The sequence below is a fragment of the Tessaracoccus lapidicaptus genome (genome assembly GCF_001693815.1).
Taxonomy (GTDB): domain Bacteria; phylum Actinomycetota; class Actinomycetes; order Propionibacteriales; family Propionibacteriaceae; genus Arachnia; species Arachnia lapidicapta.
In genome coordinates this window covers 168,762-226,432 of sequence record NZ_MBQD01000020.1, presented here as the reverse complement: position 1 = coordinate 226,432, position 57,671 = coordinate 168,762, and the positions used below count along the sequence as shown (strand labels likewise).

48 protein-coding genes (2 of these 48 cut by a window edge) are annotated in these 57,671 nt (G+C 72.2%); 23 read left to right on the top strand and 25 right to left on the bottom strand.

What is annotated here, in order from left to right:
* The 14 genes from dnaE to hisI form a co-directional block, all read right to left on the bottom strand.
* Window positions 1–66: the 5' end (the start) of a DNA polymerase III subunit alpha gene (gene dnaE, locus BCR15_RS06345; protein WP_068751344.1), read on the bottom strand. 3,480 nt of this gene lie to the left of the window's left edge; 66 of the gene's 3,546 nt are visible here — the first part of the coding sequence; it begins with the start codon at window positions 64–66; the stop codon falls past the left edge of the window.
* A 91-nt stretch (window positions 67–157) separates the two neighbouring features.
* A complete protein-coding gene (locus BCR15_RS06340) occupies window positions 158–1,690 on the bottom strand; it encodes an aspartate-alanine antiporter-like transporter (protein ID WP_068751483.1) in 1,533 nt (510 codons plus the stop codon).
* An 81-nt stretch (window positions 1,691–1,771) separates the two neighbouring features.
* Window positions 1,772–2,062, bottom strand: coding sequence for a putative quinol monooxygenase (locus BCR15_RS06335; RefSeq protein ID WP_068751343.1), 291 nt, complete (start codon window positions 2,060–2,062; stop codon window positions 1,772–1,774).
* A 27-nt stretch (window positions 2,063–2,089) separates the two neighbouring features.
* A complete protein-coding gene (locus tag BCR15_RS06330) occupies window positions 2,090–3,556 on the bottom strand; it encodes a glutamate synthase subunit beta (RefSeq protein ID WP_068751342.1) in 1,467 nt (488 codons plus the stop codon).
* Window positions 3,549–8,078: a glutamate synthase large subunit gene (gene gltB / locus BCR15_RS06325; protein ID WP_068751341.1), complete on the bottom strand. Its 4,530-nt coding sequence runs from the start codon at window positions 8,076–8,078 to the stop codon at window positions 3,549–3,551. Before gltB ends, BCR15_RS06330 begins: the two co-directional genes overlap by 8 nt.
* A gap of 139 nt (window positions 8,079–8,217) precedes the next feature.
* Window positions 8,218–9,411 carry an alpha-amylase family protein gene (locus BCR15_RS06320; protein WP_068751340.1) on the bottom strand — a complete coding sequence of 398 codons (1,194 nt, stop codon included), beginning with the start codon at window positions 9,409–9,411 and terminating at the stop codon, window positions 8,218–8,220.
* Window positions 9,412–9,479: 68 nt separating this feature from the next.
* Entirely contained in the window at window positions 9,480–10,097 is a 618-nt protein-coding gene (locus tag BCR15_RS06315; RefSeq protein WP_176715196.1) for an SCO family protein, read from the bottom strand.
* Window positions 10,094–10,942, bottom strand: a complete 849-nt coding sequence (trpA, locus tag BCR15_RS06310) for a tryptophan synthase subunit alpha (RefSeq protein ID WP_078919572.1) — start codon at window positions 10,940–10,942, stop codon at window positions 10,094–10,096. Before trpA ends, BCR15_RS06315 begins: the two co-directional genes overlap by 4 nt.
* Complete coding sequence (gene trpB, locus BCR15_RS06305) at window positions 10,939–12,174, bottom strand: tryptophan synthase subunit beta (protein WP_068751339.1); 1,236 nt, start codon at window positions 12,172–12,174, stop codon at window positions 10,939–10,941. The genes trpA and trpB overlap by 4 nt, the downstream gene beginning before the upstream one ends.
* A complete protein-coding gene (trpC, locus tag BCR15_RS06300) occupies window positions 12,171–12,965 on the bottom strand; it encodes an indole-3-glycerol phosphate synthase TrpC (RefSeq protein WP_068751338.1) in 795 nt (264 codons plus the stop codon). The genes trpB and trpC overlap by 4 nt, the downstream gene beginning before the upstream one ends.
* A complete protein-coding gene (locus BCR15_RS06295) occupies window positions 12,962–13,168 on the bottom strand; it encodes an HGxxPAAW family protein (protein WP_068751337.1) in 207 nt (68 codons plus the stop codon). The genes trpC and BCR15_RS06295 overlap by 4 nt, the downstream gene beginning before the upstream one ends.
* Before the next feature lie 40 nt (window positions 13,169–13,208).
* Window positions 13,209–13,616 carry a hypothetical protein gene (locus BCR15_RS06290; RefSeq protein WP_068751336.1) on the bottom strand — a complete coding sequence of 136 codons (408 nt, stop codon included), beginning with the start codon at window positions 13,614–13,616 and terminating at the stop codon, window positions 13,209–13,211.
* Window positions 13,613–15,100: an anthranilate synthase component I gene (locus tag BCR15_RS06285; RefSeq protein WP_068751335.1), complete on the bottom strand. Its 1,488-nt coding sequence runs from the start codon at window positions 15,098–15,100 to the stop codon at window positions 13,613–13,615. Before BCR15_RS06285 ends, BCR15_RS06290 begins: the two co-directional genes overlap by 4 nt.
* Complete coding sequence (gene hisI / locus BCR15_RS06280) at window positions 15,097–15,435, bottom strand: phosphoribosyl-AMP cyclohydrolase (RefSeq protein ID WP_068751334.1); 339 nt, start codon at window positions 15,433–15,435, stop codon at window positions 15,097–15,099. The genes BCR15_RS06285 and hisI overlap by 4 nt, the downstream gene beginning before the upstream one ends.
* 23 nt (window positions 15,436–15,458) lie before the next feature.
* Here hisI and BCR15_RS06275 point away from each other — a divergent pair, with 23 nt between their 5' ends.
* The 8 genes from BCR15_RS06275 to BCR15_RS14600 all read left to right on the top strand — a co-directional run bounded on the left by BCR15_RS06275 (window position 15,459) and on the right by BCR15_RS14600 (window position 26,239).
* The gene (locus tag BCR15_RS06275) at window positions 15,459–16,067 is read left to right on the top strand and encodes a TIGR03085 family metal-binding protein (protein ID WP_068751333.1); all 609 of its coding nucleotides are present in this window, start codon (window positions 15,459–15,461) and stop codon (window positions 16,065–16,067) included.
* Window positions 16,068–16,193: 126 nt separating this feature from the next.
* Window positions 16,194–16,379: a hypothetical protein gene (locus BCR15_RS06270; RefSeq protein WP_068751332.1), complete on the top strand. Its 186-nt coding sequence runs from the start codon at window positions 16,194–16,196 to the stop codon at window positions 16,377–16,379.
* Window positions 16,376–16,939 (top strand): RNA polymerase sigma factor, encoded by a 564-nt coding sequence (locus BCR15_RS06265; RefSeq protein WP_068751331.1) that lies wholly within the window; start codon window positions 16,376–16,378, stop codon window positions 16,937–16,939. The genes BCR15_RS06270 and BCR15_RS06265 overlap by 4 nt, the downstream gene beginning before the upstream one ends.
* Window positions 16,936–17,412, top strand: a complete 477-nt coding sequence (locus BCR15_RS06260; RefSeq protein ID WP_068751330.1) for a hypothetical protein — start codon at window positions 16,936–16,938, stop codon at window positions 17,410–17,412. Before BCR15_RS06265 ends, BCR15_RS06260 begins: the two co-directional genes overlap by 4 nt.
* Entirely contained in the window at window positions 17,413–19,827 is a 2,415-nt protein-coding gene (locus tag BCR15_RS06255) for a CHAT domain-containing protein (protein ID WP_068751329.1), read from the top strand.
* A 105-nt stretch (window positions 19,828–19,932) separates the two neighbouring features.
* Window positions 19,933–22,122: a hypothetical protein gene (locus BCR15_RS06250; RefSeq protein ID WP_068751328.1), complete on the top strand. Its 2,190-nt coding sequence runs from the start codon at window positions 19,933–19,935 to the stop codon at window positions 22,120–22,122.
* 14 nt (window positions 22,123–22,136) lie between these two features.
* The gene (locus tag BCR15_RS06245) at window positions 22,137–24,707 is read left to right on the top strand and encodes a hypothetical protein (protein WP_068751327.1); all 2,571 of its coding nucleotides are present in this window, start codon (window positions 22,137–22,139) and stop codon (window positions 24,705–24,707) included.
* A 23-nt stretch (window positions 24,708–24,730) separates the two neighbouring features.
* A complete protein-coding gene (locus BCR15_RS14600; protein ID WP_068751326.1) occupies window positions 24,731–26,239 on the top strand; it encodes a peptidoglycan-binding protein in 1,509 nt (502 codons plus the stop codon).
* Between the two features lie 192 nt (window positions 26,240–26,431).
* On the opposite strand, the gene BCR15_RS06235 is transcribed toward BCR15_RS14600, so the two are convergent.
* From BCR15_RS06235 to mnmA, 8 genes are all read right to left on the bottom strand, one after another.
* Entirely contained in the window at window positions 26,432–26,722 is a 291-nt protein-coding gene (locus tag BCR15_RS06235; RefSeq protein WP_068751325.1) for a putative quinol monooxygenase, read from the bottom strand.
* 9 nt (window positions 26,723–26,731) lie between these two features.
* The gene (gatB, locus tag BCR15_RS06230) at window positions 26,732–28,222 is read right to left on the bottom strand and encodes an Asp-tRNA(Asn)/Glu-tRNA(Gln) amidotransferase subunit GatB (protein ID WP_068751324.1); all 1,491 of its coding nucleotides are present in this window, start codon (window positions 28,220–28,222) and stop codon (window positions 26,732–26,734) included.
* Window positions 28,219–29,721 carry an Asp-tRNA(Asn)/Glu-tRNA(Gln) amidotransferase subunit GatA gene (gene gatA / locus BCR15_RS06225; RefSeq protein ID WP_068751323.1) on the bottom strand — a complete coding sequence of 501 codons (1,503 nt, stop codon included), beginning with the start codon at window positions 29,719–29,721 and terminating at the stop codon, window positions 28,219–28,221. Before gatA ends, gatB begins: the two co-directional genes overlap by 4 nt.
* 2 nt (window positions 29,722–29,723) lie before the next feature.
* The gene (gene gatC, locus BCR15_RS06220) at window positions 29,724–30,017 is read right to left on the bottom strand and encodes an Asp-tRNA(Asn)/Glu-tRNA(Gln) amidotransferase subunit GatC (RefSeq protein ID WP_068751322.1); all 294 of its coding nucleotides are present in this window, start codon (window positions 30,015–30,017) and stop codon (window positions 29,724–29,726) included.
* 50 nt (window positions 30,018–30,067) lie between these two features.
* On the bottom strand, window positions 30,068–30,469 hold the full coding sequence (locus tag BCR15_RS06215; RefSeq protein WP_176715195.1) for a hypothetical protein: 402 nt from the start codon (window positions 30,467–30,469) through the stop codon (window positions 30,068–30,070).
* A 149-nt stretch (window positions 30,470–30,618) separates the two neighbouring features.
* Window positions 30,619–30,822, bottom strand: coding sequence for a hypothetical protein (locus BCR15_RS06210; RefSeq protein ID WP_068751320.1), 204 nt, complete (start codon window positions 30,820–30,822; stop codon window positions 30,619–30,621).
* A gap of 20 nt (window positions 30,823–30,842) precedes the next feature.
* Window positions 30,843–31,733 (bottom strand): uroporphyrinogen decarboxylase/cobalamine-independent methonine synthase family protein, encoded by an 891-nt coding sequence (locus BCR15_RS06205; RefSeq protein WP_078919575.1) that lies wholly within the window; start codon window positions 31,731–31,733, stop codon window positions 30,843–30,845.
* A 59-nt stretch (window positions 31,734–31,792) separates the two neighbouring features.
* On the bottom strand, window positions 31,793–32,866 hold the full coding sequence (gene mnmA, locus BCR15_RS06200) for a tRNA 2-thiouridine(34) synthase MnmA (protein ID WP_068751319.1): 1,074 nt from the start codon (window positions 32,864–32,866) through the stop codon (window positions 31,793–31,795).
* A gap of 99 nt (window positions 32,867–32,965) precedes the next feature.
* On the opposite strand from mnmA, the gene BCR15_RS06195 reads away from it, so the two are divergent.
* Complete coding sequence (locus tag BCR15_RS06195) at window positions 32,966–34,237, top strand: DUF222 domain-containing protein (protein ID WP_068751318.1); 1,272 nt, start codon at window positions 32,966–32,968, stop codon at window positions 34,235–34,237.
* Between the two features lie 87 nt (window positions 34,238–34,324).
* On the opposite strand, the gene BCR15_RS06190 is transcribed toward BCR15_RS06195, so the two are convergent.
* On the bottom strand, window positions 34,325–35,443 hold the full coding sequence (locus tag BCR15_RS06190) for a cysteine desulfurase family protein (protein ID WP_228383411.1): 1,119 nt from the start codon (window positions 35,441–35,443) through the stop codon (window positions 34,325–34,327).
* A 213-nt stretch (window positions 35,444–35,656) separates the two neighbouring features.
* Between BCR15_RS06190 and glgX the strand changes: the two genes are divergently transcribed.
* From glgX to pgm, 10 genes are all read left to right on the top strand, one after another.
* The gene (gene glgX, locus BCR15_RS06185) at window positions 35,657–37,807 is read left to right on the top strand and encodes a glycogen debranching protein GlgX (protein WP_068751317.1); all 2,151 of its coding nucleotides are present in this window, start codon (window positions 35,657–35,659) and stop codon (window positions 37,805–37,807) included.
* A gap of 60 nt (window positions 37,808–37,867) precedes the next feature.
* Entirely contained in the window at window positions 37,868–39,847 is a 1,980-nt protein-coding gene (locus tag BCR15_RS06180) for an alpha-1,4-glucan--maltose-1-phosphate maltosyltransferase (protein WP_078919576.1), read from the top strand.
* Complete coding sequence (locus BCR15_RS06175) at window positions 39,844–40,995, top strand: phosphotransferase (RefSeq protein WP_068751315.1); 1,152 nt, start codon at window positions 39,844–39,846, stop codon at window positions 40,993–40,995. Before BCR15_RS06180 ends, BCR15_RS06175 begins: the two co-directional genes overlap by 4 nt.
* A 102-nt stretch (window positions 40,996–41,097) precedes the next feature.
* Window positions 41,098–42,993, top strand: coding sequence for a 1,4-alpha-glucan branching protein GlgB (glgB, locus tag BCR15_RS06170; protein WP_068751314.1), 1,896 nt, complete (start codon window positions 41,098–41,100; stop codon window positions 42,991–42,993).
* Window positions 42,994–43,042: 49 nt separating this feature from the next.
* Complete coding sequence (locus BCR15_RS06165; RefSeq protein WP_068751313.1) at window positions 43,043–43,816, top strand: NUDIX hydrolase; 774 nt, start codon at window positions 43,043–43,045, stop codon at window positions 43,814–43,816.
* Between the two features lie 23 nt (window positions 43,817–43,839).
* Window positions 43,840–46,662 carry a cation-translocating P-type ATPase gene (locus BCR15_RS06160; RefSeq protein WP_197971677.1) on the top strand — a complete coding sequence of 941 codons (2,823 nt, stop codon included), beginning with the start codon at window positions 43,840–43,842 and terminating at the stop codon, window positions 46,660–46,662.
* 9 nt (window positions 46,663–46,671) lie between these two features.
* Window positions 46,672–49,206, top strand: coding sequence for a malto-oligosyltrehalose synthase (gene treY / locus BCR15_RS06155; protein WP_068751311.1), 2,535 nt, complete (start codon window positions 46,672–46,674; stop codon window positions 49,204–49,206).
* Complete coding sequence (gene treZ / locus BCR15_RS06150) at window positions 49,203–50,924, top strand: malto-oligosyltrehalose trehalohydrolase (RefSeq protein ID WP_068751310.1); 1,722 nt, start codon at window positions 49,203–49,205, stop codon at window positions 50,922–50,924. The genes treY and treZ overlap by 4 nt, the downstream gene beginning before the upstream one ends.
* A 31-nt stretch (window positions 50,925–50,955) precedes the next feature.
* Entirely contained in the window at window positions 50,956–51,849 is an 894-nt protein-coding gene (locus tag BCR15_RS06145; protein WP_068751309.1) for a tetratricopeptide repeat protein, read from the top strand.
* A gap of 46 nt (window positions 51,850–51,895) precedes the next feature.
* Window positions 51,896–53,515, top strand: a complete 1,620-nt coding sequence (pgm, locus tag BCR15_RS06140; RefSeq protein WP_068751308.1) for a phosphoglucomutase (alpha-D-glucose-1,6-bisphosphate-dependent) — start codon at window positions 51,896–51,898, stop codon at window positions 53,513–53,515.
* A 3-nt stretch (window positions 53,516–53,518) separates the two neighbouring features.
* Here the strand turns inward: pgm and BCR15_RS06135 are convergent, their stop codons facing one another.
* The gene (locus tag BCR15_RS06135; protein WP_068751307.1) at window positions 53,519–54,079 is read right to left on the bottom strand and encodes a PH domain-containing protein; all 561 of its coding nucleotides are present in this window, start codon (window positions 54,077–54,079) and stop codon (window positions 53,519–53,521) included.
* A gap of 1 nt (window position 54,080) precedes the next feature.
* Window positions 54,081–54,236 (bottom strand): hypothetical protein, encoded by a 156-nt coding sequence (locus BCR15_RS14920; protein ID WP_176715194.1) that lies wholly within the window; start codon window positions 54,234–54,236, stop codon window positions 54,081–54,083.
* A gap of 137 nt (window positions 54,237–54,373) precedes the next feature.
* Here BCR15_RS14920 and mce point away from each other — a divergent pair, with 137 nt between their 5' ends.
* The 4 genes from mce to nucS all read left to right on the top strand — a co-directional run.
* A complete protein-coding gene (gene mce, locus BCR15_RS06130) occupies window positions 54,374–54,823 on the top strand; it encodes a methylmalonyl-CoA epimerase (protein WP_068751306.1) in 450 nt (149 codons plus the stop codon).
* Between the two features lie 97 nt (window positions 54,824–54,920).
* A complete protein-coding gene (locus BCR15_RS06125; protein ID WP_068751305.1) occupies window positions 54,921–55,982 on the top strand; it encodes a DivIVA domain-containing protein in 1,062 nt (353 codons plus the stop codon).
* On the top strand, window positions 55,979–57,181 hold the full coding sequence (locus BCR15_RS06120; protein ID WP_068751304.1) for an AI-2E family transporter: 1,203 nt from the start codon (window positions 55,979–55,981) through the stop codon (window positions 57,179–57,181). Before BCR15_RS06125 ends, BCR15_RS06120 begins: the two co-directional genes overlap by 4 nt.
* Window positions 57,182–57,204: 23 nt before the next feature.
* A protein-coding gene (nucS, locus tag BCR15_RS06115) for an endonuclease NucS (RefSeq protein ID WP_068751303.1) crosses the window boundary here: on the top strand, window positions 57,205–57,671 show its 5' portion. The gene runs 229 nt beyond the window's last position; the window shows 467 of its 696 coding nt (coding positions 1–467); the start codon lies at window positions 57,205–57,207; its stop codon lies off the right edge, out of view.

The window sequence follows — 57,671 nt, the reverse complement described above, 5'->3', positions numbered from 1 at the left end:
CCGGGCCGCCCCGTCGAGCATCGAGAACTCGGTGTGGGCGTGGAGGTGAACGAAACTGTCCGCCATGTAAACCAGTGCCCTCCATCCCTCAGACCGCGCGACGCGACCCCACCTTACCCGCCGCCGCCCGGGCTCACGGACAGCGACCCGGTGCGCCTCAGCCGACGGCGCCCATCACCTGCACCGCGACGATCTTGGCGATGATCCCCAGCGCGAACAGGGCGGCGTAGCCGGCGTCCACGCGGGAGTCGCTGACCCGCGACGTCGCGAAGGCGAGGATCGCCGGCTGGCCCACGTAACCCGCGAAACCGCCCGCGGCCCGGGGCGCGCTGAGCCCCAGCGCCCGGGCGCCCGCGAGGAACGCGGCCGCCGACGCCAGCACGATCGCGGCGGCCAGCAGGCCGGCGCGCAGCCCCGTCGCGGTGAGGGCCTGCTCGGCGAACTTGGGCCCCGACGACAGTCCGACGGTGGCGAGGAACAGGAGCGGCCCGACCTGCCGGATCGTCAGGTTCACCGTCAGCGGCATCGCCCAGATGAGCGGGCCCGTGCGGTGGATCGCGCCGAGCGCCATGCCCACCACCAGCGGCCCGGCCGCAGAGCCGAGCGAGAACGCCGCACCGCCGGGCAGCGGCACCGCGACGGCGCCGACGAGCAGCCCCAGCACGAGGCCCAGGCCGAGGGCCAGCGCGTCGACCTCCGAGACGCGGCGCTCGGAGTTGCCCAGCAGCGCCGACAGGTCGTCGAGTTCCTCCTGCGGCGCCACGGCCAGCACGCGGTCCCCCAGCTGCAACACCAGGTCGTCGCGGGCAAGGAGGTCTGCGTCGCCGCGCCGCACGCGCGTGATGACGGCGCCGTGTCGCCCGGGAAGGTTCAACTGCGCCACGGTGCGGCCGGCCACGGCCGGCGAGGACACGACGAAGCGCGTGAAGTCGACGGCGCCGCGGTCGTCGGTCAGCTCCCGGCTGAGCCGGTGGCCCAGGTGCGCCGTCGCCGCCTCGACCGCCGACGGCGCACCGACCACGAGGACCTGGTCGCCCGCCTGGAGGTCCTCCCCCGGGGCGAGGACGCGGGTGCGCCCGTCGCGGACGAGGTAGCTCATCTTGATCGCCTCGTCGCTCCAGCCCGGGACCGCGCGCGGGGACGTCGCCCGCTCGACGTGTACGGACTCCGCGACGATGCCGTCGGCCGAGGCCGGCGTGGGATCGGCGCGCCCGGGCCAGGACCGCGACACGACCAGCGCGACCACGACGATCGCGAGCACGACACCCACGGGGTACCCCAGGGCATAGCCGACGGCGGCGTCGGGGCTCCCGGTCGCGGCGGTGGCCGCGGCCAGCGCCGGCGTCGAGGTGAGCGCGCCGGCCAGGAGGCCGGCGACCATCCCGGTGCCCAGCCCCAGCCAGGACCCGACGAGGCCGGCCAGCGCCGCGACCGCGGCGACCGTGGCCACGCCGAGGACCATGAGGGGCAGCTGGCGCCGGAGGTCGGCGAAGAACGTCTCCCCCGCGGCCACCCCGACCGTGTAGACGAACAGCGCGAGGCCCAGCGTCGACACCAGGGCGAGTCCGTCGCCGAGGGCGGGGCTGACCGCGCCGAGCGCGAGGCCCACGAACAGCGCGCCCGCCGCGCCGAAGCGCAGCGGCCCGAACGGGATGACGCCCACGGCGGCACCGAGGGTGACCACCAGCATGATCGTCAGCAGCGGCGACGAGGCCAGCAGGTCCAGCACGATATCCTCCCCCGCCGGGCCGGCGCCCGGGCAGTCAGCAGGCTACTCGGCCTCGGTCAGCCAGGTGAGCTGGGATCCGTCCTCGACGATGTGGTGCCCGAGGGCGGCGTTGAACTCGCGCCCGTACTCGGCCGTGATGTGGGCGCGGAACGCGTCGTCGTCGCGGTACTGCTCGAACACGAACCAGCGCCGGGGGTCGTCCTCGCGCGTGAACGGGAGGAACGCGATGTTGCCGGGCTCCCGGCGCACCTTCTCGGTGAGTCCGGCCATGAGGTGCGCCACGCGTTCCTCATGGCCGGGCAGCGCGGTGAACTCCGCGAAGAGGGTCTTCATGCGCGCACTCTAGACCCGCCCGCGGCGTCACACCAGGAGCTGGCGCACCTCCGGCCCGATGGGCCGCGGCAGCTTCGAGGTGCCGCTCAGGTACTCGTCGACGCCCTGCGCGCAGGAACGCCCCTCGGCGATGGCCCAGACGATGAGCGACTGCCCGCGCCCGGCGTCGCCGCAGGCGAAGACGCCGGGGACGTTGGTGGCGTAGTGGTCGTCGCGCTGGATGTTGCCGCGGGGGTCCAGCTCGAGCCCCAGCTCCTCGACCATCCCGGTCCGCTCGGGGCCGGCGAAGCCCATGGCCAGGAGCACCAGCTGCGCCGGGATGTGGCGCTCGGTGCCGGGAACCGGCTCGAAGCGGCCGCCCTCGAAGCGCACCTCGCAGATGTCCAGGCCGGCGACGCGTCCCTGGTCGTCCTCCACGAAGCGGGTGGTCGACACGGCGTAGACCCGGTCGCCGCCCTCCTCGTGCGCGGAGGTGATCTTGAAGGTCATGGGGTACGTCGGCCAGGGCTGGTGGCCGGGCCGCTGCTCCGGCGGCATCGGCATGATCTCCAGCTGCGTGATGGAGCGTGCGCCCTGCCGGATGGAGGTGCCCAGGCAGTCGGCGCCGGTGTCGCCGCCGCCGATGATGACGACGTCCTTGCCCTCGGCGGTGATCTGGCCCTCCACCTCCTGCCCCAGCGCCACGCGGTTGGCCTGCGGGAGGAACTCCATGGCCTGGTGGATGCCGGCCAGCTCGCGGCCGGGGACGGGCAGGTCGCGCGCGACGGTGGAGCCGATGGCCACCACGACGGCCTCGTACTGATCGAGGAGGTCCTGGCCCGTGACGTCGACGCCGACCTCGACGCCGGTCTTGAACTGGGTGCCCTCCAGCACCATCTGCTTGAGGCGGCGGTTCAGGACGGCCTTCTCCATCTTGAACTCGGGGATGCCGTACCGCAGCAGGCCGCCGATGGCGTCGGCCCGCTCGTACACCACCACCGTGTGCCCCGCGCGGGTGAGCTGCTGGGCCGCGGCGAGCCCCGCCGGCCCCGACCCGACGACCGCGACCGTCTTGGCCGTGTGCCACTCGGGCTGCTGCGGGACGACGCGCGAGTCGTCCCACGCCTTGTCGATGATGGCCACCTCGACGTTCTTGATGGTCACCGGGTCACGGTTGATCCCGACGACGCACGAGGTCTCGCACGGCGCCGGGCACAGCCGGCCGGTGAACTCCGGGAAGTTGTTGGTGGCGTGCAGCCGGTCCAGCGCCGAATGCCACTCGTCGCGCCACACGAGGTCGTTCCACTCGGGGATGAGGTTGCCGAGCGGGCAGCCGTTGTGGCAGAACGGGATGCCGCAGTCCATGCAGCGCCCCGCCTGCTCCGAGATGATCGGCAGGAGGGCCCGACCCGGCGTGCCCGGGTAGACCTCTTTCCAGTCGTGGATGCGCTCCTCGACGGGCCGCCTGGGCGCGACGCGTCGCGGCGTGGTCATGAACCCCTTCGGATCAGCCATGAGCGGCCTCCATCATCAGCTTGGTGGTGTCCTCTTCGGTGAGCCCGTCGGCGACGGACCGGGCCTTGACGGCCATGATGCGGGCGAAGTCGCGCGGCTCGATCTTCGTGAACCGCAGCTTCAGGTCGGCGTCGCCGAGCTGCAGGAGGCCGTCGGCCACCAGCGAGCCCGTCTCGTCGCGGTGCTCGGCGAGCAGCTCGCGGACGCGGGCGACGTCGGCATCGGTGAGCTCGACGGGGTCGACGAGCTCACTGTTGAGACGCAGCGGGTTGAGGTCGAGGACCCACGCCACACCGCCCGACATGCCGGCGGCGAAGTTGCGGCCCGTGGGACCGATGACGAGCACCTCGCCGCCGGTCATGTACTCGCAGCCGTGGTCGCCCACGCCCTCGACGACGGCGGTCGCGCCCGAGTTGCGCACGCAGAACCGCTCGCCCACGACACCGCGGAGGAACAGCTGGCCCGACGTCGCGCCGTACGCGATGACGTTGCCGGCCACGATCTGCTCGGCCGGGTCGAAGCTGACCTCCTGCGGCGGGGTGACGACGATGCGGCCGCCGGAGAGGCCCTTGCCCACGTAGTCGTTCGAGTCGCCGATGAGCCGCAGCGTGACCCCGCGGGGCAGGAACGCGCCGAAGCTCTGGCCGCCGGTGCCGGTCAGCGTGAACTCGATGGTGCCGGGCGCCAGGCCGAGCCCCTCGGTGGCCTTCGTCACCTCATGGCCGAGCATGGTGCCGACGGTGCGGTCGACGTTGCGCACCGGCAACGACTGCCGCACGCGCTCGCCGCGGGTCAGCGCCGGCTCCGCCAGGCGGATCAGCTCGACGTCCAGCTTGCCGGACAGGCCGTGGTCCTGCGTGGTCGTGCGGTGCAGGGCGGTGCCCTCGGGCACGTCGATGGCTGCCAGGACGGGGCTGAGGTCGAGGCCCTGGGTCTTCCAGTGCCCGACCGCCTCGCTGACGTCCAGCAGGTCGACGCGGCCGACGGCCTCCTCGATGGAGCGCAGCCCCAGCTGGGCCAGCAGTTCGCGCACCTCCGCCGCCATGAACATGAAGAAGTTGACCACGTGGTCCGGGTCGCCGTGGAACTTGCCGCGCAGCTCCGGGTTCTGGGTCGCGACGCCCACGGGGCACGTGTCCTTGTGGCACACCCGCATCATGATGCAGCCCGACACCACCAGCGGCGCCGTGGCGAAGCCGAACTCCTCGGCGCCCAGCAGCGCGGCGATGAGGACGTCGCGGCCGGTCTTGAGCTGGCCGTCGCACTGCACGACGATGCGGTCGCGCAGCCCGTTGAGCAGCAGCGTCTGCTGCGTCTCGGCCAGGCCCAGCTCCCAGGGGGCGCCGGCGTGCTTGATCGACGTCAGGGGCGCCGCGCCGGTGCCGCCGTCGTGGCCCGAGATGAGCACGACGTCGGCTTTGGCCTTGCTGACGCCGGCCGCGACGGTGCCGACCCCGATCTCGGAGACGAGCTTCACGTGGACCCGCGCCGACGGGTTGGCGCACTTGAGGTCGTGGATGAGCTGCTTGAGGTCCTCGATCGAGTAGATGTCGTGGTGCGGCGGGGGCGAGATGAGGCCCACGCCCGGCGTCGAGTGCCGGGTCTTGGCGACCCACGGGTACACCTTCGGGCCGGGCAGCTGTCCGCCCTCGCCCGGCTTGGCGCCCTGGGCCATCTTGATCTGGATGTCGTCGGCGTACGTGAGGTACTCCGAGGTCACGCCGAAGCGGCCCGACGCCACCTGCTTGATGGCGGAGCGGCGCGCGGGATCGTGCAGCCGCTCCGGGTCCTCGCCGCCCTCGCCGGTGTTCGACTTGCCGCCGATGCGGTTCATGGCCACGGCGAGCGTCTGGTGGGCCTCCATCGAGATGGAGCCGTAGCTCATCGCGCCGGTGGAGAACCGCTTGACGATGCTCTCGACCGACTCGACCTCCTCGATGGGGATCGGGGTGGCGTCACGGAACCGCATGAGCGAGCGCAGCGTCATGATGCGCTCGGAGTTGTCGTTGACGAGCGCGGTGTAGCGCTTGAAGGCCTCGTAGTCGCCGTTCGCGGTCGAGTACTGGAGGCGGAACACGGACTCCGGGTCGAACAGGTGCGGCTCACCCTCGCGGCGCCACTGGTACTCGCCGCCGACCAGCAGGTTGCGGTGCGCCAGCGGGATGCCGTCGGTGGGGTACGCCAGCTGGTGGCGGGCCCGGGTCTCGGCGGCCAGCTCCTCGAGGCCGAGACCGCCCAGCCGGCTGGTGGTGCCGGTGAAGTAGCGGTCGACCACGTCCTGGCTGAGGCCGACGCACTCGAAGATCTGCGCGCCCGTGTACGAGGCCACGGTGGAGACGCCCATCTTGCTCATCACCTTGAGCACGCCCTTGGACAGCGCCTTGGCGACGTTGGCGATGGCCTTCTCCGGCGTGACGTCGACGTACATCTCGCGGCGGGCGAGGTCCTCGGCGGACTCGAACACCAGGTACGGGTTGACCGCCGCCGCGCCGTAGCCGATGAGCAGCGCCATGTGGTGCACCTCGCGCACGTCGCCGGCCTCGACGACGAGCCCGACCTGCGTGCGGGTCTTCTCGCGGACCAGGTGGTGATGGACGGCGGCGGTGAGCAGGAGCGACGGGATGGGCGCGAGCTCGGCGGTGGAGTGCCGGTCGGACAGGACGATGGCGCGCGCGCCGCCACGGATGGCCGCGGACACCTCCTGGCAGATCTCGTCGATCTTCTTCTCCAGCGCCCGGCCGCCCCCGGCGACCTTGTAGAGGCCGCGCACGACGTGCGTGCCGAAGCCGGGGAGGTCGCCCTCGCGGTTGAGTCGCACGATCTTGGCCAGCTGCTCGGAGTCGAGGATCGGCCGGCTCATCGTGATGACCCGGGCCGACTCGGGCGTGGGCTCGAGGAGGTTGCGCTCGGGGCCGATCTGCGCGGTCAGCGACGTGACGAGCTCCTCGCGGATGGCGTCGAGCGGCGGGTTCGTGACCTGCGCGAACAGCTGCTTGAAGTAGTCGAAGATCAGCCGGGGGCGGCTGCTCAGCACCGCGACCGGCGAGTCGGTGCCCATGGACCCGATCGGCTCGGTGCCCGCGTTGGCCATCGGCGCGACGATGAGGCGCAACTCCTCCTCGGTGTACCCGAAGACCTGCTGGCGGCGGATGACGGAGGCGTGCGAGTGGACGATGTGCGTGCGGCTGGGCAGCTGGTCGAGCTCGATCTTGTTGTCGGCGACCCACTGCTCGTAGGGATGCTGGTCGGCCAGGGAGCCCTTGACGTCCTCGTCGGAGAGGATGCGGTGCTGCTCGAGGTCCAGCAGCAGCATTCGGCCAGGCTGCAGGCGGCCCTTCCGGACGACGTCGCCGGCCTCGATCGGCAGGACGCCCGCCTCGGACGCGAACACGACCAGGCCGTCGGCGGTCTCCCAGAAGCGCCCCGGCCGCAGCCCGTTGCGGTCCAGGCAGCCGCCGATGATGGACCCGTCGGTGAAGGTCATACACGCGGGCCCGTCCCAGGGCTCCATGATCATCGAGTGGTACTCGTAGAAGGCGCGACGCTTCGGGTCCATCTCGGCGTGGCCCTCCCACGCCTCGGGGATCATCATGAGCACGGCGTGCGGCAGCGACCGGCCGCCGAGGTGCAGCAGCTCGAGCACCTCGTCGAAGGACGCGGAGTCCGAGCCTTCGGGAGTGCAGATGGGGAACAGCGCCTCGAGGTTGCCGGGGAACTTGTCCGACGTGAGCAGCGCCTCGCGGGCCCGCATCCAGTTGCGGTTGCCGCGCACGGTGTTGATCTCGCCGTTGTGGGCGATCATGCGGTAGGGGTGCGCCAGCTCCCACGCCGGGAAGGTGTTGGTGGAGAAGCGCGAGTGCACCAGCGCGAGCGCGGACTCGATGCGCTCGTCGTGCAGCTCGGGGAACACCTCCTCCAGCTGCTGGGTGGTGAGCATGCCCTTGTACACCAGGGTCCGCGCCGACAGCGACGCGAAGTAGACGCCCGCCTCGTGCTGCGCGCGGCGGCGCAGCACGTAGGTGTACCGGTCGAGGTCGATGCCCGACTGCCCGGAGCGTCCGGCGACGACGAGCTGCTCGAAGTGCGGCATGGCCCCGATGGAGATCGGCGACAGCGTGGCGGTCTCGACGGGCACCTCGCGCCAGGCGAGGACGTCGAGTTCGATGTCGTCGGCGATGACCTCGATCGCGGCCTTGACCTCGGCGCGGCGGGCCGCGTCGGTCGGCAGGAACGCCAGGCCGACCGCGTACTCGCCGTGGTCGGGCAGCCGCACGCCGACGACGTCGCGCAGGAAGCGGTCCGGGATCTGGATGAGGATGCCGGCGCCGTCGCCGGCCGCCTCGTCGGCGCCCGTGGCGCCACGGTGGTCGAGGTTGCGCAGGGCCTCGAGGCCCTGTTCGACGATCTGGTGACGCGGCACGCCGTCGAGGTGGGCGACGAAGGCGACACCACAGGCGTCGTGCTCGTAGGCCGGATCGTAGAGACCGACCTTGTCGCGGTGCGGGAACACGCTCTGAGCCATCTGCTGGGTCCTCCTCATGTCACGGGCATGCCGCGGCCGGGCCGTGGCGAGGAAACACTAAGCGGCGCCCAGGGGGCCGTCCAACCGATCCCAGGCTCTGCGGAAGAGCGTAAAACGATTGTTACATTGCCGAAACAGATCAGGCCTGCATGTAACGGAGGTGGTCCCCGTCGGCGGTGGCCTGCAGGCTGCCGGACGCCAGATCGACGGCCACCTCGGCGGTCTGGGAATCGCGGCCCACAAGGCGATAGGCGAGCTGCTCGTTGGCGCGGTGCGTGACCTCGAGGGCCGCGGTCGCGAGCCAGGGGTGGCGCCGACGGAACGCGATGGCCTCCTGATACGTGCGGTGCAGCCCGGCGCCGAGCGGCGACAGGTCCGCGGGGGTGGGCGGCAGCGGGGGGCGCACCTCGTCGTCTCCGTGCCACGCCTCGGTCTTGGTGCCGGTGAAGCCCTGCTCGTCGCCGTAGTAGACGCTCGGCATGCCCGGCAGCGTGAAGAGGATCGCCGCGGCGAGGCCGGCGCCGGGGGCACCCAGCGTGGTCGCGATGCGCGTGACGTCGTGGTTGCCGACGAACGTGGCCGGCAGGAAGTCGGCGGCGAAGGCGGCGTGCCGGTCCAGGGCGTGGGCCAGCTCCCAGAGGTTGCGGTCGACGATGGCGCTCCAGATGGCCTTCCACAGCTCGTACTGGGTCAGCGAGTCCAGCGTCGAGTCATGGATGAAGCCGCTGTAGTCGCCGTGGATGACCTCGCCGAGCAGGACGACGTCGGGGAAGTCCGCGCGGACGCGGGCGGCGACGTCGCGCCAGAAGCCGGTGGGGACGGCGTAGGCGACGTCGAGGCGCCAGCCGGCGATGCCGCGGCGCAGCCAGTGGGTCATCACGTCGACGACGAGGTCCGCCACCGCCGGGTTGGCGTGGTCGAGCTCGACGAGGGCGTCGTGGCCCTCCCAGCCCTTGGGCGCGCCGTCGACGTGCCGGATGAGGTCCGGCCGGCTCGTCACGAGCGGGTGTTCGCGCGCCACGTGGTTGAAGACGCCGTCGAGCATCACGTGAATGCCGCGGTCGCGGGCCGTCGCGACGAGGTCGTCGAAGTCCGTGTCGTCGCCCAGCCGCGGGTCGATGCGGAAGTGGTCGACGGTGTCGTAGCCGTGGGCCACCGACGCGAAGACCGGTCCGAGCAGCAGCCCGTTGCAGCCGAGCTCGACGACGTAGTCCAGCCAGTGCTCCAGCCGGCGCAGGCGGTGGACCGGTGCGCCGTGCTCACCCCGGATGGGTGCGCCGGTCGCCCCCAGCGGGTACACCTGCCACCAGATCGCGTGCTCCATCAGGCCCATTCGGATCCTCCTCGCCGTCGGTCCCGCCAGGCTACTCCGGGGCGCGGGGTCGACGCAGGCCCCTGGGGTCAGAGCGCGACGAGTCGCTCGTAGTCCTCGCGGAGTTCGGCGGCCGACAGGCCGTTCCAGACGACCTGCAGCGTGCGGTCGCTGCCGAACCCGAGGACGTACGTGCCGTGATCCACCTCGTAGCCGCCGGAGGGCAGCTGCTTGCCTTCGGTGATGTCGATGCCCAGGCTGAGCGCCGCCGGCTTGATGACCTCCAGGTCGCCGGTGAGGCCGATGAACGTGTCGTCCACCCTGGACAGGTACGACTTCAGGACCTCGGGCGTGTCCCGGGCGGGGTCCGTGGTGACGACGATGAGGGTCACGTCGTCGACCAGGCCCTCCGGGAGCCGGCGCTTGGCGGTGGCCATGTCGGCCATGATGCCGGGGCACACGTCGGGGCAGTTGGTGTACCCGAAGAACAGCGCGACCGCGGGCGTCGCGGGGTCACGGGCGAGGTTGTACGGGTTGCCGTCCTGGTCGGTCAGCGTCACGTCCGGCAGCGGCGATCCCCCGCCCTCCAGGTGCGTGCCGTGCCACGGGCCGCGGCTCACGTCCGCGACGGGGCCGTCGTCGTCCGGGGCGCATCCGGCGAGCAGCACCAGCCCGCCGAGCCCGATGAGGGACCGGCGAGGGATCACAGGCGCGCCCGATCCACCCCTGCCGCCAGGTCGGCGGCCAGCGTGCGCAGGCGGCGCAGGTCCCCGGGCAGGTCGGCGCCGTCGGAGTCGAGGCACTTGAGCAGCGCCGAGCCGACGATGACCAGGTCCGCGTAGGCACCGATCTCGGCCGCCTGGTCGCCCGTGCTCACGCCGAGCCCGATGCCGACCGGGAGTCCCTGGTCGACGGAGCGGGCCCTGCTGACGATCACCGGCGCGGCGTCGGAGGTGGCCGCGCGGGCCCCGGTGACGCCCATGACGCTGGAGGCGTACACCCAGCCCCGGCAGGAGCGCATGGTCAGCGCGATGCGCTCGTCGGTCGACGACGGGGCGATGAGGAACACGCGGTCGAGGCCGTGGGCGTCGCTGGCCTCGATCCACTCGGGGCAGTCGTCCGGCGGCAGGTCGGGGGTGATGACGCCGGCGCCGCCGGCGGCGGCCAGGTCCCGCGCGAAGCGGTCCGGACCGTACGCCTCGATGAGGTTCCAGTAGGTCATCACCATCGGGGTCGCCGACGTCGCCGCGACCGCCTCGACGGCGCGGAACGCGTCCGCGGTGCGGACGCCGCGGGCCCGGGCCTTGGCGGTGGCGTGCTGGATGACCAGGCCGTCCATGAGCGGGTCCGAGTACGGGATGCCGATCTCGACGAGGTCCACGCCGCGGCCGTCGGTGCCCTCGGTGATGGCGGTGACGGCCTCGATGGAGTCCGCGACGCTCGGGTAGCCGACGGGGAGGTAGCCGACCAGCGCCGGCCGCCCGGCGTCGAGGCACGCGGACACGACGCGGCCGGAGATGCCGAGGCGGGCCTCGTCGGTGTACTGGCTCATGCCATGCCTCCCACGGTCTTGTCGGGGACGCCCGGCAGGCCGAAGTACTCGAAGGCGGTGGCCACGTCCTTGTCGCCGCGGCCCGAGAGGCACACGAGGATGGTGGGACGGGCCTCCGGGTCCTCGGCGGCGATCTGCAGCCCGAGCCGGCGGGCGCCGGCCAACGCATGGGCGGACTCGATCGCGGGGATGATGCCCTCGGTGCGGGTCAGGAGCTTGAACGCATCCATGGCCTCGGCGTCGGTGACCCCCTGGTAGACGGCGCGACCGGTATCGGCGAGCCACGCGTGCTCCGGCCCCACGCCGGGGTAGTCGAGCCCCGCGGAGATGGAGTGCGACTCGATGGTCTGCCCGTCCTCGTCCTGCAGGACCATGGTGCGGGCTCCGTGGAGCACGCCCGGCGATCCCGCGACGATGGTGGCGGCGTGCCGGCCGGTGGCCACACCCTCCCCCTCGGCCTCGAAGCCGTACAGCTTCACGGACTCGTCGGGGATGAAGTCGTAGAACATGCCGATGGCGTTCGAGCCGCCGCCGACGCACGCGGCCACGTAGTCGGGCAGCGCGCCGTGGTCGTCGAGCATCTGCTGACGCGCCTCGGTGGAGATGACCCGCTGCAGCTCGCGCACCAGGTAGGGGAACGGGTGCGGGCCGCCGACGGTGCCGATGAGGTAGTGCGTCTGGTCCACGGTGGTCACCCAGTCGCGCATGGCCTCGTTCATGGCGTCCTTGAGCGTGCGGGAGCCGGCCGCGACCGCGTACACCTCCGCGCCGAGCAGCTGCATGCGCGCCACGTTGAGGGCCTGCCGCTTGGTGTCGACCTCGCCCATGTAGATGCGGCATTCGAGCCCGAGCAGGGCCGCGGCGGTGGCGGTCGCGACGCCGTGTTGGCCCGCGCCGGTCTCCGCGATGACGCGAGTCTTGCCCATGCGCTTGGTCAGCAGCGCCTGGCCGAGGACGTTGTTGATCTTGTGCGCGCCGGTGTGGTTGAGGTCCTCGCGCTTGAGCAGGACCCGCGCGTTGCCGCAGTGGGCCGAGAAGTTCTCCGCCACCGTGATGGGCGTGGGCCGGCCCGAGTAGTCGCGCTGCAGGCGGGCCAGCTCGGCCCGGTACTCCGGGTCGGCCATCGCCTCCTCGAACGCGACCGTCAACTCGCTGAGGGCGGCCTGGAGCGCCTCGGGGACGAAGCGGCCACCGAAGCGGCCGAAGTGGCCGGTGGCGTCTGGGACGCTCATGCGTGCACCCTTTCTGCGGCGGACATGAAGTCGGCGATGGCGGCGACGGGGTCCCCGTGCCGGACGAGCGCCTCGCCGACGAGCACGGCGTCGGCCCCCTGCGCGGCGACGATGGCGACGTCGTCGGCGCTGAGGATGCCGGACTCCGCCACGCGGACGACCGAGTCCCCCAGCCGTGAGGCGAGGGGGCCGAAGGTGGCGAGGTCGACGTCGAGGTTCTTGAGGTTGCGGTTGTTCACGCCGATGAGGTCGAAGCCGAGCGCCAGCGCGCGATCCACCTCGTCGGCGGTGTGGGTCTCGACGAGCGCAGTCATGCCGAGCTCGGCGGTGAGCCGCCCGAAGTGGGCGAGCTCGTCGTCGGTGAGGGCGGCGACAATGAGCAGCACGAGGTCCGCCCCGTGGGCGCGGGCCTCGAGGAACTGGTAGTCGTCGACCATGAAGTCCTTGCGCAGGACCGGCACGTCGACGGCGGCGCGGACCGCGTCGAGGTCGGCCAGCGAGCCGCCGAAGCGCCGGGCCTCGGTCAGCACGGAGATGGCGGCGGCCCCGCCCGCGGCGTAGGCGGCGGCGAGGGAGGCCGGGTCCGGGATGGCCGCCAGATCACCCTTGGACGGGGACCTGCGCTTCACCTCGGCGATGACGGCCAGGCGGGGGTCGCGGAACCGGGGCATGGGGTCCAGCGCCGGCGGGGCCGCGGCGGCGGCCTCACGCACGGCGTCGATGGGCACGCGACGGCGCCGCTGCTCCAGATCCTCCCGGACTCCCGCGATGATGTCGTCGAGGACGGTCACGGCTGACCGAGGCCCATGGCCTTCATCACCATGGTCGCCAGGGCGCCGATCAGGACGATCGCCGCGCCGAAGATGACCAGCGGCCAGTTGGGGCCGAGCAGGGATCCGACGGCCGCCAGGATGAAGCCGATGGCGGCGGCGATGGAACCCGCCCACGCGGCGGGGCTCTTCCCGTGGTGGTAGTACTTCGCGGTACGCGCCATGAGTTGCCAAGCCTTTCGTCTGCCTAACGGTGCGACGAGATTACCCTGCCCCGCCATCGCGCCGCACGTGCTGTTCATCGGTGGGATCGTCGCCGCGGTCCATCGCGGACCACAGATCGGGCGGGGCCTCGCGGCCTTCCCTGGCGCGCCCGGCCCAGCCGGGACCCCAGACGACCAGCCCGACGGCGGCCACGACCAGCGCGACGAATCCCGCCACGGCCAGCCAGAGCCCGGCCTGGGCCGCCCACACCGATCCCGCGACGGCCAGGGCGGCGAGCGCGACGCCGACGACCCGCAGCCCGACCCCCCGGAGCATGAGCGTCAGGCCGACGCCCGCCGCGGCGGCCCAAGCCACGGCCTGCACGCCGCTGGCGGCGGCCTGGGCGGCGAAGCCGGCCGTCAGCGCACCGGCAGCCGCGAGCACCGTGACGGGCAGGCGCCCCCTCACGGCGCCGTCATCGCCTCGGCGCGGCCGATGGCGCTGATCACGGCCCGGGCCTTGTGCCGGCACTCGGCGTCTTCCGTCGCCGGCACGGAGTCCGCGACGATGCCCGCGCCCGCCTGCACGTGGGCCACGCCGTCGGCCAGCACGGCCGTGCGGATGGCGATGGCGACGTCGGAGTTCCCGGCGAAGTCGAAGTAGCCGACGACGCCGCCGTACAGGCCGCGCCGCGACACCTCCAGCCGGTCGATGATCTCCATGGCGCGCACCTTGGGCGCCCCGGAGAGGGTGCCCGCGGGGAAGCAGGCCAGGACGGCGTCGAGGGCGCTGCGGCCGGACGCCAGGCGCCCGGACACCGCGGCCTCCAGGTGCATGATGTGGCTGTAGCGGTGGATGTTCATGAACTCGTGCACCGTGACGCTGCCCGGCTCGCAGATCCGGCCGAGGTCGTTGCGCCCCAGGTCGACGAGCATGAGGTGCTCGGCCTTCTCCTTCGGGTCGGCCAGCAGTTCCTCCGCGAGGCGCCGGTCCTCCTCGGGCGTGCGCCCCCGCGGCCGGGACCCCGCGATGGGCCGGGTGGTGGCCAGCCCGTGGTGCACCGTGACGAGGGCCTCGGGGCTCGACCCGACGACGTCGAAGCCGGGCAGGCGCAGCAGGTACAGGTAAGGACTGGGGTTGGTCAGCCGCAGCGCCCGGTACACGTCGAGCGCGTCGGCGCGGGTGGGGATGTCGAAGCGCTGGGACACGACGATCTGGAACGCCTCCCCCGCCCGGATCTCCTCCTTGGCCTCCTCGACCAGCGCCATGTACTCCTCGGACGTCCTCTGGCGGCGCACCTCGGGCTCGGCCGGCTCCCCCTCCTGGATCGTCAGCGAGCGGCGCGGGGCGGCGAGTTCGTCGGCCATCCGCTCCACGGCGGCGACGGCGTCGTAGTACGCCCGCTCGACGCCCTCGTCCGTGCCGTCGAAGTTGATCGCGTTGGCGATGAGCCACAGCTCCCCGCGATGGTGGTCCAGCACCGCGACCTCGCTCGCGAGCATCATGACCAGCTCCGGGAGCCCCAGGTCGTCGACGCAGGTGTCCGGGATCCGCTCCAGCCGGCGCACGACGTCGTAGCCCAGGTAGCCCACCATCCCGGCGTGGAACGGCGGCAGGCCCTCGACGGCGGGTGTGGCGAGTTCCTCGAGCGTGGCGCGCAGCACCTGCAGAGGGTCGCCGTCGGCGATCCCGACCAGCTCGTGGCCGATCCACTCGGCGCGGCCGCCGCGCTCGGTGAGGGTGGCCGCCGTGCGGACGCCGACGAACGAGTAGCGCGACCAGACGCCGGCCTCGGCGGACTCGAACAGGAAGGTGCCCTGCCGCGCGCCGCACAGCAGTTGATAGACCGCCACCGGCGTCAGGTCGTCGGCCAGGACGCGGGCGTGGACGCTGATGACGCGCCGGTCCGCCGCGAGGGCGGTGAACTCTTCGAGCGTGGGAGTGACCCTCATGCCAGATCCGCCGAGGTCAGGGGCGTGTAGAAGCAGGTGCGGTTGCCGGTGTGGCAGGCGGCGCCGGTCTGGCGCACGGTGAGCAGAAGGGTGTCGCCGTCGCAGTCGACCGCCATGGACACGACCTCCTGAGTGTGACCCGACGTCTCACCCTTGACCCAGTACTCCTGCCGCGAGCGCGACCAGTAGGTCGCCCGCAGCGTGGCCAGCGTTCGGCGCACCGCCTCGGCGTCCATCCACGCGAGCATGAGCACCTCCCCGGTGTCGGCGTCCTGGGCGACGGCGGGCACGAGCCCGTCGGCGTTGTACCTGATGGCGGCTGTCATGGTGGACATTCTGCCGTGCCTAAGCTGGTGCCATGACCTTCGCCCAGCGCCAGCGCGCCGCACTCATCGACCTCATGGCCGAGCTCGGCCCGTTCGCCCCGACGATGGCCGGGGACTGGCGGGTGCAGGACTTGGCCGCGCACCTTTACATCCGCGAGCACCGACTCGACGCCCTGCCCGGCATCGGTCTGGACCGGTTCGCCGCCCTGACCGAGCGGATCCAGCGCGACGAGCTGCACCGACGCGGCTTCACCGGCCTGCTCGACGAGCTCCGGCTGCCGGGGTGGATCATGCGGCCCCTCGACCGGCTCGTCAACACCTCGGAGCTGTTCATCCACCACGAGGACGTCCTGCGGGCCAACGGCCGCAGCCAGACGCTGACGGCCGCCGAGCAGCAGGAGCTGTGGCCTATCGCGAAGGCGCTCGCGCGCCGCACCCAGCTGGCGGCCGGCAGCCGGGCGATCCTGCGCCGCAGCGACACCGGCGCGGAGGTGGCCATGGGACAGGGCACCCGGCCGGTGACGGTGTCCGGACTCCCGTCGGAGCTGCTGCTGCACCTCAGCGGCCGCGACGCCGACGTGCGCCTCCACGGTGAGCCCGACGCAATCGGGGCGTGGCACAACTCAATCGCCGCGCTCTGACGCGCCGACCCCCGGGGCGCCGTCGCGGGGACCCGACCGACACGGCAGGATGCGGGGTGTATCAGGACCACCGGCGCGGGCTCCTGTCCGGTGAAGTGCCCTGATCACCCCACCGGAGGTGTCCCCATGTCACCGTCGTCACCCGCCACCCCCCGGCGCCTGAGCCGGCCGATGCCGCGCGCGTCGTTCGCCACCCCGCTGCCGTACTACGTGCCGCTGCCGTACTACGTCCCCCTGCCGTACTACGTCCCCCTCCCCTACTACGGCCGGCGGCGGCCCCGGGTGTCGGCGACGGTGGGCAGGGCCCCGTGACGGACCCGGTCCCGCTCTCGCGGCGGGCCGAGGACGCCTTCCGCGCGTACCGCGATGGCGATGCCGGCCGGCTGGCCGAGCTCGTCGCCCTCGTGACTCCCCCGCTGTGGGCGATCGCCCGGTCGGCCGGCCTCGACCACCAGGAGGCGGAGGATGCCCTCCAGACCGTGTGGATCGCCCTCGTGCGGCACACCGACTCCGTGGCCGAGCCGCGGGCCGTGTTCGCCTGGCTGATCACGACGACGCGCCGGACGGCGTGGCGGACCGCGCGGCGCCCACGCACGGCGGAGCTGGCCGACGCCGTCGCCGATCCACGGCCGGGTCCCGCCGAGGTCGCGGAGGCCTCCGACGAGGGCAGGCGCCTCTGGCGCCACGTCGCCACCTTGAGCCCCCGGTGTCAGGCGCTGCTGCGCGTCATCGCCTACGCCTCGACACCCGACTACGCCACCATCTCCACGGCGCTCGGCATGCCCGTCGGCTCCATCGGCCCCACCCGGGGCCGCTGCCTGGCGGCGCTGCGTCGCGCCCTGGCCACCGATCCCACCTGGAGCACCACATGACCCTCGACGACGACGCCCGCCTCCCCCTCGACGGGGGCGACACCCGACTGCTCACCGCACTGGCCGAGGCGCAGGACCGCTTCGACGCGCCGCCAACCGGCCTCGTCGAGCGGCTCCTGTTCGCCATCTCCCTCGACCTGATGAGCGCGGAGCTCGCGACCCTCGAGGGCGGCGTCCTCGCCGGGGTTCGCGGGGGCCGTCCCATGACGGCCGACACCGTGACCTTCACTGCCTCGGGACTCAGCCTCATGCTCGTCCTGACCGAGGTCGACGGCGGGGTCCGCGTCGACGGCTGGGTGACGGGCGGTGGCGTGACCGTCGAGGCCCACGCCGGACCGGAGCCGGAAGTGCAGGTCTCCGACGCGACCGGCCGGCTGTCCTGGCCCCGCATCCCCCACGGCCCCGTCCGCTTCCTCATCCGGCCGCCCCGCGAGGGCGACCGCCCCGTCATCACGCCGTCGATCGAGGTGTAGGTGCACCACTCCGCGCAGGACCTGTACGACGAGGCGCGGGGGCTGCTCGCGGAGCATCGCCCGGCGGAGGCCCGCGCGCGCCTGTTGCGGGCGGCCGACACCTGCGACCCGGGCGACGCGGAGCTGGCGCTGCGGATCCGGATCTCGCTGGCGTGGCTGCTGTTCGAGGAGGACGGCGCTGGTGCCGCAGGCGCGGAGCTGACGACGATCGCGCAGGCGGCGGAGGCAGCCGGCCTCGCCCCGGTCGCCGCCGCTGCCGAGGTCCAGCACGGGCTCGTCCGCGCCCGGGCCGGTGACCAGTCCGGCGCCTGGCGCGTGCTCTGCCGCATCGACCCGGGCCGGCTGCCGCCCGCGGACCGGATGCGGCTGCACCTCAACCGCGGAACGCTGACGTCCGAGCTGCACCGCTTCGACGACGCCGCGGCCGACCTCGCCCGGGCCGCCGCCCTCGCCGACGAGCTGGACCAGCCGATGCTCGCCGCGATGGCCCGGCACAACCTCGGCTGGGTCGAGTTCCTCCGCGGCGACCTGCCCGCCGCGCTGCGCGACATGCACGACGCGGACAGCGGCGGCGTCGCGATCGACCGGTCGGTCGCCCGGCACGACCGGGCGCGAGCCCTGCTGGAGGCGGGCCTCGTGGCGGAGGCGCACGAGCTGCTGCTGGCGGCCAGGGCGGATGCGCCGTCGGCCCGGGACGCCGCGGAGATCGACCTCGACCTCGCCCGCTCCGCCCTGCTGCTGGGCCGGGCCGACGACGCCCTCGGCTACGCACGGGCCGCGGCCCGGGTGTTCGCCCGCCGCAGGGAGCCCGCGTGGCATCGCCGCGCACTGCTGGCGCAGCTGCGGGCCCGGCCCCGCCGCGCGACCGCGCACGGCCTGCGGCGTGCCGCGGCGATGGCGGGCGACCGGCTCGTCGCCGCACAGGCGGCGGCCGCCGAGCTCCTGGCCCCCGGGCCGCCGCAGGACCGCGCGGAGCTTCGCCGCGAGGTCGCGTGGCTGGCCAGGTCCCCCGTGGTGTCGCTGCGGATGGCGGCCCTGGTCGCCCTCGCCACGGACTCGGTGCGCGACGGGGACCGCGCGGGGGCCCGCCGCCTGCTGCGCCGCGCGTCCACCACGCTCGTGCGCGCCCAGCTGGGGCTGGCGAGCCTGGACCTGCGCACCGCCACCGCCGTGCACGGGGAGGCCGCGGCCGCCCTGGACCTGCAGTTGGCCGCGGACCTGGGTCAGGCCGCCGTCGTCGAGACCGCCGAGCGGTGGCGGGCCGCGACCCGGCCCGTGGCCCGGGTCGGGCCCACGGCGGATCCCCGGACCGCTGAGACGGCGACCCGGCTGCGCCGGCTCCGCGCCGAGTTCCGGCCCGACCTGCCCGACGCGGCCGAATGCTCGCGGCGCATCGTGGCGGCCGAGCGGGAGCTGCGGGGTCTCACGTGGGGCGCCACGACGGAGCTGCCGCCGTCGGTGGAGACCGTCGCGCCGGCGGCGCTCGCCGCGGCCGCGGCGGCCGCGGATGCCAGCCTGGTCGTGACGGTGCGCTCGGGCGAGGACGTGGTGGCGGTGGTGCTGGGCCGGCGACATCGCACGGTGAGGCTGGGCGCCGCCGCCGAGATCTCCGAGCTCGTCGACGCCACGCGCGCCGACCTGACCGCCCGGGCGACGCTCCATCCGGCGCATCCGCTGACCGCCGTCGTCGCGGCGTCGCTCGCGGCGCGGCTCGCTGAGCTCGGGGCGGTGGTGGCCGACCCGCTCGCCGACCTCCCCGGGCACCTGGTCATCGTCCCGACCCGGGTGCTGTCAGGTGTCGCGTGGGGCGCCCTGCCCTCCCTGCGCGGCCGGGCCGTCACCGTCGCCCCGACGGCCTCCAGCTGGGCCACCGCCGGCCGCGTTGCGCACCGGCCCCGGGTCAGCGTCCTGACCGGTCCGGGATTGCCGTTCGCCGCCGACGAGGCCGACGCGATCTCGGGCTGCTGGCCCCTGGTGGGCAGCCCGACCCTGGCCGCCGCCCTCGCCGCCGACGACCTCGTGCACGTCGCGGCCCATGGGGAGCATCGCGGCGACAACCCGCAGTTCTCGAGTCTGCTGCTGGCAGACGGGCCGGTCTTCGCGCACGAACTCGAGGGAGTCCCGGTGCGCGCCGGGCACGTCGTGCTGTCCGCCTGCGAGGTGGGCCGGGCCACGCACCGTCCCGGGGACCAGCCGCTGGGGCTGACGGCCACGCTGTTGTCGGCGGGCGTGGGCTGCGTCGTCGCCCCCGTGGCGCCGGTCGGTGACCGGCTCGCGGCCGAGGTCATGGGTCGCTACCACGCCGAGCTGTGCGGAGGGGCGGACGCCGCGACGGCGCTGGCCCGCGCCACCGTCGACGATCCGTCCGCGGGCGCGTTCGTGTGCTTCGGCGCCCCCTGGCGGGCGACCGTCTGACGGGGTGCGCGTCTGACGTATCAGGCGGCCGGTGCCGGGCTCCTGAGGGGCGTGACGGTGCAGTGCGCATCGGCGCATCCGACCCCTCCACCGAAAGGCGCAACCATGGTCCAGGCAATGGGTCCCACCTACGCCGGCGGCACCCAACCGATCACCAAGGACGGGTACGACGTGCTCTACCTGCCCGACGTCAACAACCGCGAGCTGATCGCCCAGGGCGAGGCGCCGGTGTTCTACTACATCCCCAACCGCATCCGGATGGCCCGCAAACAGGGCCCCGACAAGGGCGACTACCTGTTCAACCTCGTGCGGTTCGCCGGGACCGGCGGCGAGGGCGTCATCGGCGGCGGCGGGGACGTCGCGGGCGGCATGCTCACCTTCTCCGTCACAGGCGCGCTCCCCGAACAGACCAGGCGCCAGGCGGAGGCGGACATCACGGCGCGGTTCAGCGGCTCGGAGGACGTGTTCTGGGGCATCAAGGCCGCACGCAAGCCGCCGATGTTCCGGCCGGCCATCATCGCCCAGACCACGACGTCGGTGTCCAACATGTCGCCGACCGCGCAGGGCTTCCCGGTCGCGGACCAGAACACGCGCGGCGTCACGCGCGGATTCCGCACCGTCGGCATGCCGCGCAGCCGCGCCCTCACACGCGACCCGGAGCCCGGCGCCACCGACAACAACCTCGACCCGTGGTACTGCATGATGCAGGGCCAGGGAAGCGGCTCGATCGATCCCACCGGCACGCACGCCTTCTCCGGCCTGCTGGGCAAGTACCCGGCCGCGATCGCGTGGGCGGCCTTCCACGGCACCGCCAGCCCGCTCATCGTCATCCAGAACTTCAAGCTCAAGGTCTGGTCCCCGGTGTGCACCATCAAGATCGACGGCAACTGGGACTCGATCTTCACGCACTTCTCGGCCGCGGCGTCCGGGCGCTACCTGTGGGCCAAGGTCGACGCGCAGGCCGAGTTCAACAACATGCGCAAGTCCGGCACCATCAAGGTCGACGTCAAGGTCGACACCACGCTGCCGGGCGCCGACGAGATCGCCCGCCGGATGGACGAGCGCTCGGAGCTGGTGTTCAACAAGTTCATGGAGATGGCGCAGAAGGTCATCTTCGACCCGCCGCAGCCCCAGGTGGAGGCCGCGCAGGCGTCGTCGGGCAGCTCGTTCTTCTCGCCCTGGGGTGTGGGGCTGTCGCTCAAGTACCGCCGCGACGAGACGCACCTCGACCTGCACTACGAGGAGACCCGCCAGTTCGCCTATCTGCAGGACCACACGGTCTCCAGCTCGCTGGCGGGCATGGCCGACGAGATCAAGGCCGATCCCGAGGCGGAGCGCAAGTACTTCCTCACCGTCTACCTCGACGACTGGCCGCAGCGCCTGGCGCGCGTCGTGCGTCCCGTCGCGAGCTGGGACGACAAGACGGTGCAGTTCCTGTCGGTCCAGATCGGCTACCCGAACACCACTGGCGAGCTCAACTGGCAGGGCCACAGCTTCACCGGCGGTGACGGCAACGACCCGACGTGGAAGTTCCAGACCGCCAAGAAGGTCGCCGGCGACGTCAGCAACGCGCCGGCCGAGTGGACGCCGGACATGACCTACGTCAAGCGCAAGGTGCACCTCGCCGAGCCGCAGAGCGAGACGCTCGATCCGTACCACCGCGTCCAGATCGAACGCAACGTCATCGACCTCGACCCCGAGCCCAACGGGACGCTGCTCAACGACACGACGCTCGAGGTGCGGGCCGACAACGCCGGGCGCATCGCGGTGGGTCCCATCGGCCTGGGCGTCATGCTCGAGGACAAGTCGCAGACCGTCGAGGTGGTGATGGAGGCCACGGACGAGAACTACGAGCCACTCGGCATGCCGCCGGTCAGGTTCCGCTGGGGCTTCGACGACCTCGACCTGGACCGCAGCTGGACGGTGTTCTCGGGGGATCCGGAGATGCTGCCGTTCTACCGCTACCAGGTGACCGCGACCGTCAAGGGCACCCTGTTCCGCAAGGGGCAGAGCTGGACGGGTCCGTGGACGCGCGCCAACGGCAACGGGCCGCTCATCGTCGATGTGCCGCCGCCGGACGCCGAGGGCGTCGTGACGCGGTCGCTGAGCGACGAGCGGGTGCGCCGGCTGCGCGAGCTCGCGGCCCCACCGGTCCGGGAGCTCGACGGGTGGAGTGACGAGCCCGCCTACGCCGTCGCCGATGAGCCCGGGGAGACCGACGAGGTCGACGCCGAGCCAGCCGCGACCCGCGGGACGCGCGAGACCCCCACCTCGTTCCTCTCCTACCCACTCTGAGACGGGCAGCCGCCATGGCCAGCATCGCCGAGGTCCGACGGGGCCCCGCCGGCGAGCCTTTGTGCTCGCTGACGTTCCTCCTGAGCCGCACCCCGGCCCCTCACGAGCACATCGCGGAGCTGGTGCTGAGCGCCACACTCGCGGTGGAGTTGAGAGCGGGGCTGGAGGACCTGGCGTGGGTGGAGTTCGCGCTGGAGCTGGCCGATCCGGTGCGCTCCCGTGCGGAGGGCCCGTTCGGCACCGCGGCACTGGCCGCGACGGTCGGGGCGGACGAGGCCCGCGACCTCCTCGCCGCGCTCGCCCGCGGCGAGGGAGGCCCTGACCTGCTCATCACCGCGCAGCGCACCGACGGTGCGTCCGGCCGGTGGCGGCGGCCACTGGCCGACCTGCTCTCCCCGCTGCTGGCCGAGAGCGACGGGTGCGTGCGGCTGGTCACGGCAGAGGGCGGCTCGGTGGCGGACGTGTTCCGGCCCCGGGCGGTCAGGACCCGCGGCGGCGCGAAGGAGACCATGCTGCTGCGCGCCGGCGCGGCGGTCCCCCTCGCACTCGCCGTGCGGCCGCAGCTGGCCGCCGTCCGGCCGCAGTTCGCCGACATCAAGCCCATCCTGGCCGCCGAAGCCCTGTTGGCCACTCCCCTACGGCCCCTGGAGACGGGGCCGGTGCTGACGGGCCAGCCGCTGCTGAGCGACCGACGCAACGACGACCGCTGGTACCTACCGGAGCTGACCCTCGTGCAGCCCGCCGCAGGCCAGGACCCCGACTCCTCCCCGTTCCGCTTCGACCTCGTGTCGGCCGGGCATCAGGCCGACGGCTCCCCCGCGGTCGAGGCGACCGTGGTCGTGACGATCGCCGCCGGGCCCTCCCGGGCGACGCTCGACGCGTGGGAACAGGCGGGCCGACCCACCCTGAAGCCGGTCCACTGCACTCCCCAGGTGGGGCTGGCGATCCCGTTCCGCGACGCCGGGGGCGCCGCGCGCGTCGAGGTGGTGACCGCCAACAGCACCGTCGTCAGCGGCGTGCTGGGCGCGGAGGGCTCCAAGGTGACCGCGACGTTCGTGCTCCAGAACAACTGGGCGCGGTTGGCCTACGGGGCGTTGTCGTCGCCGGGTTTCCAGGCGGAGCCGGCGGTCGTGGAGATCGGGTTGGCGCACCGCGGATGGCGGGCGGACCGGCCCATCAACCGGCTGCCGCTGGACCGCATCGCCGGCGGCAAGCTGCTCGCGCTGCGCCGCCGCGACGACGTGGCCCGCCCCCTCGCCGCGACCCAGCTGCTCGGCATGGCCAAGGCCCAGGTGATGCTGTCGCCGGCGATCGCGGCGGCGGGGCTGGAACTGGCGGACCTGCGGGTGGTGGACCACGTCAAGGTCAGCGCCACCGCCGTGCACCGGCTGCCGGCGCTGGTCGCCTGCGCCGACCACCCCCAGCTGTACCGGCAGCGGGCCGGCGACGCGTGGGAGGCCGTCGGGTGCCGCCCGGCGCTGCGCCTCGGCGAGACGGAGTACCGCACGTGGCAGCCCGAGCCGGTCACGGCCGTCTCGGGGGTGCGCGTGTTCCGCTCGCTGACGCAGCCGGGCCGGTTCCTGGTCATCCCGGAGCGCTTCGCCGTCGGCCGCTATCCGGGCGAGGACCCGGAGCGGGCGTACGAGCCGACGCTGCTGCTCACCTCCACCATCGACGTCGAGAACCCCACCAACATCCGCTGCGTGCTCGCCGCCTCCCTGGAGTCGGAGCTGGACGCCGCGGACCTGGACCTGCTGGCCGGCGAACTCCGCCGGCGGATCGCCCGGCCGGTCGAACTCGTCACCGCCTGGCAGGCCGGCCTGGCGCCGGACATCACGTGGGCGGTGCCGGGCGGCTCGTCCGTGGAGTGCGTGGAGGTCGACACCGGCTTCACGTTCATGCTCACCACCGACATCCCGGGCCTGCTGACGCTGCGGGCGCTGCTGCAGCGCGGCGGCCTCGTCGGATCGGCCCGCTACACGCTGCCCGGCGGCGAGCAGGCCACCGCGACGCTCCGCCTCGACCTCAGCCGCGTCGTCGGCCCGGCAAGCGGGCCGGTCACGGCCACGCGCTCCGGCGACGAGTTGACGCTCACCAACCACCTCGACCGCAGGGTGGCGGTGTCGCGGGTCACGGCCGACGGCGCGGTCGTCGCGACGCCCTCGGTGCTGGTGGCACCCGGCGGGCAGGCCACCGTCGCACTCCCGGCAGGGACGCCGGACCCGGTGTCGCTGGACCACAGCGTCGAGCCGGGCACCGAGACGCTCGACGAGACCCGCAGCTACATCGAGGACCTTCACCTGGGTGTGACGTTCGTCGCCACGGGCAGCCTCGCCGGACTGGCCGGGCTGGAGGTGGCCGCCACGTTCCTGGGGGCCGCCGCCGACACGGTCACCTTGACCGCCACCAGGCGCCAGGCCGAGCGCGAGTTCGTCCTGCCGCTGACCACCTACGCCGCGGACCCGGCGGTCACGTTCACGGTCACCGCCGTCGCCGCCGACGGCACCCGCACCGCCGCCGCCCCGGTCGACTGGCCGGTCCGCACCCGCGGCGTCCTCGTCCCCATCGCCACCCCGCAGCCCTGAGACTCCCCGAAAGGACCACTCCCATGACCGGTTACTCCCTCCACGTCGGACTCAACGTGGTCGACACCGCCAGCTACATCCCGGCGCCAGCGGTGCTCGCGGGCTGCGTGAACGACGCCAACGACATGGAGCGCCTGGCCTCCAACCAGGGCTTCCAGACGCGCACACTGCTCGATGACCAGGCCACCTCAACCGCCGTGCTCGGCGCGCTCGACGGCCTGGCCAGGTCAACCACCGCGGGCGACATCGCGTTCGTGTCCTTCTCCGGGCACGGCGGCCAGATGCGCGACTACACCGGAGAGGAGGACGACGCGCTCGACGAGACGTGGTGCCTCTATGACAGGCAGGTCCTCGACGACGAGCTGTACCTCAAGTGGTCGCAGTTCCCCGCCGGGGTGCGGATCGTGGTGCTGTCGGACTCCTGCCACTCCGGCACGGTGGCCCGCAGCATCCTGGCCATCGCCACGCGCGAGGCGCTGCTGCGCAACCCGCTGGGCGAGGAGTACTGGCCCGAGGACGTGCAGGTCCCCCACCTCCGGCCCCGCATGATGGCGCCGAGCGTCGCCGCCGCGGACGCGGCCCGGCGGCGGGAGGTGTACGCCGTCGCGAAGGCGGTCGCGGGGACCACCCGCAGCACCGACATCGCGGCCGAACTGATCCTCATCTCGGGCTGCCAGGACAACCAGCTCTCCAGCGACGGCGACGTCAACGGGCTGTTCACCGAGACGTTGCTGCGGGCGTGGGGCAACGGGTCGTTCTCGGGCGATTACCGCGCGTTCCACTCCGCGATCGTCAGGCGCATGCCGATGGACCAGGTGCCGAACTTCTACACCGTCGGCACGGTGTCGGCGTCGTTCCAGGCGCAGCGGCCGTTCACGGTCACGGCGCCCGCAGCGTCGGTGCCCGCGAACCCGGGCGGCTGGGGTCAGGGCACGGGCTCGACCGGCTCGCCGCGTCGGACGCTCCGCCAGGGCGACAGCGGCGAGGATGTGCGCTACCTGCAGCAGAGGCTGGTCGACGACGGGGCGTGGCTCAGCGTCGACGGCAAGTTCGGCCCCGCCACCGCCAACGCGGTGCGGGCGTTCCAGGGCAAGAACGGGCTGGTGGCCGACGGCGTCGTGGGTCCGCAGACCTGGGCGGCGCTGGAGGGCGGATCCGGCGGACAGACGGGTGGCCAGACCGGCGGGCAGACCGGCGGGCAGACCGGCGGGCAGACCGGTGGCCAGACGGGCGGGCAGACCGGTGGCCAGACGGGCGGCTGGAACGGCGGGTGGGAGCAGCCGGGCACCGGCGGCCAGTCCGGCGGTGGGTCGTCGGTCCCGCCGCAGCAGTCGCGGCCGACGTTGCGTCGCGGGGCAAGCGGCGAGCACGTGCGCTACCTGCAGGAGCGGTTGATGGCGTTCGGCTACTGGCTGACCGCGGACGGTCAGTTCGGCCCGGCGACGGAGTCGAACGTGCGCAGCTTCCAGCGCAGCCAGGGCTTGACGGCCGACGGCGTGGTGGGCCCGCAGACCTGGGCCTCCCTCGGCTGACGATTCGATCCTTGAGGAGGCCCAGCGCCCACCGCTCCCTGAGGAGGCCGAGCCGCCCCCCGCTCCCTGAGGAGGCCCCAGCCGCGAAGCGGCCGGGCCGTCTCGAAGGGTCGTAACTGTCAGAGGCCCCCACCGCTCCCTGAGGAGGCCCCAGCCGCGGAGCGGCCGGGCTGTCTCGAAGGGTCGTAACTGTCAGGGAGCAACCTGGCGGTACACCCTCTTCGACCGCGGCTCGACCTGCACGCGGTTGGCGACCTCCGCCCAGGCCTTGTAGTGGTCAGTCGTCTTGTGCGACGCCAGGTCGTCCTCGGACCGGTACGCCTCGACGAGCACGAAGCGCGTCAGGTCGTCGGCGTCCTGCAGGACCTCGAAGCGCAGGCAGCCGGGCTCCTCCAGCGACGCCCGGCTGTTCGCGGCGCACACCGCCGCGAACTCCTCCTCGGTCCCGGCCGCGACTGTCACGGTGGCATGGAACAGGTACATCGCCCCTCCTCAGGTGAGTTTCGCGAGGATCATCTCGCGGACCTTGCCGGCGTCGGCCTGGCCCTTCATGGCTTTCATGACCTGCCCGATGAGGGCGCCGGCGGCCGCGACCTTGCCGTCGCGGATCTTCGCCGCGACGTCCGGGTTCGCCGCGATGACCTCGTCGACGGCGACGGTGAGCGCGCCTTCGTCGGACACCACGGCCAGGCCGCGGGCCGCGACGACGGCGGCGGGCTCGCCCTCGCCCGCGAGCACGCCCTCGATGACCTGGCGGGCGAGCTTGTCGTTGACCTTGCCGGCGTCGACCAGCCCCTGCACGGCCGCGACCTGCGCGGGCGTGATGGGCAGCTCGTCGAGCTCGACGCCGGCCTCGTTGGCGCGCCGCGCCAGTTCGGTGACCCACCACTTGCGGGCGGCGGCGGGGGTGGCGCCGGCGGCCACCGTCGCCTCGACGAGCCCGAGGGCCCCGGAGGAGACGATGCTGCCGAAGTCGATGTCGCTGAAGCCCCAGTCGGTCTGCAGGCGACGGCGGTGCTCGGCCGGCGGCTCGGGCAGCGTGGCGCGCAGCTCCTCGACCCACTCCCGGGACGGGGCGATGGGCATGAGGTCCGGCTCGGCGAAGTAGCGGTAGTCCTCCGCCTCCTCCTTGGAGCGGCCTGGCGACGTGGTGCCGTCGGACTCGTGGAAGTGCCGGGTCTCCTGCTTGACGCGGGCGCCGCCGTCGAGGATGGCCGCCTGGCGGGTCATCTCGTAGCGGATGGCCCGCTCGACGGAGCGCAGCGAGTTGACGTTCTTGGTCTCGGTGCGGGTGCCGAGGACGTCGGAGCCGATGGGCATGAGGGAGACGTTGGCGTCGCAGCGCAGCGACCCCTGCTCCATCCGCACGTCGGACACGCCGAGGGCACGCAGGAGGTCGCGGAGGTGGGCGACGTAGGCGCGCGCCACCTCCGGGGCCTTCGCCCCGGCGCCGCGGACGGGGCGGGTGACGATCTCGATGAGCGGCACGCCGGCGCGGTTGTAGTCGATGAGCGAGTAGTCGGCGCCGTGGATGCGGCCGGTGGCGCCGCCCATGTGGAGGGCCTTGCCGGCGTCCTCCTCCATGTGGGCGCGTTCGATCTCGACGCGGTAGGTCTCGCCGTCGACCTCGACGTCGACCCAGCCGTCGAAGGCGATGGGCTCGTCGTACTGCGAGGTCTGGAAGTTCTTGGTCATGTCCGGGTAGAAGTAGTTCTTCCGGGCCATGCGGCACCACTGCGCGATCCGGCAGTTGAGCGCCAGCCCGATGCGGATGGCGGACTCGACGGCCTTGCCGTTGATGACCGGCAGCGAGCCGGGCAGCCCGAGGCACACCGGGCAGACTTGCGTGTTGGGGTCCCCGCCGAACGTGGTGGGGCAGCCGCAGAACATCTTGGAGTTGGTGTTGAGCTCGACGTGCACCTCGAGGCCGAGGACGGGCTCGTAGCGGGTGAGGAGGTCGTCGTAGGGAATCGTCTCGGTCATCGGGCGATCTCCTTGTCAGCGAGGCGGGCGAGCAGCGGGCCGCCCCAGCGCTCATCGAGGGCGCGTTCGACGACGCCGCCCACGCGGTAGAGGCGGGCGTCCTCCATGGGCGGAGCCATGACCTGCAGGCCGACGGGGAGGCCGTCGCTGCTGAGGCCGGCGGGGAACGAGGCGGACGCGTTGCCGGCCATGTTCGACGGGATGGTGCACAGATCCGCCATGTACATGGCCATCGGGTCGGCGGTGCGTTCCCCGATCCGGAACGCGACGGTGGGCGTCGTCGGGGAGACCAGCACGTCGCAGGACTCGAAGGCGCGGTCGAAGTCGGCCTGGATGAGGCTGCGGACCTTCTGGGCCGAGCCGTAGTAGGCGTCGTAGTAGCCGGCCGACAGCGCGTAGGTGCCGATGATGATGCGACGCTTGGCCTCCTTGCCGAAGCCTTCGTCGCGGGTGAGGTTCATCACCTCTTCGGCGGAGCGGACGCCGTCGTCGCCGGCGCGCAGGCCGTAGCGCATGCCGTCGAAGCGGGCGAGGTTGCTCGACAGCTCGGCGGGCTGGATGAGGTAGTAGGCGGGCAGCGCGTACCGGAAGGCGGGGCAGGACACCTCGACGACCTCGGCGCCGGCGGCGCGCAGCAGGTCGACGGCCTCGGTGAAGCGGGCCAGCACGTCGGGCTCGTAGCCCTCGCCACCCAGCTCGGTGACGACGCCGACGCGGAGGCCGGCGAGGTCCTGGGCGGTCGCGGCGGCGGCGAGGTCGGCGACGGGGCGGTTGATGGACGCCGAGTCGTGGCCGTCGTAGCCGCCGATGACCTGCTGCAGGAGGGCCGCGTCGAGGGCGGTGCGGGCGCAGGGGCCGGGCTGGTCGAGGCTGGAGGCCATGGCGACCAGGCCGTAGCGGGACACTCCCCCGTAGGTGGGCTTGACGCCGACGGTGCCGGTGACGGAGCCGGGCTGGCGGATGGAGCCGCCGGTGTCGGAGCCGACCGCCAGCGGGACCATGAACGACGCCACGGCCGCGGCGGAGCCGCCGCCCGAACCGCCGGGGATCCGGTCCGGGTCCCACGGGTTGCGGGTGGGGCCGAAGAAGGAGGTCTCCGTCGACGACCCCATGGCGAACTCGTCCATGTTGGTCTTGCCGACGATGACGAGGCCGGCGTCGCGGAGGCGGGCGACGACGGTGGCGTCGTACGGCGGGATCCAGCCGTCGAGCATCCGCGACCCGCACGTGGTGGGGTGGTCGGTGGTGCAGAAGTTGTCCTTGACCCCGACGGGGATGCCGGCCAGCGGGCCGAGCTGCTCGCCGGCGGCGCGGCGGGCGTCGATGCCACGGGCGGCCTCGAGGGCGGCCTCGGCGTCGACGGAGAGGAAGACGTTGAGGGTCGGGTTGAGTTCCTCGATGCGGGCGAGGCAGGCGCGGGTGAGGTCCTCGGAGGTGAGGGCGCCGTCGGCCATGAGGGCGGCCAGCTCGTGCGCGGGCTTGGTGAGCAGCGGGTCCATGGTCACTCCTCCCCCAGGATCTGTGGGACGCGGAAGCGGCCGTCTTCCTGGTCCGGGGCGCCGGAGAGGGCCTGGTCCTGGGTGAGGGACGGCGTGACGACGTCGTCGCGGAAGACGTTGGTCAGTGGGATCGCGTGGGTGGCCATCGGCACGTCCGGTCCGGCGACCTCGGAGACGCTGCGGACGGAGTCCAGGATGACGTTGAGCTCGGGTGCCAGGTCGTGGCACTCCTGCTCGGTGAGCCGGATGCGCGCCAGCGCGCCCAGGCGGGCCACGTCGTCGGCGGTGATACCCACGGGTGTGCTCCTCGGTGTCGGCGGTCGCCGCGGCCGCGGCGCGCCCCATCTTAGGGCCCTGTCAGCTGCCCGGTCGTGGCGTGGGTGTCGCTGATCAGCTGGAGCATGCGGGTGCGCTGGTCGGTGTAGCGCAGTTCGGTGGCCTCGGTGAGGCGGGTGGTGTCGCCGTCGCCCAGTGTCGCGGCGAACTTCTGCTGGCCGTGGCGGCCCTTGAGCGCGACGGTGCCGTCCTTGAGGCGGCGGGCCCTGAGCTTGAGCTCGCCGCGGGAGATCGCGGCGTCGGGGCCGGCGACGATGAACTCGTCGACGATCCGGCCCTCATGCAGCACGGCGATGGAGCCGTCGAGGCGGGGGCGGCGCTTCCTCGCGGCGCTCCAGTCCGCCACCGCGACGCTCACCGTCACGCTCCCACCTGGGACCGAGTCGACCAGCACGGTCGTCGCGACCCTCACCTCGCGATGGGCACCCCAGCTCACGGCTCTCGGAATAGACCCGAACATCACCGTGGCATCGCAGGCCCTCGACCTCGCGCCTCGTGACCAGAAGCAGCCCGCTGGTGATGATCTCCCCGTTCGCGGCAATCCTCCTCGGCTGGTGATTCTCACGCGCCGGTGAGGATGAGATAGAACATGCGCCCCAGGAAGAACAGCCCTACAGCAACGCCCACCGCGGCGACTGGGATCAGTATCCGCTGAGCCTTCTTCCACCGCGTGCTCGGCACCCCGACAGGACCCCACGGCCCGCGGCCCACCTGAGCGCGCACAGGCGCATGGCCGTTGAGGTCCAGGTTCGAGAAGATCCGCACCCCATCAGCTTAGGCGAGGATCAGCCGCGGGCCAGCGCCTCTTCCACCAGCTCCGCGGCCTTGCCCAACGACTGCAGCTGCGGCACGACGTCCTCCCGCCGCCAGCCGGACATGCCGCAGGCAGTGCCGAGGAGGACACCGTCGAGGTCATCGACCTGGAGTTGTCGCAGGATTCCCAGCGCAGTGCGCACCAACTCGTCCGTGTTCTGGGGTCCGCGGCTCGTGTCCACCACGCCGAGGATGAGGCCCCGCTTCTCGTCGCGCCACTCGGCCAGTTCGTCGAGGTCCACCAGTGAAGCGTCGACCGAGACCCCGGTGAACCCCGCACGGCGGGCGACGTCGAGCCACCGCCCCGGGGCGCAGCAGTGGAGCCATGCACCGTCGGCCATCGGACGCAGCGCCGCGACGAGTTCCGACGAGTCGACCCGCCTGTGCCGGCTGAACCCACTCGCCGTCGGGATCCGGCCCTCCGCCACTGCAATCAGGGACGGCTCATCCACCTGAAGCCACACCTCGCGACCTGGCAGCCGTCTCGTGAGGTCATCCTTCAGCCGCGTAACGCCGTCGTGCAGCGCCTCGGCCAGCTCCCGGCGCGCACCGTGGTCGGCCAGCAGCCGGTCCCCCATCGTCCGCTCGACTGCCGCGGCCAGCGTCCACGGCCCCGCGACCGCGACCTTGACCACGCCCGCGAACCCCTGCAGCAGTTCCTCGGCGTCGTCGAGATCGTTGCGCCACTGTGCCTTCGCCCGACGGTGCTCGGCGCCCGCGTGGGGCACCAGCCGCCAGCCGGCCGGCTGGAGGTCGAACCCCAGCCCTTCCACGAGTCCCAGAGCGCGACCCACCATGCCTGAGGTGACCCCACGGGCGGGAAGCTCCGGGAACGGCAAGACGTCCGGCAGTGCCTCGGCCATCGCGGTCAAGGCTCCACGGAAGTCCGTCCCGGGCAACGAACCGGCTGCGGTGATGCGCATCATCGGGCCCCGGCAATCACAGCACTGCCCACCAAGCGGTCCCCGTCGTAGACGACCACCGTCTGTCCCGGAGCGACTCCGTGCGCCGGCTCGTCCAGGCTGACCCGCAGCCCACCATCGACGGCCTCGATGGTGGCGTACTGCGGCGTCCCGTGTGCCCGGTACTGGGCCTGGCCGCGCCACGGACCCTCGACCGACGATCCCGTCCACGTGGTCCGAATGCCGGTGAGTTCCGTGACGGCGAGGTCGTCGCGGGACCCCACGACCACCGTCCGGCTCGCCGGCTCGATCCGCAGCACGTACCGCGGTTCACCGGTCGGCGCGGGCACCCGCAGGTCGAGGCCCTTGCGCTGCCCCACCGTGTACCGGTGCGTGCCGCGATGCTCGCCGAGGACCTCTCCTGAGTCGTCGACGATGGGCCCGGGGGCGTCGTCGAGGTGGCGGGCCAGGAATCCCTGTGTGTCACCGTCGGCGATGAAGCAGATGTCGTGACTGTCGGGCTTCTTCGCCACACCGAAGCCCAGCGCCTGCGCCTCGGCGCGGACCACCGGCTTCTCGACGTCGAACAGCGGGAACACGCAGCGACGCAGCTGGTCCTGCGTCAGCATCCCCAGGACGTACGACTGGTCCTTCGCCGCGTCGGCCGCCCGGTGCAGCGTCACCGACCCATCGCCGTGACGCCGTAGGTCGGCGTAGTGGCCCGTCGCGACCGCGTCGAAGCCGAGCGCCAGCCCGCGGTCCAGGACAGCCGCGAACTTGATCTTCTCGTTGCAGCGCAGACAGGGATTGGGCGTGCGGCCGGCGCGGTACTCGGCGATGAAATCGTCGACGACCGCCTCGCGGAACTCCTCGGCGAAATCCCACACGTAGAAGGGGATGTCGAGTTTGTCAGCGACACGCCGGGCGTCGTGGGAGTCCTCCAACGAACAGCAGCCGCGGGCGCCGGAGCGGTAGGAGGCGGGGTTCTTCGACAGTGCAAGGTGCACCCCGGTCACGTCGTGGCCGTCGGCGACGAGGCGCGCGGCGGCGACGGCGGAATCCACCCCGCCCGACATGGCGACCAAGACGCGCATTCTTTCCTCCTGCTTGCGACGTCCCACTCTAGACGCAGCCGTCACAAGAGCTCCGATCACACTCCGAAATTGTCAGTGCGGGCGATTAGTGTGGCGTCCATGGATCACTCCCCGCCCGAGCCCACCACCTTGGCAGCGCTGGACCACGCCCACCGGCACCTGGTCGCGGCCGAGACCGCCGAGATCATCGCCCTGGCCCACCTCATCGACACCTACCACGTCGACATGAACGACATCGCCGTCGGCCTCGAGGACACCATGACTCCAGGAGCCGACGGGACCCCCGCGGTCGCCGAGTTCCTCGCGCTGGAGATCGCCCCGCTGCTGGGGGTCTCCCCCGGCGCGGCGGTGGGCCGCCTCGGTGACGTCCTCAACGTTCGCCACCGCCTCCCCACCCTGTGGGCTGCGGTCCTGGCCGGCCGCATCCGGTGGTGGCAGGCCGTCGACGTCGCCCGCCGTTCCGTCCATCTCAGCGCCGAGGCAGCGCTCACGCTCGATCGACGGCTCGCCCACGCGATGGCGCTGATGCCCTGGCAGCGGACGCTTCGGCTGCTGCCCGGATGGATCATCGCCGCGGATCCCGCCAACGCCATAGCGCGCGAGGCCTCGGCCCGCACAAGTCGCCACGTCACGCTGGGTGAGATCGAGGACGGCCATGTCGACATGTGGGGCCGGCTCACCCCCGATGATGCCGCTGCTTTCGACCATGCGCTCTCCAGCATCGCCCGGAACCTGCCCGCCACGGCGGACGTCGATCAGCGGACCGGCTGGAACCAACGCCGCGCCGCCGCCGTCGGCATCCTCGCCCGCGGCGCATTCGGCCAAGAGTCTCTGCCGTCTCACCAGCTCGTCGTCCACATCACCGCAGACTCTGTGCCGGGCGTGGAGGCGGCGCAGGAGACCTACCTGGCCGACGGCACCGCCACCGGCACCGCCCGCGTGGAGGGATGGGGCGCGATGCACATCAGCGGCCTCCGCGAGCTGCTGGCCGACTCCCGCGTCACCGTGCGCCCGGTCTTGGACGCGAACGAGATCCAGCCCGTCGACCAGCACGATCCGCCGGACCTCATGCGGCTGGCGCTCACGCTCCGCAACCCCGTCGACGTGTTCCCGTACGGCTCACGCGTCGCCCGCGCCTGCGACCTCGACCACACCGTGCCCTACCGCACGGATCGAGGGCCGGGGCAGACGTCGATGGAGAACCTCGGCCCCACCGCCCGCTACCCCCACCGGGCGCGGACGCACGGCGGATGGCACGTCTGCCAGCCGCAGCCAGGGACCTACCACTGGCGCTCCCCCGCCGGCTACGAGTACCTCGTCACCGCGTTGGGCACCATCAGGCTCACCGCCCCGCCCGAGTTGGCCGCCTGAGCCACACGCCGCCTGACCCCTCCTCACCGTTGACCCCGCCGGGCGCCGCCCGCGGGGCCGGCAGCATGCCCGCCGGTCGCCTGGAGCTCAGAAGGCGGTACGGGCCACCGCCAGCGACTCCCGCAGCGCGGCCGCCAGCGCGTCGATGTCCGCCACGGTCGTCGTCCAGCCCAGCGAGAACCGCAGCGACTGCACCGCCTCAGCCTCTGACCGCCGCATCGCCAGCAGCACCTCGCTCGGCTGATGCACCCCCGCCCGGCACGCGCTCCCAACCGAGGCATGCACACCCCGCTGATCGAGCAAGAACAGCAGGTCGTCCGCGCGGACGCCGTCGAACGTCACGTTGACGATGTGCGGCGCGCCGCCGGGCAGGCTGTTGAGCCGTGCCCCCAGCGACACCGCCAACCCCGAGATCCGATCGCGGAGCCCTCGCAACCGCGTCGACTCCGCCTCCAACTCCCCCACCGCGAGCGACGCGGCCCGCGCGAAGGCCGAAGCCAGCGCCACCGGCTGCGTCCCCGACCTCACCTCGCGCTCCTGGCCACCGCCGAGGCCGATCGGCCGCGGCGACACCTCCCGACGCGCCAGCAGCGCCCCGATCCCCACCGGCCCCCCGACCTTGTGGGCCGACAACGACACCAGGTCGACCCCGTCGGCGCGGAAGTCGAGCGGCACGTGCCCCAGGGCCTGCACGGCATCGCTGTGCAGCCACGCCCCCGCCCCGGCGGCGATTTCCAGCACGGCGCCCACCGGCTGCACCGCGCCCGTCTCGTTGTTGACGGCCACGACGGAGACCACCGCCACGTCGCCGTCGATCATCGCCCGCGCTGCCTCAAGGTCCACTAGGCCGTCACGGTCCACCGGCAGGACCTCCGCGCCGCGCTTCACGGCACCGCCTACGGCGGGATGCTCGACGGCGGAGACCAGACACCGCGACCGTCCCCGCGCCCGACCGGCCTCCCATCCCCCCAGCACGGCGATGCTGTCGGCCTCCGAGCCGCCGGACGTGAAGATCACCTCGGCCGGGTCCGCCCCGACGGCGGCCGCCAGCTCCTCGCGCGCCTCCTCCAACACCCGTCGCGCGCGCTGCCCGGAGCGGTGCAGTGAGGACGCGTTGCCGACGACGCCGGCGGCCGCGACGAACGCCTCCAACGACTCGGGCCGCATGGGAGTGGTCGCGGCGTGATCGAGATAGACGGACTGCACGAGGGCCACCTCGGGTGCGACGGAACAATGGATCGGCAGGCGTCATGCTACCCGGGGTATGGCCCGACCAGCGCCGATACCCGGGGCGATCCGTTCCCGGCACAGGGCAGGCGCCCGCACCCACGACGCGCCGACTGTGGCTTTTGCACGAGTTACTGGCAGAATGAACCGCCCCAGCCCAACGATTCATCACTGAATCCACGAAAGCCGACTATGACTGCACCGACGATCCCTGATACGAGCGTTCTCGGCGCCCGCATCACCGCCACCGGCGTCCGCTTCGGCCTGTGGGCCCCGCGCGCCGAGCGCGTCGAGCTCGCCCTCATCGACCCGCTGAACCGGCAGCACAACGTCGAGATGACGATGGACGAGGACGGGATCTGGACCGTCGAGGTGCCCGAGACGGGCCCCGAGCAACACTACGGCTTCCGCGTCCACGGCGAGTGGGACCCGTCGTCGGGCAGCCGGTTCAACCCGGCGCGGCTCCTGCTAGACCCGTACGCCAAGGCCATCAGCGGCGGCGTCGACTTCCGCGGCCCGATCCTCGACCACGTGCCGGGCGACCCGTTCACCAAGTCGAGCACCGACTCGTTCGGGGCCGTGCCGCTCAGCGTGGTGGTGGCGGACTCTCCCCCGCCCACCCCGATCGCCCGGCGCCGCCCGATGTCGGAGACGATCATCTACGAGACGCACCTGCGCGGCTACACGAAGCTGCACCCGCTGGTGCCGGAGCACCTGCGCGGCTCGTACCTGGGCATGGCGGACCCGGCCGTCATCGACTACCTGCTGCGCCTGGGCGTCACCGCGGTGGAGCTGCTCCCGGTCCACCACTTCGTGTCCGAGCCGTTCGTCGCCTTCAAGGGGCTGCGCAACTACTGGGGCTACAACTCGCTCGGCTTCTTCGCCCCGCACGCCTACTACGCCACACGCGGCACCGTCGGCAACCAGGTGGCCGACTTCAAGATCATGGTGTCGCGGCTCCACGAGGCCGGCATCGAGGTCATCCTCGACGTCGTCTACAACCACACCGGCGAGGGCGGCCACGAGGGCCCGACGCTGTCCATGCGCGGCATCGACCACCTGTCCTACTACCGCCTGACCAACGACAAGCGCGACGACTACGACGTCACCGGCTGCGGCAACTCCGTCAACACTGCCCACCCCATGGTGCTGCAGATGGTGCTCGACTCCATGCGCTACTGGGTCCAGGACATGGGCGTCGACGGCTTCCGCTTCGACCTGGCCACCACGCTCATCCGCGACGAGCACCACCACGTCGACCAGAACCACGCCTTCAAGTCCCTCGTGGCCGCCGACCCCGCGTTCGACGGCATCAAGATGATCGCCGAGCCGTGGGACATCGGCCCGTACGGCTACCAGGTCGGCGCCTGGGGCCCGGGTTGGCACGAGTGGAACGACCGCTTCCGCGACCACATCCGCGACTACTGGCGCGGCGCCGTCCACGGCGTCCAGGAGCTGGCCACGCGGCTGGCCGGCTCGCCCGACATCTTCGACGCCCCCGGCCGCTCGCCGCAGTCGAGCATCAACTTCATCACCGCCCACGACGGCTTCACGATGCGCGACCTCGTCAGCTACGACGTCAAACACAACCTCGACAACGGTGAGGCCAACCGCGACGGCTCCGACAACAACCGCTCGTGGAACCACGGGTGGGAGGGCGACACCGAGGACCCCGAGCTCAACGCGCTGCGGCGTCGCCAGGTCCTCAACCTGATGGCCACCCAGATCCTCGCCGCCGGCACGCCCATGATCACGGCGGGCGACGAGTTCGGCCGCACCCAGAAGGGCAACAACAACGCGTACTGCCAGGACTCCCCGCTGTCGTGGGTGAACTGGGACGTGCCGCCGGAGTGGCAGCGGGTCCAGACCCGCATCGCCGACCTCATCGCGCTGCGGCAGACCCACGCGATCCTGCGCCCCACGGACTTCGCCTACCACGCCGAGGTCCTCACGGAGCACGGCGAGAACCTCCAGCGCGTCGACCTCACCTGGATGGACGGCCGCTTCGGGGAGATGAGCACCGACGCCTGGCACGACGGCGGCCGCCGACTCCTCGGCATGTACGTCTCCGACGAGCGCGAGGCGTTCCTCACCTGGTTCAACTCCGGCGCCGAGCCCGTCCCGCTGGTGCTGCCGACGCTGCCCTGGGGATTCGGCTACGAGATCGTCTGGCACAGCGCCGACGACGACGAACTGCCCGACGGCGTCCTCCCGGCCCTCGCCGAGATCCAGATGCCGGCCCGCGCCGTCGTGGTGATGCGCGTCGACGTCCCCACCAGCTCGAAGGAGCTGATGGCTCTGATGGCGGAGGCCGAGCCGTCGTCGATCGATCTGTTGTCCTGAGCTCCGCAGCGTTCGGCGCGGACGGCTAGGCTGGCGCCCGTGAGTGCGGAGATCCCAGCCATGAGCAAGCGCATCGTTCGAACCGAGGGCGGCCTCGGCCGGATCCCCGTGACGGGGGTGAGTCCCGTCATCGAATGCGGGGTCTACCCCGTCAAGGCGGTGGTCCACGAACGCATCCTCATCCAGGCCAACGTGTTCCGCGAGGGCCACGATTCCGTCAACGCCTCGGTCATCCTGACCTCGCCGGGCGGGACGCAGCGCCGCATCGACATGAAGCAGGTCGAGCCGCACGGCCTCGACATCTGGCAGGCGCACGTCCGCATGGCCGCCGAGGGCGACTGGACGTACCGCGTCGAGGGCTGGAGCGACCCGTGGGGCACCTGGCGCCACCACGCCGAGGCCAAGCTCCCCATCGGCCATGACGTCGATCTGGTGTGCATGGAGGGCCGCGACCTGCTGACCCGCTCCGCCCAGCAGGCGGAGCTCATGCGGGTCCCCGGCGCGGCGAGCCTGCTGCACGGGGCCGCGGAAACGCTGCGGGCCGACGGCGACGTCGACGAGATCCTCGAACTCATCACCTCGGCCCCCATCACCCGCGCCATGGCCCGCTTCGGGCCCCGCGAGCTGGTGTCGCCGACGCAGGAGTACCCGATCCGGGTCGAGCGGCGCCGCGCGCTGTACTCGTCGTGGTACGAGTTCTTCCCCCGCTCGCAGGGCGCCTGGCAGGACGAGCACGGCCAGTGGCACTCCGGCACGTTCCGCACGTCGTTCGAGCGGCTCGAGGCGGCCGCCGCCATGGGCTTCGACGTCGCCTACCTGCCCCCGATCCACCCGATCGGCCGCGCCTACCGCAAGGGGAAGAACAACTCCCTCGACGCCTCCGACGCGGACCCCGGCTCGCCGTGGGCGATCGGCTCGCCCGACGGCGGGCACGACGCGATCCACCCGGACCTGGGCGACTTCGACGACTTCGACGCGTTCGTCGCCAAGGCCCGCTCGCTCGGGCTGGAGGTGGCGCTGGACCTGGCCCTGCAGGCGTCGCCGGACCACCCGTGGGTGACCGAGCATCCCGAGTGGTTCACGACCCGCATGGACGGCAGCATCGCCTACGCCGAGAACCCGCCCAAGAAGTACCAGGACATCTACCCGCTGAACTTCGACAACGACCCGGCCGGGCTCTACCACGAGGTGCTGCGGATCGTCCGGTTCTGGATCGACCACGGCGTGACGATCTTCCGCGTCGACAACCCGCACACCAAGCCCGTCGAGTTCTGGGACTGGCTGCTGGAGCGCGTCCACGAGACCAACCCGGAGGTCATCTTCCTCGCCGAGGCGTTCACCAAGCCGCAGATGATGGCGGCGCTGGGCAAGGTGGGCTTCCAGCAGAGCTACACCTACTTCACGTGGCGCAACCTCAAGTGGGAACTGACCGAGTACTTGACCGAGCTGTCGCAGGAGATGGCGTCGTACTACCGGCCCAACTTCTTCGTCAACACGCCCGACATCAACCCCTTCTTCCTGCAGTCGGGCAACCCGGCGGCGTTCTCGATCCGCGCGATCCTCGCCGCGACGATGTCGCCGACCTGGGGCGTCTACTCGGGCTTCGAACTGTTCGAGCACCTGCCCGTCGCCGCCGGCAAGGAGGAGTACCTCGATTCCGAGAAGTACGAGTTCCGGCCCCGCGACTACAACGCCGAGCCCAACCTCAACCTGCTGCTGGGCAAACTCAACGAGATCCGCGAGGCGCACCCGGCGCTGCAGCAGCTCCGCGACATCCACTTCCACCACGCGCCCCACGACTCGGTCATCGTGTTCTCCAAGAACGACGGCGCCGACACGGTGCTCGTGGTGTGCTCGCTCGACCCGGACCACACCGTCGAGTCCGACATCATGCTCGACCTGGCCGCCCTCGGCCTGGGCGGCGACTCGGTCCGCGTGACCGACGAGCTGACCGGCGAGTCCTACGTGTGGGGGCAGCGCGCCTGGGTGCGGCTCTGGCCGAGCAAGCCCGCGCACGTCTTCCACGTCACGGCGCCATGAGCGCCGACCTGACCCGGCGGCTGTGGGACCTGGCCGTCGCGTCGCGCTGGTTCAGCGGGCGCAGCGGTCGGCCGGTCGACGTTGAGCTCGGTCCCTGGGCCGGTGAGGACCTGCGCCCCGCGGTCCTCGTCGTCGAGTTCGGCGACGGGCACCGCGAGCGGTTCCACGTCCCGTTGCTCTACCGCGACGGCGAGCCCGTCGACGCGTGCGACGACGGCGGCGTCCTGCTGCGGGCGCTGCACGATGGCGCCCCCGGCTTCGAGCGCTACCGCGACGTCCCCGCCGACCTGCCCGCGCGCCGGTACGCCGGGGAGCAGTCCAACACGTCGGTGTTCTTCGGCGACGAGCTCCTGGTCAAGGTCTTCCGCCGTCTGGAACCGGGCCGCTCCGTCGACGTCGAGTTGCATGAGGCCCTGGCCGGCAGCGGTGTCGTGGCGGAGCTCTACGGCGCGTGGGTGTGGGACGGCACGGACCTTGCGGTGTTCCTCGAGGCGCTGCACGACCCCACCGACGGCTACGTCCTGGCCTGCGACTTCGCCCGCGAGGGCCGCGACTTCACCGGCCACGCCCGCGCCCTGGGCGAGGCCCTGGCCACGGTGCATCACACGCTGGCCGAGCGGCTCCCCACCGCGACCATCGACGGCGCCGCTCTGGCCCGCGAGTCCCGCGAGCGGTTCGCCACCGTCGCTGCCGAGGTCCCGGAGGTCCGGCCGTTCGCCGACGCGGTCGACGCGGTGTTCGCCGAAATCGCCGACGACGAGTTGCCCGCCCAGCGGGTCCACGGCGACTGCCACCTCGGCCAGGTCCTCCTGTCGGAGGGCGGCTGGCGCTACGTCGACTTCGAGGGCGAGCCCTTGAAGTCCATGGAGGAGCGGCGCCGCCCGGACTCCCCGCTGCGCGACGTGGCCGGCATGCTGCGCTCGTTCGCCTACGCGCGCGCCGCCGGCGACGCGTCCGCCGACTGGCTGGCCGACTGCCGCGCCGCATTCCTGGCCGGCTACGGCCTCCCGACCGACGCTCAGGACCCGGTCCTGGCCGCGTACGAGACGGACAAGGCCGGCTACGAGGCCGTGTACGAGGCCCGGTTCCGGCCGGAGCTCCTGACCGTGCCACTGGCCCACTTGGCCTCGTTGGTCACGGAACGATAACCATCCCATCAAGCCCGGGAGCGTGTCGGCGCGCAGCCTCACACGGCCCCACCCGGGCGCGCTAGATTGACGAAACAGATAGTGACCCTAAGGAGTCGAGACATGGCACACGACCGCTTCGGTGGACTGACCGGATGGGACTTCGAGGGATTCCACGGCGGTGGCGACACCGAGCTGTGGAAGCGGCTCGGCAGCACCGTGGTGACGATCGACGACGACGAGCGCGGCCCGGTCACCGGCGTCCGCTTCGCCGTGTGGGCGCCCAACGCCAAGTCGGTGCATGTCATCGGCGACTTCAACTGGTGGACCGGCGACGCCATGGAACTCATCCCTGGCTCCGGCATCTGGGGCCTGTTCATCGAGGGCCTCGGCGAGGGCACGCTGTACAAGTACCGGATCGAGACCGGCGACGGCCAGTGGGTCGAGAAGGTCGACCCCATGGCCCGGTTCAGCGAACAGGCGCCGGCGAACGCGTCGATCGTCTACGAGTCGCGCTACCTGTGGTCCGACGACGAATGGATGGCCAAGCGCCGCACGTCGCAGGCGCACGCCGAGCCGATGAGCGTCTACGAGGTGCACCTCGGCGGCTGGCGCAAGGGCAAGAGCTACCTGGACCTCGCCGAGGAGCTGGTCAGCTACGTCAAGTGGCAGGGCTACACGCACGTCGAGTTCATGCCGCTGTCGGAACACCCGTTCGAGCCCAGCTGGGGTTACCAGGTGACCGGCTACTTCTCCCCCACGTCGCGCTTCGGCAAGCCCGACGACCTGCGCTACCTCATCGACCGCCTGCATCAGGCCGGCATCGGCGTGATCATGGACTGGGTGCCGGGACACTTCCCCAAGGACGAGTGGGCGCTGGGCCGCTTCGACGGCACCGCGCTCTACGAGCACGCCGACCCCCGCCAGGGTGAGCACCAGGACTGGGGCACCTACATCTTCAACTACGGCCGCAACGAGGTGAAGAGCTTCCTCGTGTCCAACGCGCTGTACTGGGCGCAGGAGTTCCACATCGACGGCCTGCGCGTGGACGCCGTCGCCTCCATGCTCTACCTCGACTACTCCCGTGAAGACGGGCAGTGGGTGCCCAACCAGTTCGGCGGCCGCGAGAACCTCGAGGCGATGGATTTCCTGCGCTACTGCAACCGCCACCTGTACGAGCGGGAGCCGGGCGTCGTGATGATCGCCGAGGAGTCGACCAGCTTCGCCGGCGTCACCAAGCCGGTGCACGAGGGCGGCCTGGGCTTCGGCTTCAAGTGGAACATGGGCTGGATGAACGACTCGCTGCGCTACCTGCAGCTGGATCCCGTGTACCGGCAGTACGAGCACAACCTGCTCACCTTCGCGATGGTCTACGCGTACTCGGAGAACTTCGTGCTGCCGATCAGCCACGACGAGGTCGTGCACGGCAAGGGCTCCATGATCAATAAGGTGCCGCAGGACGACTGGCGCAAGTTCGCCACGCTGCGCGCCTTCTACTCCTACATGTGGAGCTTCCCCGGCAAGCAGCTGATCTTCATGGGCTGCGAGTTCGGGCAGCGACCGGAGTTCAACGAGTCGGTGTCGCTGGAGTGGTGGGTCAGCGAGCTGTGGGGCCACGGCGGTCTGCAGCGCCTGTTCCGCGACCTCAACCACATCTACCGCGCCAACTCGCCGCTGTACGAGCTGGACAACTCGCCCGAGGGCTTCACCTGGATCAACGCCGACGACAACGGGCGCAACACCCTGTCGTGGGTGCGCCACGACGCGTCGGGCAACCACATCGCCTGCGTGACCAACTTCTCCCCGGACCCGCTGCGCGACTACGAGATCGGCCTGCCCGAGGCCGGGGCGTGGGAGGAGATCCTCAACACCGACGCCCCGATCTACGACGGCTCCGGCGAGTTCGGCAACCTCGGCGAGGTGACGGCCCACGAGGAGCCGTGGGGCCACTTCCCGGCGCGCGCCCGCGTCACGGTGCCGCCGCTGGGCTCGATCTGGCTGCGTCGCGCCGCGGAGTGATCCCGCCCCGGTGTCGCCCGGCGCGGCGCCGCCGGGTACGGTCGACGGCGTGAGCGACTTCAAGGTGTCCGTGGACATCGCCTCGGGGGTCGGCACCCTGCGCTGGGACGAGCAGGAGGTCGACGTCGAGACGCTGCAGCGCGCGCTGTCGCTGGCCTCCGACGACGCGATCCTCGCCCACGACCTGCGGCGCCTCCAGGTGGAGCTCCCCGAGTGGGACACCGCCGCACGCGTGGCGTTGCACCGCTGCGGGTTCCGCCTTGAGGGGCGCCTGCGCTCGGCCCTCGAGCCGGAGCCGGGCGTCTTCCGCGACATCCTCGTCTACTCGCGGCTGGCCGTGGACGCCGTGTACGGCCCCACCGGGTTCTCGGGCGTGCTGGACTCGATCCTGCCCACCAAGCGCACCATCGCGCACGCCCTGTTCCGCGACCAGGAGGGGCGTGTACTGCTGCTGGAGACCTCCTACAAGCAGGACTGGGAACTGCCCGGCGGCATCGTCGAGCCGGGCGAGCCCCCGCGGCACGGCGGGGCCCGCGAGACGCTCGAGGAGCTGGGCATCGCCGTCGAGTTCGGGCAGCCGCTGCTCATCGACTGGATGCCGCCCTATCTGGGTTGGTCCGACGCGGTCGAGTTCATCTTCGACGGCGGCGTGCTGCCGCCGGAGGTGGCGGCCGAGCTCGGCACCGACGACCGCGAGATCAAGGCCATCCACTGGATCGAGCCCGACGACGTGCCCCGGCACGTCACCGAGCTGTCGGCGCGTCGGATCGCGCTGATGCTCGACGGGTACCGCGGGCTGACCGAGAACGGCTACCCCGTCTGACCCTGCGGTCCACAATGGGAGACATGGCCGACGCGACGCGCGACGTCACCCTCCTTCCCCCCGCCGACGTCACCCTCGCCCTCGCCGTCGACCCGGCCGAGGGCCTGTCCCTGGCCGAGGTGGCCGCCCGCCGCGAGATCCACGGGCCCAACGAGCTGCGCGCGACGCCCCCCGACCCTGCCTGGCGGCGCTTCCTGCGCCAGTTCGCCGACCCGCTCATCTACCTCCTGCTGGCAGCCATCGTCATCTCGATCATCGCGTGGGCCGTCGACGGCGCCGTCGGACTCCCGGTCGACGCGACCGTCATCGCCCTGATCGTCGCGGCCAACGCCGTCATCGGCTACGTGCAGGAGAACCGCGCCGAGCGGGCCGTCGCGGCCCTCGCCGACCTCACCGCGACCCGCTCCACCGTCCTGCGGGACGGGCTGCTCACCACCGTCGCGTCCACCGACCTGGTGCCCGGGGACATCCTCGTCCTGGCCGAGGGCGACGCCGTCGGCGCCGACGCCCGCCTCCTCACCGCCACGGCGCTGCGCGTGCAGGAGGCGTCGCTGACCGGCGAGTCCGAGGCCGCTGAGAAGTCCCCGCAGCCGCTGGACGAGCCGGGCGCCCTCGGCGACCGAGCGAACATGGTGTTCAAGGGCACCGCCGTGGCGCGGGGCGTGGGCCGCGCCGTCGTCACCGCGACAGGCATGGACACCGAGATGGGGCGCATCGCCACCCTGCTCGACGAGACCGAGTCCGAGCCGACGCCCCTGCAGCGCGAGATCGCCCGCATCTCCACCACGCTCGGGCTGCTGGTGGTCGTCATCGCCGTCGTCGTCATGATCACCACCGCGCTCGTCAACAGCGTCCGCACGCTTGAGGGCGCCGTCGACGTCCTGCTCATGGGCGTCTCGCTGGCCGTGGCGGCCGTGCCCGAGGGGCTGCCCGCCATCCTCTCCCTCGTCCTGGCCATCGGCGTCCAGGCCATGGCCCGCCGCAACGCGGTGATGAAGGACCTGCACTCGGTGGAGACCCTGGGTTCGGTCTCCGTCATCTGCTCGGACAAGACCGGCACGCTCACGAAGAACGAGATGACCCTGCGCGAGATCGTCACCGCGTCGGGTCGGGTCGTCCTCGGCGGCACCGGATACACGCCCGTGGGCGAGGTCCGGGTCGACGGCGACGTCGAGGCCACGCTCGACGAGGCCCGCCGGGCCCTGGTCGCCGGCTCGGTCGCCAACGACGCGCAGCTGTCGCAGCAGGACGGATCGTGGGAGATCCAGGGCGACCCCACCGAGGCGGCCTTCCTCGTGGCGGCGCGCAAGCTCGACGGCGCGCACGAGCTCAGCAGCGGACACGACCGGGCGGCCGAGGTGCCGTTCAGCTCCGAGCGCCGGATGATGTCGGTGCTCAGCCGGCATCCCGCCCGGGGCCACTCGGTGTTCGCCAAGGGCGCCGCCGATGTGCTGCTCGAGCGCTGCGTGTCGGAACAGGTCGCCGACGGTGCGCGCCCCCTCACCCCCGGGAGGCGGCGCGAGCTGGCGGCCATGGTCGAGGAGTTGAGCGGCCAGGGTTACCGCACGCTCGGCGTCGCCTGGCGGCCCGCGACCGCGACCGAGGCCGGCACCTTCGACGAGCCCGCGGAGCGCGACCTCATCTTCGGGGGCCTCGTGGCGCTGCTCGACCCCCCGCGCGAGGAGGCCGCGGCCGCCATCCGCGAGGCCCAGCGGGCGGGGATCCGCACGGTCATGATCACGGGAGACCACCCCGTGACCGCGGCCCGCATCGCCGCCGACCTGGGGATCACGCGCCCCGGTGACACGGCCGTCATCACCGGCCGCGACCTCGCCGACGTCGACCCGGCGGAGCTCGCGGAGGCCGCCCGCACCGCGAACGTCTACGCGCGGGTGGCGCCGGAGCACAAGCTGCGGGTGGTCGACGCGCTGCAGGCCGACCGGCAGGTCGTCGCGATGACCGGCGACGGCGTCAACGACGCCCCTGCGCTGAAGTCGGCCGACATCGGGGTGGCGATGGGGATCACGGGCACGGAGGTGACCAAGGAGGCCGGGGCGATGATCCTCGGCGACGACAACTACGCCACGATCGTCGCCGCCGTCCGGCAGGGCCGGGTCATCTTCGACAACATCAAGAAGTTCATGCGCTACCTGCTGAGCTCCAACATGGGCGAGATCGCCACCGTGTTCCTGGGCGTGACCCTCGGCACCGTCATCGGGCTCGCCGACCCCGCCAACCCCGGCGCCGCGGTGGTGCCGCTGCTGGCCACCCAGATCCTGTGGATCAACCTCGTCACCGACTCCGGCCCGGCCCTGGCCATGGGCGTGGACCCGGAGATCGACGACGTCATGGCCCGGCCCCCGCGCCGCGCGGACGACCGCATCATCGACCGGCACATGTGGCAGCGCATCCTCGGCATCGGCGCCCTCATGGGTCTGCTCAGCCTGGTCGTGTACGACCTGACGCTCCCGGGCGGGCTGCTCGGTGGGCTGGACCGGGCCGCCCCCGCCGGGGCCGAGCTCGACACCGCCCGCACCACCGTGTTCACGGCACTCGTCCTCATGCAGCTCGCCAACGCCCTCAACAGCCGCTCCGACCGCGCCAGCGTGCTGGACCACCTGTTCACCAACCGCTGGCTGTGGGTGTCGCTGGCCGGCGCAGCCGCGCTGCAGGTCGCCGTCGTCTACGTCCCGGTGCTGCAGCACGCGTTCGGCACGGCGCCCCTGGCGTGGTCGCACTGGGCGGTGGCGATCGGCGCGGGCGTCGTCGTGATTCTCGTGGAGGAGGCGGTCAAGGCCGCCCGACGGGCCGGCGGACGGTCGACGCGTGCGGCCCGCCCCACCTAGTCTGGGGGTGTGCCGACGACTCCCAGTTCCACGTACCGCCTCCAGCTCAACGCCGCATTCACGTTCGACGACGCCGTGGCCCAGGTCCCCTACCTGGCCTCGCTCGGGGTGTCGCACCTGTTCTGCTCCCCCATCCTGCAGGCGGCCCCCGGCTCCATGCACGGCTACGACGTCGTCGACCATGCGGCCATCTCGGCGGAGTGCGGCGGGGAGGACGGCTTCCGCCGGCTGGCCGCCGCCGCCCGCGAGCACGGGCTGGGCCTGGTGGTCGACGTCGTGCCGAACCACATGGCGGTGCCGACGCCGCTGTGGCTCAACCGCGCCCTCTGGGACGTCCTGCGCGCCGGCCCGGAGTCCGAGTTCGCCGGCTGGTTCGACATCGACCTCAGCCGCTCCCGGGCCATCCTCATGCCGGTGCTGGGCCGCCGCATCGGCGACGAGCTGGCCGAGGGCTCCATCGTCGTCGAGGAGCGCGACATCGCGGGAACGCCGCAGCGCGTCGTCGCCTACCACGACCACGTGTTCCCGATCCGCCCCGGCACCGAGGACCTGCCGCTCGACGAGTTGCTGGACCAGCAGTGGTACCGCCTGGCGTACTGGAAGGTCGGCAACGACGAGCTCAACTACCGCCGCTTCTTCGACGTCGACACCCTCGCCGCGATCCGCGTCGAGGACCAGGACGTGTTCGACGCCAGCCACGCGCTGCTCATCCGCCTCTACGAGGAGGGGCTGATCGACGGGTTCCGGATCGACCACCCCGACGGCCTCGCCACGCCGCGCGGCTACCTGCAGAAGCTGCAGCGCGCCACCGGCGGCTGCTGGGTGGTGGTCGAGAAGATCCTCGAGCCGCACGAGACCCTGCCGGCCGGCTCCCGCTGCGCCGGCACCACCGGCTACGACGCGCTGCTGCGGGTGGCCGGCCTGTTCCACGACCCGGCGCAGCTGCCCCGCCTCGACGAGCTGTGGGAGCGCGTCGCGCCCGGCGAGGGCTGGTTCACCGCCTCCCTGCTGCGCGCGAAGGAGGAGGTCGTGCGCTCCATGCTGTTCGCGGAGGTCAACCGCCTGGTGTCCATCGCGGTGGCAATCTGCGACTCCGACGTCCGGCTCCGCGACCACACCCGGCGCCAGCTCGACCGCGCCATCCGCGCCCTGCTCATCCACATGGACCGCTACCGCGCCTATGTCGAGCCCGGCCTGCCGGCCCCCGACGCGGAGCGCCAGGTCATCGTCGACGCCGCGGACCGCGCCCGGGCCGACCTCGACGAGGACGAGCAGGCCACGCTGGACCTCATCGTCGCGCTCGCCTGCGGCGACACCGGCGTCGCGGGCACCGGCGGCGCGGATTCGCTGCCGCCCGTGGCCGCGCACCCCGTCACCACCGAACTCCCAGACGCGCAGCAGGACATCGCCGAACTGCGCGCCGAGTTCATGGTCCGCTTCGCCCAGACCTGCGGCCCCGTCATGGCCAAGTCGAAGGAGGACACCGCCTTCTACCGATGGTCCCGCTTCATCGGCGTGAACGAGGTCGGCAGCGAGCCGACGCTGGTCGGCGTCTCCGTCGACGACTTCCACAGCTTCGGCGAGCAGCTCACCACGGACTGGCCGGCGACTATGACCACGCTGTCGACCCACGACACCAAGCGTTCCGAGGACGTGCGCGCCCGGCTCGCCGCGCTGCTGGAGCACGCCAAGGACTGGGACGCCTGCGTCACTGAGCTGCGCGCGGCGACCGACGGCCAGCGCCACGCCGTCGACGGCCCCACCGAGCTGCTGCTGTGGCAGACGCTCGCCGCCACCTGGCGCCTGCCGGGGACGCTGGCCGGCGCCGCCCCCATCACCGCCGAGCGGCTCGACGCCTACCTCACCAAGGCCATGCGCGAGGCCAAACAGCACACGACCTGGACCGCGCCGGACCAGGCCTACGAGCAGGCGGTGCTGGACCTCGCGCACCTCGCGCTCACCGACGAGCGATGCGTCGCGGCGCTGGACGCCTTCACGGCCGTGACGCAGGAGTCCGTGCGCTGCGCGGTCCTGGGCGCCAAGCTGCTGCAGCTCACCATGCCGGGCGTGCCGGACGTGTATCAGGGCTGCGAGGTCGTCGACCTGTCGCTGGTGGACCCGGACAACCGGCGCCCGGTGGACTACGTGCATCGGGCCGACCTGCTCGCCGCCGTCGACGCGTCGCGCCAGCAGAGCCTGGACGCCGAGAAGCTGTTGGTCACCAGCCGCGCGCTACGGCTCCGCCGCGACCATCCCGACGCGTTCCGCGGCGAGACCGCCACGTACGCCCCCGTGCCGAGCACCAGTGGCCACGCGGTGGCCTTCGCGCGCGGCATCCGGGACGACGGCGTCACGGCCGTCGCGGTCGCCACCCGGCTCCCCACCACCCTGGCCGAGCGCGGCGGCTGGAGCGAGCACCAGGTGATCCTCCCGGAGGGCCGCTACACCGACGCGTTCACCGGACGTGAGGTGGAGGGCGGCGCCGTCGCGCTGGCCGACGTGCTGGGCGACCTCCCCGTGGCCCTCCTGGTGGCCGCCCGATGAGGCCCGCCGTCTGGGCCCCGTACGCCGCGTCCGTGGCGCTGGCCACCAGCGGCGCCGAGCACCCCATGCGGCCGCGGGGCGACGGCTGGTTCGAGGCCGAGGTGGACCTCGCCCCCGGCGCCCGCTACGCGTTCCGGCTCGACGGCGGCGACCCGCGGCCCGACCCCCGCTCGCTGGCGCAGCCCGACGGCGTCCACGCGCCCAGCGAGGTCGTCGACCCCGCGCTGCTGCGCCGGGACACCGGCTGGCGCGGCCGGGACCTGCGCGGGGCCGTGCTCTACGAGCTCCACATCGGCACGTTCACCGAGGAGGGCACCTTCGACGCGGCCGTCGCCCGCCTCGACCACCTCGTCGAGCTCGGCGTCGAGGCGATCGAGCTCATGCCCGTGGCGGCCTTCCCCGGCGAACGCGGCTGGGGCTACGACGGCGTGGCGCTCTACGCGGCCCATCCTGCCTACGGCGGGGTCGAGGGCCTGACCCGCCTGGTCGACGCCTGCCACGAGCGCGGCCTGGGCGTCGTCGTCGACGCCGTGCACAACCACCTCGGCCCTGAGGGCAACTACCTCGGCCAGTTCGGCCCGTACTTCACGTCGCGCCACTCCACCCCGTGGGGGGACGCGGTGAACCTCGACGGCCCCGACGCGCACGAGGTACGGGCGTTCCTGCTCGGGTCGGCGCGGCACTGGCTGGTCGACGTCGGCGCGGACGCTCTGCGCCTCGACGCGGTCCACGCGCTGCGCGACGACTCGGACCGGCACTTCCTGGCCGAGCTGGCGGACGATGTCGCGGCGTGGGCGGACGAGGTGGGTCGCCCCCTGACGCTCATCGCGGAGTCGGACCTCAACCAGCCGGCCATGGTGTCGCCCCTGGGCTCGGTGCCCGACGCCCGCGGGATGGCGGCGCAGTGGGCCGACGACGTTCACCACGCGCTGCACAGCTTCTTCTCTCGCGAGACGCAGGGCTACTACGTCGACTTCGGCACCGCCGAGGTCCTCGCCCACGCCCTCACCCGCGTCTTCGTCCACGACGGCGGGCCGTCCACCTTCCGGGGCACGAAGTGGGGCGCGCCGGTGGATCCCGCCAGCCCCCTCTACGACGGGCACTCGTTCGTCGTGTTCCTCCAGAACCACGACCAGGTCGGCAACCGCGCACTCGGCGACCGCTTCGACCGGCACGCCTCCCCCGACCTCCAGGCCGCGGCCGCCGCTCTGTACCTGCTGTCGCCCTATACGCCGATGCTGTTCCAGGGCGAGGAGTGGGCGGCCTCCAGCCCGTTCCCGTACTTCAGCGACCTCGGGCCCGACCTCGGCCCGCACGTCACGGCGGGGCGCGCCCGCGAGTTCGCGGCCATGGGGTGGAGCGACCCGACCCCTGATCCGCAGGATCGCGAGACCTGGCGCTCGGCCGTGCTGCAGTGGCAGGAGCTCGCCGAGCCCGCCCACGCGGAGATGCTCGCCTGGTACCGCCGGCTCATCGAGCTCCGCGGCGAACGGCCCGAGCTGCGGGACCCGGCGCTGGCGTCCGTCGACGTGCGGGTCGTCGACGCCGACACCGTGGTGATGACGCGGGGCGGCCGCGTGCGCGTCGCCGCGACGCGGGGTGACGGCGCGCAGGTCGACCTCAGTGAGGGCCGGATCCTCGCCGCGTGGGGCGATGTCGCCGACCTCGGGGGCGGCCGGTACCGGCTCGGCGGGCCCGGAGCTGTCGTCGTCGGTTGATCGGGCCCAGGTGTGCGGCCAAGATGGACCCATGACTTCTGCTGCGTTCTCGCGCCCCGGCGCCGTCGACCTCTCGTCCCTGTCCCAGCCCGCCCCCGCGTCGGGCGGCTACGTCATGGACGTGGCGGAGGCCGACTTCCAGGCGGTGGCCGCCAAGTCCTCGCAGTACCCCGTCATCCTCGAGTTCCACTCGCCGCGCGACCCCAACGGGAGGGTCGTGTCCGACACGCTGGCCGAACTGGTCAACGCGGCCGGCGGCAAATTCCTGCTCGGCCGCGTCGACGTCGACGCCGAGCCGCGCGTGGCCCAGGCCCTGGGCGTCCAGGCCGTGCCCACCGTCGTCGCCGTCGTGGGCGGCCAGCTGGCCCCGCTCTTCCAGGGCACCAAGTCCCGCGAGGAGATCTCGGCCATCCTCGACCAGATCGCCCAGCTGGCCATCGCCAACGGCATGACGGGACGCGCGCAGCCCGTCGCAACAGCCGGCTCCCCCGATGTGGCGGAGGCCCCCGCCGGGAACCCCCGGTTCGCCAAGGCCGACGCGGCACTCGAGGCCGGCGATTTCGAGGCCGCCGTCGCGGAGTTCGACGCCCTGCTCAAGGAGACTCCCGGCGACGCCGAGGCCCTCGCCGGCCGCGCACAGGCCGCGCTGCTGGTGCGCAGCGCCGGCTTCGACCCCGCGACGATCGTGGCGCGCGCTGAGGCCGGGCCCACCGACGTGGCGGCCCAGCTGGACGCGGCCGACCTCGAGATCATCCAGGGCCGCTACGAGGAGGCCTTCGACCGGCTGCTGGGCCTGGCCGGGCAGCTGCCGGCCGACGAGCGCGACCCCATCCGCGTGCGCCTGCTGGAGCTGTTCGAGGTCGTCGGGCGCGCCGAGCCGGTCGTGCTGAAGGCGCGCCGCCGGCTCGCCAGCGTCCTGTTCTGATCGGCGGAGGCTCCCCGGCGCCAGCCCCCGCCACTAGGATGGCGCCATGGCACACGAGCGCGCCGGGCAGCCGGCCCAGGACCAGGACCTGATCAACGTCGACGAGCTTCTCGCCGCCTATCACGACCGCACGCCGGACCCGGCCAACCCGGACCAGATGGTGGTCTTCGGCACGTCGGGGCACCGCGGCTCGTCGCTGGACACGGCCTTCAACGACCTGCACATCGCCGCCACCACGCAGGCCATCGTCGAGTACCGCCGCGCCCAGGGCACCAGCGGCCCTCTGTTCATCGGCAAGGACACGCACGCGCTCTCGCTGCCCGCCTGGACCACGGCCATCGAGGTCCTGGCGGCCAACGGAGTGGAGATCTGCGCCGAGCGCGAGGACGAGTACACCCCGACCCCGGCGGTGTCGCGGGCGATCATCCGCTACAACCGCGAGCACTCGGCGCAGGCCGACGGCATCGTCGTGACGCCGTCGCACAACCCGCCCCGTGACGGCGGGTTCAAGTACAACCCGCCCAACGGCGGACCCGCCGACTCGGACGCGACGACCGTCATCGCGGCCCGCGCCAACGAGCTGATGGCCGACCCGTCCGCCATCCGGCGCATCTCCTACGCCTCGGCCGAGGTCAACCGCTACGACTACCGCACCCCGTACTGCCAGGAGCTGGCCACCGCGATCGACCTCGACGCCATCAAGGCCTCGGGGCTCGTGCACGGCGCCGACCCGATGGGCGGCGCGTCGGTGCAGTACTGGGAGCACCTGGCCGAGCTCGGGCTACCGATCACGGTCGTCAATCCCGCCGTCGACCCGACGTGGCGCTTCATGACGCTCGACACCGACGGCAAGATCCGCATGGACTGCTCGTCGCCCGACGCGATGGCCTCGCTCGTGGGCAAGCGCGACGCCTTCTCGGTGTCCACGGGCAACGACGCGGACGCCGACCGGCACGGGATCGTCACGCCGGACCACGGCCTGATGAACCCCAACGCCTACCTGGCCGTGGCGATCAGCTACCTCTTCTCCCACCGCCCGGGGTGGGCGGCCGACGCGGGGATCGGCAAGACGCTCGTGTCGTCGTCGATCATCGACAAGGTCGCGGCGAAGCTCGGGCGTCGCCTCGTCGAGGTGCCCGTCGGCTTCAAGTGGTTCGTGCCCGGCCTGACCGACGGCTCCATCGGCTTCGGCGGCGAGGAATCGGCCGGCGCCTCCTTCCTGGCGCGCGACGGCTCGACGTGGACCACCGACAAGGACGGCATCCTGCTGGCCCTGCTCGCCTCCGAGATCATCGCAGTGACCGGCAAGACGCCGTCGCAGCTGTACGCAGAGCTGGAAGCCGAGTTCGGCCGCTCCTACTACGCCCGGGTGGACGCCGACGCCAGCCGCGAGCAGAAGGCCCGTCTCGGCCGCCTCGGCGCCAACGACGTCACCGTCACCGAGCTCGCCGGCGAGCAGATCACCGCCGTCTTGTCCCATGCTCCGGGCAACGGCGCCGCCATCGGCGGGATCAAGGTCACCACGCCCAGCGCATGGTTCGCCGCCCGCCCCTCCGGCACCGAGGACAAGTACAAGATCTACGCGGAGTCCCTCAAGGGCGCCGACCACCTGGCCGCCGTGCAGTCGGCCGCCAGGGACCTGGTGGACCGGGCGCTGGGCGCCTGAGTCTCAGAGCCCGTCGGCGTCGTTCGGGTCGTCCAGCACGATGGGATCCATCCGCATGACCTGACGCAGCCCGGACCGCTGGATGACCCGCTGAATGGTGAGGTCGCGGCGGTCCGGGTCGCCGACGTAGCGGATCTCGCGCAGTCCCTGGCCCTGCGCGGCCGACTCGAACACGAAGTGCCCGTAGCCAAGCACCTGGCCCATGAGCGAGCGGTACATGGAGATATCGAGGATCCGCGTCATGGGCATGGTCGCCAGCGACCGGTCGAAGACGCCGTGCACCCGGAAAACACGCATGTTGGTGATGACGAAGCGGTCCATGCGCTGCACGTGCACCTTCCACAGGCCCACGACGAGCGCGGCCACACCCAGGACCAACGGAACCGCGTAGTAGTCACCGGCCCACACGGCCGTCCAGAACAGCGGGATGCTGAGCGCGGCCAGGGCGTACCACCAGAACGTCGCCGCCCAGTGCTTGCGCACCTCGTCGATGATGACCTCGCCCTCGTCCACCAGCAGGTGGCCCTGGACGTCGGGCTCGACCAGGCCGCGCCAGACGTTCACCTCACGCGGCCAGCGTGGTGAAGAACCGTCCGATCGCCTCGAAGGCCCCGAAGAACGCGCGCACGGCCTCCGCGGCGGCCTCAGGGCGTGTGAACAGGTAGAACAGCACGAATGCGGCGATGAGCAGCAACAGGGCCTTCTTCACCCAACCGATCACGAGCGGCCTCCTCCTCACAGGGTCTCGGGCAAGTCTGCCCGACGTGCGCAGACTCTCCGGGACGACGCGCCGACCGACGCCCACGAGATCCCACCCCGCCGTCCTCGTGCGGCACCCCGTGTGGAAGACTCGTGGCCATGGACAACTCTGATCTTTTCATCTGCATCGATCACGTCGGCCTGGCCGTCCCGGACCTCGACGAGGCCGTCAAGTTCCACGCCGAGGCGTTCGGCTGGCGTGAACTCCACCGCGAGGTCAACGAGGAGCAGGGCGTCGCCGAGGCGATGCTGGGCACCGGCGAACAGGGCGAGGAGAACGCGAAGATCCAGCTCCTGGCCCCCCTGCGTGAGGACTCGGCCATCGGCAAGTTCCTGGCCAAGAACGGCCCCGGCATCCAGCAGCTGGCCTACCGCGTCGCCGACCTCGACCACGTCAGCGCCGTCCTCCGCGAGCGGGGCCTGCGCCTGCTGTACCCCGAGGCCAAGCGCGGCACGGGCGGCTCCCGGATCAACTTCGTCCACCCGAAGGATGCCCGCGGCGTGCTGCTGGAGCTCGTCGAGCTCCCCAAGGAGCCGGCGGCCCACTGAGGCTGACGATCACGGGGCGGAACGCGCGGCGTTCCGCCCCGTGCCGTGTCAGCGGGAGGGGCTAGGCTCGTCCTGGATCTGACCGAAGGAGCATCCGATGCCTGAGTTCGACAGCGAAGAGACCGGGCTGAACCTGTTCGACGACCGAGCCACGGCCGCGGGCAGCTTCCCCCACTCGATGCTGGGCTACGACCGCCACGCCGTCGACACCTACGTCCGCGAAGTGGAATCGAAGGTCAGCCAGCTGAAACTGCAGGTGCGGGAGCGGACCCGCGAGCTCGAGTTCGTCCGTGCCGAGCAGGGAACGACCGACTTCACGCGCCTCGGCGCCCACGCCACAGGGCTGCTCCGCGCGGCCGAGGCGCAGGCGGCCGACATCGTCGTCCAGGCCGAGAACGAGGGCGAGCGGATCAAGACGGAGGCCCGCCGGACCGCGGCGTCGCTGCGCGAGTCCGCCCAGCAGGAGGCTGACGACGTGCGGCTCACCGGGCTCGCCGGGCTGCGCGAGCTGCGGCAACAGCAGGCCCAGGCCGGCAAGGAGGCCCTGGAGACCGCCCGGCGGGACGCCGATCTCATCGTCGCCGACGCGCGCATCAAGGCCGACGGCATCGTGGAGGCGGCCACGACCCGCGCATCGGCCATCGTCGACGCCGCCACCGCTGAAGCCGAGCGCGTCCGGCTCGAGGCCCAGCGCACAGCCAGCGAGCTCCGGCTCGCCGCCGAGCGCGCCGCCGAGGAACAGGCCGCCGCCACCGCACAGGCGGCCGCCGAGGCGGAGCGCGTCGTCACGGAACGCCTCGCGCGCACCGAGCAGGACGGCTCGGACGTCCAGGCACGGGTCGCCGCGGCCCGTGAGGAGGCCCAGCGGATCCGCGCCGAGGCCGTGGCCGCGGCCGAGGAGATCAGGCTCGCCGCCATGCGGGAGAGCGAGGAGACCCTGGCGATCCTGCGCACCCGCACCCGCGACGCCGAGGCCGCGCTGGAGGAGCGCATCGCGTGGCGCAAGGAGCAGCTCGAGCGCGAGATCGGCACGCTCGAGGGGCGCCGTCGCGCGGCGCTGGCCCAGCTCGGGAATCTGCGCGCGCTCGCGGAGGAGTCGAGCGCCGGGTTCGAGGACTCCCCCACCACTGTGATCCGGAAGGATGACACACCCCAGTGACCGACCCCAGCGCCCCAGCCGCCGTCCCCGAGCCGGCGCCGAGGCCACACCGTTCCCTCCTCGGGCGCGCCGCGACGAAGGTCCGGCGAGGGGCGCGCACCCTCATGACACCGACGCCGGAGCCGGTGATCGTCCCCGTCCCGTTCACGCCGCCCCCGCCGGAGGAGAAGCCGCGCTGGCCGTCGCCGTTCCTCTTCGGCTTCATGGGTGCGCTCGGCGTCCTCATGGCCGTGGCTCTGGCCCAGGCCGTCCTGACCGTCCAGAGCGTCCTCATCCTCGTCGTGCTGGCGCTGTTCCTGGCTCTGGGGCTCAGCCCCGCCGTCGAGTTCCTGCGGCGTCGGCGGGTCCCCCGCGGGTTCGCCGTCACCATCGTGGCGGTGACGCTGCTCGCGGTCATCGCCCTCGGCGTGACGGCGCTGGTGCCCATCCTCACTGAGCAGACCGCCACCCTCATGCGCAACCTGCCCGGCATGCTGCAGAACCTGGCGCGGCAGCCCCAGATCGCGCAGTGGGAGGAGCAGTACCAGATCACCAGCACCGTGACGGAGTTCTTCTCCTCGGGCGCCCTGCTGGAGAACCTGTTCGGGGGCCTGTGGGGCGCCGGCCGGCTGGTCGCCAACCTGGTGTTCTCGGTGATCGTCACGCTGGTGCTCACCATCTACTTCCTCGCCTCCCTGCCCACGATCAAGGAGACGATCTACTCGCTGGCTCCGGCCAGCCGGCGCCCCCGCACCCGCTACCTGGCCGAAGAGATCTTCCGCGGCGTCTCCGGCTACATCACCGGCATGTTCGTCATCGTCTCGGTCGCGTCCGTGAGCGCCTTCATCTTCATGAACATCGCCGGACTCGGCAGCTACTCCCTGGCGCTGGCCTTCGTCGTGGCGATGTTCTGCTTCATCCCCCTCGTCGGCTCCTCGCTGGCGATGGCGAGCGTCGCGATCGTCGGCTTCGCCGTCGACCCCACCATCGGTATCGCCACCATCATCTACTTCCTCATCTACCAGCAGTTCGATGCGTACGTGCTCTACCCGACCGTGCTGAAGCGCACCGTCAAGGTGCCGGGGGCCCTCGTCGTGCTGTCGGCCATCATCGGCGGCATGCTCTTCGGCGTCATCGGCGCCGTCATCGCCATCCCCACCACGGCCGCGCTGTTGCTGCTCCACCGCGAGATCGTGCAGCCCGCGTTGGACGCCGCCTGACCCGCACTTGGTAGGGTGGCGGCGTGCGTCTCGTGGTTGCGAAGTGTCAGGTCGATTACGTCGGCCGGCTGACGGCGCACCTGCCGATGGCCACGCGCCTCATCCTGGTCAAGGCCGACGGGTCGGTCTCGGTCCACGCGGACGACCGCGCGTACAAGCCGCTGAACTGGATGAGCCCCCCGTGCACACTGCAGGTGGAGGCACCTGACCCGGACGCCGCCGCGAGCATGGGGGTCACGGAGGTCTGGCAGGTGCGCGCCAAGGACGGCGACACCCTCCGCATCTCGGTGGCCGACGTGTTCCACGACTCCGCCCACGAGCTGGGTGTCGATCCGGGCCTGCAGAAGGACGGCGTGGAGGCCCACCTCCAGGCGCTGCTCGCCGACCACCCCGCCACGCTCGGCGACGGGCTGAGCCTCGTGCAGCGCGAGTATCTCACCCCCATCGGCCCGGTCGATCTGCTCCTGCGCGACGACCGTGGCTCCTACGT

Excerpts from the sequence above, each read along its gene's own strand:
- pgm (WP_068751308.1), top strand. The coding sequence starts at position 51,896 with ATGGCACACGAGCGCGCCGGGCAGCCGGCCCAGGACCAGGACCTGATC.
- BCR15_RS06295 (WP_068751337.1), bottom strand. The coding sequence starts at position 13,168 with ATGGCGCGTACCGCGAAGTACTACCACCACGGGAAGAGCCCCGCCGCG.
- BCR15_RS06270 (WP_068751332.1), top strand. The coding sequence starts at position 16,194 with ATGTCACCGTCGTCACCCGCCACCCCCCGGCGCCTGAGCCGGCCGATG.
- BCR15_RS06330 (WP_068751342.1), bottom strand. The coding sequence starts at position 3,556 with ATGGCTGATCCGAAGGGGTTCATGACCACGCCGCGACGCGTCGCGCCC.
- BCR15_RS06235 (WP_068751325.1), bottom strand. The coding sequence starts at position 26,722 with ATGTACCTGTTCCATGCCACCGTGACAGTCGCGGCCGGGACCGAGGAG.
- gatA (WP_068751323.1), bottom strand. The coding sequence starts at position 29,721 with ATGGACCCGCTGCTCACCAAGCCCGCGCACGAGCTGGCCGCCCTCATG.
- BCR15_RS06160 (WP_197971677.1), top strand. The coding sequence starts at position 43,840 with ATGGCCGACGCGACGCGCGACGTCACCCTCCTTCCCCCCGCCGACGTC.
- glgX (WP_068751317.1), top strand. The coding sequence starts at position 35,657 with ATGACTGCACCGACGATCCCTGATACGAGCGTTCTCGGCGCCCGCATC.
- gatB (WP_068751324.1), bottom strand. The coding sequence starts at position 28,222 with ATGACCGAGACGATTCCCTACGACGACCTCCTCACCCGCTACGAGCCC.
- mnmA (WP_068751319.1), bottom strand. The coding sequence starts at position 32,866 with ATGCGCGTCTTGGTCGCCATGTCGGGCGGGGTGGATTCCGCCGTCGCC.
- treZ (WP_068751310.1), top strand. The coding sequence starts at position 49,203 with ATGAGGCCCGCCGTCTGGGCCCCGTACGCCGCGTCCGTGGCGCTGGCC.
- glgB (WP_068751314.1), top strand. The coding sequence starts at position 41,098 with ATGGCACACGACCGCTTCGGTGGACTGACCGGATGGGACTTCGAGGGA.
- BCR15_RS06175 (WP_068751315.1), top strand. The coding sequence starts at position 39,844 with ATGAGCGCCGACCTGACCCGGCGGCTGTGGGACCTGGCCGTCGCGTCG.
- BCR15_RS14600 (WP_068751326.1), top strand. The coding sequence starts at position 24,731 with ATGACCGGTTACTCCCTCCACGTCGGACTCAACGTGGTCGACACCGCC.
- BCR15_RS06275 (WP_068751333.1), top strand. The coding sequence starts at position 15,459 with ATGACCTTCGCCCAGCGCCAGCGCGCCGCACTCATCGACCTCATGGCC.
- BCR15_RS06320 (WP_068751340.1), bottom strand. The coding sequence starts at position 9,411 with ATGGGCCTGATGGAGCACGCGATCTGGTGGCAGGTGTACCCGCTGGGG.
- BCR15_RS06195 (WP_068751318.1), top strand. The coding sequence starts at position 32,966 with ATGGATCACTCCCCGCCCGAGCCCACCACCTTGGCAGCGCTGGACCAC.
- BCR15_RS06335 (WP_068751343.1), bottom strand. The coding sequence starts at position 2,062 with ATGAAGACCCTCTTCGCGGAGTTCACCGCGCTGCCCGGCCATGAGGAA.
- gltB (WP_068751341.1), bottom strand. The coding sequence starts at position 8,078 with ATGGCTCAGAGCGTGTTCCCGCACCGCGACAAGGTCGGTCTCTACGAT.
- BCR15_RS06125 (WP_068751305.1), top strand. The coding sequence starts at position 54,921 with ATGCCTGAGTTCGACAGCGAAGAGACCGGGCTGAACCTGTTCGACGAC.
- BCR15_RS06340 (WP_068751483.1), bottom strand. The coding sequence starts at position 1,690 with ATGCTGGTGGTCACCCTCGGTGCCGCCGTGGGCGTCATCCCGTTCGGG.
- BCR15_RS06250 (WP_068751328.1), top strand. The coding sequence starts at position 19,933 with ATGGTCCAGGCAATGGGTCCCACCTACGCCGGCGGCACCCAACCGATC.
- BCR15_RS06245 (WP_068751327.1), top strand. The coding sequence starts at position 22,137 with ATGGCCAGCATCGCCGAGGTCCGACGGGGCCCCGCCGGCGAGCCTTTG.
- BCR15_RS06205 (WP_078919575.1), bottom strand. The coding sequence starts at position 31,733 with ATGGCCGAGGCACTGCCGGACGTCTTGCCGTTCCCGGAGCTTCCCGCC.
- mce (WP_068751306.1), top strand. The coding sequence starts at position 54,374 with ATGGACAACTCTGATCTTTTCATCTGCATCGATCACGTCGGCCTGGCC.
- trpA (WP_078919572.1), bottom strand. The coding sequence starts at position 10,942 with ATGAGCCAGTACACCGACGAGGCCCGCCTCGGCATCTCCGGCCGCGTC.
- BCR15_RS06145 (WP_068751309.1), top strand. The coding sequence starts at position 50,956 with ATGACTTCTGCTGCGTTCTCGCGCCCCGGCGCCGTCGACCTCTCGTCC.
- BCR15_RS06180 (WP_078919576.1), top strand. The coding sequence starts at position 37,868 with ATGAGCAAGCGCATCGTTCGAACCGAGGGCGGCCTCGGCCGGATCCCC.
- hisI (WP_068751334.1), bottom strand. The coding sequence starts at position 15,435 with ATGTCCACCATGACAGCCGCCATCAGGTACAACGCCGACGGGCTCGTG.
- trpB (WP_068751339.1), bottom strand. The coding sequence starts at position 12,174 with ATGAGCGTCCCAGACGCCACCGGCCACTTCGGCCGCTTCGGTGGCCGC.
- BCR15_RS06260 (WP_068751330.1), top strand. The coding sequence starts at position 16,936 with ATGACCCTCGACGACGACGCCCGCCTCCCCCTCGACGGGGGCGACACC.
- BCR15_RS06285 (WP_068751335.1), bottom strand. The coding sequence starts at position 15,100 with ATGAGGGTCACTCCCACGCTCGAAGAGTTCACCGCCCTCGCGGCGGAC.